This is a genomic window from Nonomuraea sp. NPDC059023 (assembly GCF_042740095.1).
Lineage (GTDB): Bacteria > Actinomycetota > Actinomycetes > Streptosporangiales > Streptosporangiaceae > Nonomuraea.
Genome location: NZ_JBHYIO010000013.1, coordinates 1 through 53,742 on the forward strand (window position 1 = coordinate 1; position 53,742 = coordinate 53,742).

Genomic DNA, 53,742 nt, shown 5'->3' on the forward strand with positions numbered 1-53,742 from the left:
ATACATCTCCGCGCGGGGGGTGCAGCCCCCCATGCGGTGTATCTCCACGTTGGGGGGTGCGTCACCGCGCGGTCTGCCCCGGCCGTGTCGCGCCGCGACACGAAACGGGGTCCGCGGCGAAGAGAGGAGGTCAGGCGCGGCGGATCGTGATGTCGCCCTCGTGGCTGCGGGCGCGGATCTCGACCGTCTCCTCGAACCCCTCCGGCCCCTCGCGGGCCTCCAGGGTGTTGACCAGCCGCCCCTCCGCCGTGCTCACATCCAGCAGCGCCGCCGTGCCCTGGCGGATGCCGACCTCCAGGTCGCCGCCGGTGCTCGTCAGCACCACGGTGCCGCGCCGCACCTGCCCGATGCGCACGCTGCCGTACACCGTCTTGGCCTCGACGTCGCCGCCGGCGCGCTCGACTCGCATGTCGCCGTGCACGCCGGTCAGCCGCAGGTCGCCGGTGACCTCGCCGATGGCGCACTCGCCGTCGTCGTTGCTGATGACGGCGCTGCCGTCGATCTCGTGGATCCTGACCTCGCCGGAGCCGGTGGTGATCTCGGCGCGGCCGTGGGCGCGGTCGACGGAGATCTCGCCGCTGTCGGTGGTCAGGCGGACCGCGCCGGCCTGGTCGAGGCGGATGTCGCCGTAGTCGGTACGCAGCCGGACCTCGCCCAGCCGCCCGGTGCAGTGGAACTCCCCGGCCATCGCCTCACCCTGCACGTGTGAGCCGGTCGGCACCTCGATCGTCACGCTGGGTGAGGGCTGCCCCCATTCGCCCAGCATGCGTACCAGCCGGGACAGGCTCCAGCCGGGCCGGCTGCCGACGGTGGCGGCCGCCTGCCGTGCCACGCCGGACAGGCCCGGGTCGTGCGGCGCGGCGGAGACCACCAGGGTGGCGCCGTCGTAGACGGCCTGGACCTCGCCCTCCTGCTCGCCGTCGCCCGGCCGCACGTCGAGTACGGTGTCGGTGCGGTCACTGGCGATGATCTTGACGTCGCCGCCGGGCAGGTCGATCCTGACCGTGATCGGCTCGGGCGTGTCGAACGTCGGCATGGCAAACCTCCTGAAGATGCTGGTGTGGACCGCTCAGCCGACCCAGCCGCTGTAGCGGCGCCCGCCGGCGGCGGGGCGGCGCGGGCCGCGGCGGGCGGCCGGCTCGAACGTGGCGGCGACGGCGCGCACGAGCCAGGTGTTGACCGACAGGCCCTCCTGGCGCGCGGCCTCCTCGATCTGGCCTTTGAGCTGCTCGGGCAGGCGGAAGTTGATGCGCGCGGTGCCGCCGTCCTTGCCCGCCGCGACGGGCGGTTCCGCCTCTTCCCCGGGGGGCCGGTCGAAGTCGTGCTCGGCGGGGGAGCGGGTCAGGACGAAGGCGGGGTCGCCGCGGCGCAGGCGCACCTCCACCGAGCCGGGCGCCAGCTCGCGGGTGATCTCGTCGGCGGCCTCCGACAGCGCCTCCAGCAAGATCAGCCGCACCGAGGACTCCAGGGGCGCGGCGAGCCGCTCGGCCAGCGCGACCGCCTCCTCGCCGCCGCCCTGTGCGGCGACGGCCAGCTCCCGGCGGAGCCGGTCGGCGTACGACGTGAGATCCATGACGCCACTATGGCGCCAATTCGACGCCAGCACAAGCCAGAATGGCATCAGGACAAAAGGGCGTTAACCTGCCCACGTGATTGCTTTTCATCCCATGAGCACCATGAACCCCACCAGCGCCGCCGACCTCGCACGCGTCACCGCCTGGACCGTGCGCGAGCCCGTCGGCTGGATCGACGCCGAGCGCTACCGGGCCGACCTGGCCGAGGGCATGTACCGCCCGGAATGGACGTGGATCGCCGAGGACACCGCCGGCCGCATGGTGGGCCGCGCGCTGTGGTGGGGACCGGCCGCCGCCCCGCACCCGGTCGCGCTCGACTGCCTGGACGTCGACCCCGCGGCACCCGAGCGCACGGCGATCGCCGCCCGGCTGATCGGCGCCGCGCTGGCGTCCATCCCGGGCCCGGTGACGTACACCATCAAGGCCGTCGGCGGCTGGCGCGAGGAGCCCGCCACCGCGGCCGCCGTGGGCTGGCGGCGCGCCGCCGCGCACGCCGCCGGGCTGAGGCGCGAGGTGGAACGGCTGCAGTTCGCCTGGACCCCCGAGGCCGGCGTGCCCGCCGCCACCGGCGCGCTGCGCTTCACCGAGGCCGCCGACGAGGAGTTCCTGGCCGTGTTCGAGCGCATCGCCGAGGGCAGCCTGGACGCGCAGACCCGCGCGAGCGTCGCGGCCAAGGGCGCCCGCGCCGGCGCCCGCGAGGAGATGGACTTCTACCTGAACGCGCCGGGGCAGCGGCACTGGTGGCGCCTGGCCCGCACCCCCGACGGGCAGGTGGCGGGCATGGCGATCCCGTCGGCCACGCCGTACCACGTCAATGTGGGTTATCTCGGCGTGGTGCCGCAGCTGCGCGGGCGCGGCTACGTCGATGAGATCCTCGGCGAGATCACCCGCCTGCACGCCGGCAACGGCGCCCCGCGCATCACCGCCACCACCGACCTGGCCAACGCCCCCATGGCCGCCGCCTTCCGGCGGGCCGGCTACCAGGTCACCGAAATCCGGCTGAATCTCTCCAGCTGACCTGCCACTGTGGAGGCCATGGATCTCAGCGACGCCACGAAGCTGGCCCGAGCCCTCGAAGAGCTTCTCCGGGACGCCCACCACGAGATCAACCAGTCCAAGCCCACCCCCGAACTGGTCGCCCGCGTCACCGGCCACCTGGGCAGCCCGCTGCGGCACATCGCCAACGTGATCGCCTCCTTCCCCGCCTGGGAGCACGTCAACCTCCAGCGCGGCATCGACGCCTACCTGGCCGAACACGCCCCGCAAGCCCAGTGGTTCGGCATCGCCGGCCAGGGCCGCGAGCACGAGGACTTCGTCAACATGCTCGCCAGCGCCGCCCGCGGCTACGAACGCTTCGAACCCGGCGCCGTCGACTACACCACCGCGCCCATCGGCCCCGACGAGAGCGTCGAAGTCATCGCGCTCGGCCTGATCCTGGCCCGCTCACCCGACGGCCGGCCGGTCGTCATCGGGCTGCGCGGCCCGCAGCAGCACGGCCCGCCCAAGAGCAACGTCGTCGTCCTGGCCACCGACCGCACCATCGCCACCCGCACCCGCGAGGCGATCGAAGCGCACATGCGCGCCCACGACATCTACCGCGGCCAGATCCTGTCGTTCGAATGGAGCGAGCACCGCGGCAACGACCTGGTCACCTTCCTGCCCCGCCCCCAGGTGAGCGCCGAGCAGGTCGTCCTGCCCGAGGGCGTACTGCACAGCATCGAACGCCACATCATCGGGATCGGCGAGCACGCCGTACGGCTGCGCGAGCACGGCCAGCACCTCAAACGCGGCCTGCTGCTGCACGGCCCGCCCGGCACCGGCAAGACCCACACCGCCCGCTACCTGATGGGCCGCATGCGCCAGTGCACCGTCATCGTGATGACCGGCTCGGCGATCAGGTTCGTCACCCAGGCGGCGGGCCTGGCCAGGCGGCTGCAGCCGGCGATCGTCATCCTGGAGGACGTCGACCTGGTGGCCCGCGACCGCTCCTACACCGAGGACGGCAACCCGCTGCTGTTCGCGCTGCTGGACGCCATGGACGGCGTGGGCGCCGACGCCGACGTCACCTTCGTGCTCACCACCAACCGCGCCGACGTGCTGGAGCGCGCGCTGGCCGACCGTCCCGGCCGCGTGGACCTGGCGGTGCGCATCCCCAAGCCGGACGCCGCCGGCCGGCGGGAACTGCTGCGCCTGTACGCGCGCGACCTGCGCCTGGAGGCCGACCTGGAGCCGATCGTGGAGCGCACCGACGGCGCGACCGCCTCGTTCTTCAAGGAACTGCTGCGCCGGGCCGTCCTGATCGCGCTACCGCAGGCCGAGGCCGTCACCACGCTCACCGGCGAGCACCTCGGCCGGGCGCTGGAGGAGATGCTGGATGAGCGCCAGACGCTCACCCGGGCGCTGCTCGGCTCCGGCGAACGCGTGCACGAGGGCGAGGAGGCCGACCTGTTCGACACCCCGGCCCCGATGTTCGGGCCCGGCGTGCACCTGCACGGCCCCTGACCCCGACGGCTACACCAGCGCCAGCTGCGCCGCCTTGGGCGTGAGCGGGGCCGGGGGAGCGGGGGCGCCGAAGTCCAGGTGGTAGGCCCGGCACAACTGCTCGATCTGGCCGAGGATGCGCTGCTCGTAGCCCGGCGCCGGCAACCCGGCCGGATCGTAGAGCTCCTCGTAGCGCTCGGCCAGAGCGGGATGGGCCCGCCGCAACCAGGTCATGTACCAGGCGCGGGTGGCCGGAGGCAGGCGCAGCACGATCGCCTCCACCCCGCCCGCGCCACTGGCCGCGATCCTGCGCACGGTGGCGCCCAGCTGGTCGGCGGCGTCGCTCAGCAGCGGCAGCACCGGCGCCATCAGCACCCGGCACGCCACCCCGGCCTCCACCAGCGCCGCCACCAGCTCCAGGCGGGCCTGCGCCCCGGGCGCGCCCGGCTCGACCGCCCGCCGGATGCGCTCGTCGACGAACGCGATCGAGACCGCCACCCGCGCGCCGGCCGCCGCCAGCATCTCGGCGTCGCGCAGCACCAGCGAGCTCTTGGTGTAGACGGTGAACGGCACGCCCGCATCCCGCAGCGCCGCCACCACGCCCGGCATCAGCCGGTAGGTGCGCTCGGCCTCCTGGTAGCAGTCGCCGCTCAGCCCCACCGCGACCGGCGCGCCGTCGAAACGCTCCAGCTCCGCCCGCAGCCGCGCCACCGCGTTGGCCTTGACCACGATCCGGGTGTCGAAGTCGCGCCCGGCGTCCATCCCGAGCTTGCGATGCCCGGCGCGGGCGCCGCAGCCGCGGCAGGCATGGGCGCAGCCACGATAGGGGGAGATGCCCCACTGCTGGGCGATGCCCGCGGCCGGCGGCACCCGCTCGATCATGGTGCGGGCCTGGGTCTCGTAGAAGCCGCCGCGCAGCACCGCACGCCGTTCGATCAGCGGCTTGTGCTCGCCGGCCTCGAGTAGCGAAAGCGCGTCCCACTCCACGAGCCCAAGTGGAACACGTATTCGACTGTGTTGGCAAGCGCATCCGCCCCATCTAAACTGGCACAGACGTACCACTTTTTGGAAGGGCTCCACCCCCATGGCCTGGCTCCTGCTCGCCCTCGCCATCGCCAGCGAGATCGCCGCGACCTCCGCACTCAAACTCGCCAACGGCTTCACCCACCTCGGCTGGAGCATCCTCGTCATCGCCGGCTACGCCACCTCCTTCGCCCTGCTCGGCAAGGCCCTGCAACTCCAACTGGAGATGGGCACCGCCTACGCCATCTGGTCCGGCGCCGGCACCGCCGCCATCGCCCTCATCGGCTTCGCGTTCATGGGCGAGAGCCTGTCCCCGCTCAAGATCGGCGGTATCGTGCTCATCATCGCCGGCGTCGTCGTCCTCAACCTCGCGGGAACGCATTGACCAAAAAACCCCAGGCCCGCGCCACCCAGCGCCGCACCGCCCTGCTCAACGCCGCCGTCGACCTGCTCACCGAGAACGGCTTCGCCGCCCTGACCCACCGCGCCGTCGCCCACCGCGCCGCCCTGCCCCTGGCGGCCACCACCTACTACTTCGCCTCCCGCGACGACCTGCTCGCCGAAGCCTTCACCCACCTGGTCGAACGCGAACTCGGCCACCTGCGCGCCCACGGCCTGCCCGGCCTGGCCGACGACCTGGCCAACGCCGACCGCCCCCACCAGCTCGGCCTGTGGGAACTGTACGTCCACGCCGGCCGCGACCCCGCCCTGCAAACGATCGCCCGCCGCTGGAGCGACGGCTGCCTCGCCGTCACCGCCGACCACCTCGGCCTGCCCCCCGCCCACCCCCGCGCCCGCCTGCTCTACGCCACCGTCTGCGCCCTGTGGCTGGAACACGTCGTCGAACAACGCCCCCTCGACGACCTGCGCACCCTGCTGGCCCTCGCACTGGAAAACGCCTCGCGTCCCGAATGACCGATGCCTACACTGCGTCCGTGCTCAAACCCACCTACCCGATCACCACCGAACGCCTCACCCTGCGCGGATTCACCCCCGGCGACCTCCACGACCTGCACGCCTACGAATCCCTGCCCGAGGTCGCCCGCTACCTCTACTGGGAACCCCGCGACCTCGACACCACCCGCGCCTTCCTCGACAAGAAGATCGCCCGCACCGCCCTGCTCGACGAAGGCGAAGCCATCGACCTGGCCATCACCCTCACCGAGACCGGCGAACTCGTCGGCAACTGCGTCCTGATCTGGACCAGCAAACAACACCGCCAAGGCGAGATCGGCTACGTCCTGCACCCCCGCTTCCACGGCCGCGGCTACGCCGCCGAAGCCACCCGCCCCCTGCTCGGCCTCGGCTTCGACTACCTCGGCCTGCACCGCATCGTCGGCCGCCTCGACGCCCGCAACCGCGCCTCCGCCCGCGTCCTGGAAAAACTCGGCATGCGCCACGAGGCCCACCTCATCGACAACGAGTACGTCAAGGGACAATGGGCCTCCGAAGCCGTCTACGCCATGCTCGCCCGCGAATGGCAGAACCCATGACCACCTGGCACACCCTGTGGGACGCCCGCCCCGGCTGGCTCAACACCGCCAGCTACGGCCTGCCACCCCGCCAGGCCTACACCGAACTGCAGACCGTCCTGGACCAATGGCGCCACGGCAGCAGCGACTGGAAACCCTGGGACGACAGCGTCGGCCGCGCCCGCACCGCCTTCGCCCACCTCATCGGCGCACCCCCAGCCGACATCACCATCAGCTCCACCGCCTCCCAGATCACCTCCACCATCGCCACCGCCCTGCCCGAACGCGCCCGCGTCCTGGTCCCCGACATCGAGTTCACCAGCAACGTCTTCCCCTGGGCCGTCGCCGCCGACGTACAGACCGCACCCGCCGACCGCCTGGCCGAACACATCACCCCCGCCACCACCGCCGTCGCCTTCAGCCTCGTCCAGTCGGCCACCGGCCAGCGCGCCCCCCTGGCCGACATCATCGCGGCCGCCCGCGAGCACGACACCCTCGTCATCACCGACGCCAGCCAGGCCTGCGGATGGCTGCCGATCACCCTCGACGGCATCGACGCCCTGGTCTGCGCCGCCTACAAATGGCTCATGGCCCCCCGCGGCGCCGCCTTCGGCTACCTGTCACCCCGCCTGCGCGCACGCATGCGCCCCCTGGCCGCCAACTGGTACAGCGCCCCCGACCCCGCCACCGCCTTCTACGGCATGCCCCTGCGCGTGGCCGGCGACGCCCGCGCCTTCGACCTGTCACCGGCCTGGTTCTGCTACGTCGGCGCCGCCCCCGCCCTCGAACTGCTCACCACCCTCGGCGTACAGGCCGTCGGCGCGCACAACCTCGCCCTGGCCAACCACGTCCGCACCGGACTCGGCCGGCCCCCCGGCGACAGCCCCATCCTGTCCCTGCCGGCCGACCCCGCCCGCCTGGCCGCCGCCGGCATCACCGCCGCCACCCGCGCCGGCAACGCCCGCCTGTCCTTCCACGCCTACAACACCCTCGCCGACGCCGAACGCGCCCTGGAGGCCCTGTCATGATCCTGCACCTGGCCCTGGCCGCCGACTGGCACGCCACCGGACCCGCCGGCTACCAGGTCTCCACCCTCGGCAAAACCCTGCAGGAAGTCGGCTTCATCCACTGCAGCCACGACCACACCCAGCTCGACCAGGTCGCCAACACCTTCTACGCCGCCGTCACCGAACCGCTGCTGGTCCTGCACATCGACCCCACCGGCCTGGACGTGCGCGAAGAAGACGGCTTCCCCCACCTGTACGGCCCCCTGCCCACCGCCAGCGTCACCGCCACCCACCCCTACTCTCCGGTACGGCCGGCGTAAGAGACCCGGAACCGACTAGGGCTTGCGCCAGATGATGGTGTAGCGCAGCAGCAGATGACGGCGGAAACGCGAGCCGGGCAAGATCTCCGCCGCGAGCTCCCGCATCTGCGGATAGGTCACCGGCGGCGGCCACACCATGGGCGAGGGATGCACCCAGTGACCCTTCACCGCACGATGCGCCATACCCACCGCCATGCCGGCGAGGGTACGCGGCAGATCCCCGGGCATCGTAGTACGGGCCAGGCCGACGACGGCCACCACGCCGCCGGGACGCAGCAGCTCACGCATCCGGGCCAGCCCCGCGGCGGCGTCCATGTGATGCAGGGTGGCGACCGAGGCGATCACGTCGAAGGAAGCCGGCTCGAACGGATGCGTGAGGAAGTCGCCGACGATGTAGTCGATCTCCCCGGGCTGCCGGCGGGCCAGATCGATGCTGGGCGCGTCCAGGTCGATCCCGGTCACCTGCGGCACGCGGCGCCGCAACTCGCGGGCGAGCATGCCCTCGCCGCAGCCCACGTCGAGAGCACGCCGGGCATCACGGGGGAGCGCGCCCAGGACACGGGGATGGAAATGGATGTTGTGGTTCCACCGCCTGCCATTCGTCGCCGTCATGCGATCATCCTGCCGGACGAACGGCGACGATCTCCGGCATTCCGCAACAACGCCTTGCGCCGTAACTCTATCTAGATAGATATTGGGGTCATGGCACCCGCACGACGCCCCTCACGCCAGACCGCCGCCGTCCTCACCGCCCTCGCCGGCAAAGGCAGCGACTGGAGCCACGGCTACGACCTGTGCCGCACCCTCGACCTGAAGGCAGGCACCGTCTACCCCATCCTCATCCGCCTGGCCGAACGCGAACTCGTCGAGACCGCCTGGGAAAACGAACCGCCCCGCGGACGCCCCGCCCGCCACCTGTACCGGCTCACCACCGCCGGCGCCGAACTCGCCCGCACCCTCACCACACCGGCGCCCACCCGCGACGGCACCACCGCACCCAGCGCCACCCGGCTCGCGCCCGGGACCACCTGACCCCGGCCCGCCCCGCCGTTCGGAGGGACCCCAATGCTCCCCGCACTCCTCCTGGCCGTCCTCGCACCCGCGCCCCTGCTGGCCCTCGTCGTGCTCACGACCCGCCTGCGCGACGCCCGCCTGCGCGACGCCCGCCTGCGCGAGGCCCGCCTGCGCGAGGCCCGACGCCAAGCAGACACCGGCGCGCACCCCGCCCGCGCCGCCTGGCGAGCCGGCACCACACGCCCCATCTGGCCCGCCCTGGCAGCCATCGCCCTCACCGCCGCCACCCTCACCGCCGGCCTGGAGCACACCTACCTCGCCGCACTCACCCACGGCCCGGCCTGGGGCTTCGACGTGGTCCTCACCACCCTCATGCTCGCCCTGCTCGCCGCCATCGCATGCGCCGTCCTCGCCGGCCTGACCGCCGCCGCAGTCGGCCGCGCCCGCGGCTTCGGCGCCGGAACCATCGCCGGCCTGCTCACCCTCACGGCCGTCGCCGCCGGTACGGCCGCCGCCCACCTACCCCTGCGCGCCGCCCACCTGACCGAACCCGGCACCTTCCCCACACCCGCCCACCTCGGCGACGGCGACCTGCTCCTGCCCTTCGACGCCTTCCTCGCCGCCCTGCTCTGGGCCCTGCCCTGGCCCATCCTGGGAGCCGCACTCGCCACCCGCGCCACCAGCCGCCGGCACCCGACCGGCGACCTCTGGCACCTCCTGCTCGACCTGGCCACCACCGACCTGCCACCCAACCGCACCCCCTGGGGCGCCGCCCTCCGCGCCGAACTCGCCACCATCGACCCACCCGCCCAGCGCCGCCGCTTCGCCCTCGGCGGAATATGGACCATCCTGCGCACCGCAGCACCCCACCGCGCCTGGATACCCGCCACCGCAGTGGCCCTCCTCACCGCGAGCGGATCATTCGCCGCCTCACGATGGTCCCTGGCACACGACCGCGGCGGCATCCTCGACTTCTGGATGACCGCACCCGCCCTCCTGCTCCTCGCCGTCGCCCTCACCACCGCACGCCGGAGCCGATCCTTCGCCACCGGCCTGCGCGCCACAGCCCCCGCCACCCTCGCCGCCCTGATCGCGGTCCTCGCCGTCGGCATCCCCGAAGCCCTCCACTGGGCCGACCGGCGAGCCGGATACCTGACCACCGGCGACGCCCTACCCCCCACCTGGCAAGCGGCCGTCCTCGACGTGGTACGCCCCGAATTCCTCATCGGCATGATCGCCTTCTGGACAGCCGCCACCATCGGCGGCGCCGCCCTCGGCACCGCCCTGGCCCGCCCCCACACCCCCGGCACCACCGCCCGCACCACCCCCTGACCCCCGCCCCGCCGAAACCCCCGATCAGCCCCCGAAAACAGCGGCCCGATGCGCACACGTGAACGCCGCCAGCCCCTCCACCAGCTCACGCACCACGCAAGCGCCCACCTTCCCGCCCGCTCCCATCATCACAACATCGGGGGACAGGTCAGTCCGTACTCCACGAACGCAACTTGTGCGGATTACGCACACCCCAGATCCGCTGAATCCGATCACCGGCGACCTCGAACGCCATCACCACCACCGTCACCCCGTCCTGCACCGCCACCAGACCAGGCTGCCCATTGACCGTCCGCTCCACCACCGACATCCCCGGAACCAGCCGCGCGATCTCCACGATGTAGCCCGCGATCGCCGCCGCACCCTCCACCGGACGCAACGCCGCACTCACCACACCGCCACCATCACCCACCGCCATCGCATCCGGCGCCAGCAACCCGAGCAACGCCTCGATGTCCTGCGCCTCCCACGCCCGCTTGAACTCCCGCACCACATCCGCCTGCCGCCCCACCGCCGCACGCGGCACCCGCGCCTCCCGCACCCGCCGCCGCGCCGAAGAAGCCAGCTGACGGCACGCCGCCGGACTCCGCCCGACAATCTCACCCACCTCGGCAAACGAATACCGGAACACATCGTGCAAGATGAACGCCACCCGCTCCGCCGGCGTCATCGACTCCAGCACCACGAGAAACGCCATGTTCAGCGACTCATCCAGCGTCACCCGATCCGCCGGATCAACCACCGCGCCACCCAGCCGCCCCGCCGCCCAATCCGGACGATCCGGCAACGGCTCCGGAAGCCACTCACCCACATAGCTCTCCCGCCGCACCCGCGCGGAACCCAGCACATCCAGGCAGATACGGCTGGCCACCTTCGTCAGCCACGCCCCCGGAGACTCGATCGCCTCCTGCCGCTCCCGCGACATCGCATACCAGCGCACATACGTCTCCTGCACCACATCCTCGGCATCAGCAAGCGACCCCAGCAGCCGATACGCCAAATTGATCAACTGCCGCCGCTCACTCATGATCGCGCTCAGGCTCGGATCGATAGAGCTGCTCATAGGATCCCCGACTTCCTCAGATGGCCGTGCCGTCACCCCTACGACGAAACACCACCACCAAATGTGAGGTCACACCGGCACCTCACAAACCGCCCGCCCACCTCGTCGAACGACCATGACCACACTCAGCACCCTCACCGGCGCCTACACCCTCGACCCCACCCGCACCCGCATCGGCTTCACCGCCCGCCACACCATGGCCACCCGCGTCCACGGACACTTCACCTCATTCGACGCCCACGCCTACCTCGACGGCGAAACCCCCGCCAACACCACCATCGACCTCACCATCCACACCCACAGCCTCAACACCCACAACCCCCAACGCGACCAGCACCTGCGCACCCACTTCCTCGGCCTGGCCGACCACCCCACCATCACCCTGACCACCACCGGCGTACGGCAGCGCACCCCCACCAGCTTCGCCCTCACCGCCGACCTCACCATCCGCGGCACCACCCGGCCCATCACCCTGGACCTCCACTACCGCCTCACCGACGACGGCCCCCGCCTCAAAACCGCCCTCACCGTCAACCGCCACGACTGGCACGTCAACTGGAACGCCGCCACCACCCTCATGGTCAGCCCCCACGTGACCCTCGAACTCGACGCCATCGCCACCCGCACTCCCTGACCCCATCAGTGCGCGCGCACCCGCTCCAACGGCTCACCCGCCAGCCGCGCCGCCACCACCCCCGCACCCCCGGAGCCACCCCCGACACCTCGGCCCAAGCCGCCCGCGACATCACCCGGCACCTCACCGAAGCCGGATACACCCACCCACGCGTCGAAACCCTCGACCTCACCCCGCCCGCCGTATGCGTCCTGGCCATCCGCCCCTGACACCCACACGACGCCCCTACGATCACCCCATGCCCGACACCCGCGCCCACGCCCAGCACTTCGCCGACACCTGGCAACACGGCTGGACCCACCACGACGCCGACGCCATCCTCACCCTCTACGCCGACGACGCCGTCCACACCCCCATGCCCTTCCGCCCACCCCACCGCGGAAAAGCAGAGATCGCCGAATACATCCACCGATCCTTCGCCGAAGAACACGCACCCCGCGCACACTTCAACCCACCCATGGTGGACGGCAACCACGCCGCCATCGAATACCGCGTCACCGACGGCGACCACACCCTGGCCGGCTGCGTCTTCATCACCTTCGACAGCGACGGCCGCGCCCTAGAAACCAGGGACTACTGGCACGAGGCCTAACCCCGCACCCGCGCCACCGGGGGAGCACCCACCGGAGCCGGAGCAGGAGCCACAGGCACCGGCGCACCCGGCGCCGAACCCACCCGAACCGCCCGCACCGCCGGCTCGGCACGCTCCGCGCACCCACCCTGGCAATACCCGTTCGACACGATCAACCGCCCACGCGCCGCCGTATACGACTCACGACCCGACGCCGGCAGCACCCCCTGACACACCTGGCACAACACTTCGTTCCCCATGCGGGTCCCCTTCCGGACGCGTACCAGATATCCAGGGTAAGCGCACCAAAACCATCCAAGGCGGCATTTCAACGACTCGTCAAGATTCCTCGTCAACCCCCGCCACCGGAGCCAGCACCCCAGCAGAAGCGAAAAACCGCACCCGAGCAGGCACCCGACCACAGCGGCCGCGCCTGCGACAACCGCACAGACGGGTCCAGCAGGCCCGCCAGTGGGGGAGAAGCCACCCACCGGGCACAGGGAGTGAGGCCGCATGCCCGCGCACCGGAGCGGCGCGGGCATGCGGCAGCCGAGTCCGGGGGACCACCCCCCAGCGCCCCCACCGGGCCCGGAGCACACAAAGGACATTTCCGTGAATGTCCGAACAAGGCCATCTTTTACGGCCTTGCCCACCGATGGATCATCATGCCACAAGCCCGCCCCTGTCAATTCCCGACCAACACTTGAGATGGTGCAAATTTCGACAGTTGAACGCATGAATCCCCAGGCCACCCAGGCCATGGCGCGATTATCCGGATTGCGGTCAACCGCTTTAACGCTTCACGGGCAATCACTTTCCGGAAATTCACACAGGAATATGGCAGGCACGCAAAGAAATGAGATGACAGCCGACCGCCACCGGCCACCCGCGGGGGAGCGGGGCCTAACTCTCCTGCCACACCGCATTACCCCGTCGTTCACGATCGGCCGCCGGCACGCACCCGAGGCGACCGACACCATGAGTCACGACCACCCACACGCCGTACCGACCACACAGGCCGGGGCACCCGGACGCCAGAACTACCGGCTCGAACCGCTGGCTAGACCGCTCGGGCTCCTTGAGGAGCGGCGGGGCGCGCCGACACGAGGGCGCGGGCAAGGAGGGCGCGGGCAAGGAGGGCGCGCTGGGAGGAGGGTCAAGATCACGTTAACTTGACATAATGTACATTATCGAGCAAACGCTGATGATCGCCCCGGCCCGGGAAAACGCCACACAAGCCATCCTGCCGCAACACACCGCACCCACCACGAACCCGCGCCACGCCCAGAACGCGCCCAGGGCAAGTTCGGCGGGCGTTCGTGCATGATCTCGTCCGGCGCGGGCAGCACGCAGGCCATGTCGACAACGGCCCTCATCGCGCTCACCGGCGTCGTGACGGCCGGTGCCATCTGGCTCATCGTGCTGGCCGCCCGGCTCACCCGCCGCCCCCGCAACCGCCCCGCCCCCAGTGCCGACCTGGTCGACCAGGCGCTGGAGATGAAGGCGCTCGGGCAGTTGCAGGAGGCGGTCTTCCTGGTCCGTGGCGAGACCGGCATGAGCCATCGCGCCGCCGCACGCTTCGTCCGCCGCCTCTGAACCACCCGCCGCCAAATCACCACAAAATACGCTATACCGGACAGAAGGTGAATTCTGTCCGGTATAGCTAATGTGCTTGGAAAGCGGCCGTCACGGGGCCTTGTACTCCTGCGCCGGCCCGCAATAGCTGATGCCGACCGGGCTGTTGCTGTAGCGGCACACCTGCACCACGACGCGGTCGATCGAGCGCACGCCCGAGGCGTCGGACAGCGTCAGCGCGACCGGGACGGTGGCGTTGTCGGCCTTGACCTGCCCGCTGGCCACCTTGTCCGATCCGTGGTAGGCGCTGAAGCTGGCCCGGCTGTACATGCCGTCGGGCGCGCAGATGGAGAACTCGCGCTCGTCGGACAGGGTTCCGGCCACCTTGACCGTGGGCCTGATGACGGGGCCGGTCACCCATTCCAGGCTTCCCTCGGTGGAACCGCGCTTGCACGAGTCGCCGGAGTCGGCCGCGTACGGCACCGTCGCCGCCGCGGTGGCAGCGGCGGTGGCATTGGCGGTGGCATTGGCGGTGGCCGGCTGGGCGGTGAGCAGGCCTGTGGCGGCGACGGCCGCGAGCAGGAGCGGAACGCGTAGACGCATGACATCGACCTTCCGTGTGGGGGTCAGATCTGGGGCCCATCGTGTCGGAGGGGGCTTTTGATGTGCTTTTCCGCAGGGTGGGGCCACTCCCCTGGCTGCGCCGTACCAGATAGTTGGTGATTTTGCGTGAATTGTCAGCGGGGAGTGCCGGTTCGTGTCAACATCTTGTGGCATGTACGGGTCATTTGGGGCTGCCGAAACCACTGAGGTCTGCCGCCCGGGTGCGGCCATCTGAGGGGTGTCCCCCGCCCGTCCTCTCCCCCGTTGCTGGCGGGGTGTCGTCCTTCATCGCGATCGTCCGGAGGCTGTTTCCGTTGCGCATCCTGCTGCTTTGCTCGTCTTTCAATGGCCTGACCCAGCGTGCGTGGCTGGAGTTGCGGCGTGCCGGTCATGACGTGAGCGTGGAGTTGGCGCTGTCGGAGCAGGTGATGCTCGAGGCGGCGGAGCTGGCGAAGCCGGATTTGATTATTTGTCCGTTTTTGAAGGAGAAGGTGCCGGGGCTGTTGTGGCAGCGGCACCGGGTGGTGATCATTCATCCGGGTCCGCCCGGGGACCGGGGGCCGTCGTCGCTGGATTGGGCGATCGCGGACGCGGAGCCGGAGTGGGGGGTGACGGCGTTGCAGGCGGTGGAGGAGATGGACGCGGGGCCGATCTGGGGGTATCGGATGTTCCCGCTGCCGGTGGAGGCGCCGCGTAAGTCGGCTTTGTATAACGGGCCGGTGGCGGATGCGGCGGTGGAGTTGGTGCTGGAGGTGGCGCAGAAGGCGGGTGACGCGGGGTTCGTGCCGGTGCCGCTGGATTATGGGCGGCCTGAGGTGGTGGGGCGGTTGCGTCCGGCGATGCGGCATGCGGATCGGGTGGTGTCGTGGTCGGAGCCGACGGAGGCGATCGTGCGGCGGGTGCGGGCGGCCGATGGGGCGCCGGGTGGCCGGGCGGAGTTGTGCGGGCTGGCGGTGCGGGTGTTCGACGTGTATCGGGGTCCGGCGCTGGTGGGGCGGCCGGGTGTGGTGGCGGCGCGGCGTGAGGGGGCGGTGCTGGTGCATACGGGTGATGGGACGGTGTGGGTGGGTCATCTGCGGCTGGATCGCGGGGATGGGGTGAAGTTGCCGGCGGTGATGGTTTTGGGTGATCGGGTGGGTCATCTGGAGGAGCGTGCGGGTTATACGGAGATCACGTATGAGCGCAGTGCGGGTGTGGGGGTGGTGAGTTTCGACTTCTACAACGGGGCGATGTCGACTGATCAGTGCCGGAGGCTGGCGGCGGCGTTGCGGTATGCGGGTGAGCAGGACACGCGGGTGCTGGTGGTGCGGGGTGGGGAGACGTTTTCGAATGGCATTCATCTGAATGTGATCGAGGCGGCGGCGCATCCGGAGCTGGAGGCGTGGATGAACATCAATGCGATCAACGCGGTGTGCCGGGAGATCATCGAGTGTCGTGGTCAGGTGGTGGTGGCGTCGGTGGGGGGTAGTGCGGGCGCGGGTGGGGTGATGATGGCGCTGGGTGCGGATCGGGTGCTGGTGCGGGAGGGGGTGGTGCTGAATCCGCATTATCGGACGATGGGGTTGTTCGGCAGTGAGTTTTGGACGTATGTGCTGGCGCGGCGGGTGGGTGCGGTCGCGGCGGAGCGGTTGACGGAGGGGGCGTTGCCGGTGGGGGCGGCTGAGGCGGTGGAGCTGGGGCTGGCTGATCATGTGCTGGGCGGGGGGCGGCTGGAGTTCGAGCGGTCGGTGCTGGAGTTCGCGGAGCGGCTGGCGTCGGGGGTGGAGTGGGAGGCGTTGGTGGCGGCGAAGGTGGCGGCTCGGGCCGAGGATGAGCGGCGTAAGCCGTTGGATGCGTATCGGGTGGAGGAGCTGGCGGAGATGAGCCGGGACATGTTCGATGACCGGCGGGGGTTTCGGGCGGCGCGGTCGGCTTTTGTGCGGAAGGTGCGGGCGGAGGTGACGCCGGGGTATTTGGCGGTGCATCGGGATGGGTGGGGGGCGGCGGCATCTCATATGTGAGATAGGTTGTGGCGCTATGGCGGATGACTATCTTGCGCGGATCGGGCGGTTGATTCGGGATGCGCGTCAGCATCGTGGTTGGACGCAGCTGCAGTTGGCGGATGCGTTGGCGACGAGTCAGAGTGCGGTGAACCGGATTGAGCGGGGTAATCAGAACATCAGTCTTGAGATGATCGCTCGGATTGGTGAGGCGCTGGACAGTGAGATCGTGTCGCTGGGGTATGCGGGGCCGATGCATTTGCGGGTGGTCGGCGGGCGGCGGTTGTCGGGCAGCATCGATGTGAAGACGTCGAAGAACGCGTGTGTGGCGTTGTTGTGTGCGTCGTTGCTGAACGCGGGGCGGACGATTTTGCGGAAGGTGGCGCGGATCGAGGAGGTCTACCGGATTTTGGAGGTGCTGGCGTCGATCGGGGTGCGGGCGCGGTGGATCAATGAGGGTAGTGATCTGGAGATCGTGCCGCCTGGCCGGTTGGAGCTGGAGGCGATGGATACGGAGGCGGCGCGCCGTACCCGGAGTGTGATCATGTTTTTGGGGCCGTTGATGCATCGGACGGAGCGGTTCCAGATTCCGTATGCGGGTGGGTGTGATCTGGGGACGCGGACGGTGCAGCCGCATATGTCGGCGTTGCGGCATTTCGGGTTGGACATCACGGCGACGGGCGGGGTTTATCACGCGCAGGTGGATGGTGGGGTGTCGCCGAAGCGGGCGATCGTGCTGACCGAGCGTGGGGACACGGTGACGGAGAACGCGCTGATGGCGGCGGCGCGGCATGACGGGGTGACGGTGATCCGTAACGCGTCGTCGAATTACATGGTGCAGGACCTGTGCTTCTTCTTGGAGGAGCTGGGGGTGAAGGTCGAGGGTGTGGGGACGACGACGTTGACGGTGCATGGGGTGCCGGTCATCGATCGGGATGTGGACTACTCCCCCAGTGAGGATCCGGTGGAGGCGATGAGTTTGCTGGCGGCGGCGGTGGTGACGTCGTCGGAGCTGACGATTCGGCGGGTTCCGGTGGAGTTTTTGGAGATCGAGCTGGCGGTGCTGGAGGAGATGGGTCTCGATCATGATCGGGGCGGGGAGTATGCGGCGGCGAACGGGCGTACGCGGCTGGTGGATTTGACGGTGCGGCCGTCGAAGCTGGTCTCCCCCATCGACAAGATTCATCCGATGCCGTTTCCGGGGCTGAACATCGACAATGTGCCGTTTTTTGCGGCTATTGCGGCGGTGGCGCAGGGGTCGACGCTCATTCATGACTGGGTGTATGACAATCGGGCGATCTATCTGACGGAGCTGACGCGGCTGGGGGCGTCGGTGAAGTTGCTGGATCCGCATCGGGTGCTGGTGGAGGGGCCGACGCGGTGGCGGGGGTCGGAGATGATGTGCCCGCCGGCGCTGCGTCCCGCGGTGGTGGTGCTGCTGGCGATGCTGGCGGCCGAGGGCACGTCGGTGCTGCGGAACGTGTACGTGATCAACCGGGGGTATGAGGAGCTGGCGGAGCGGCTGAACGCGGTGGGCGCGCAGATCGAGACGTTCCGCGATATCTGAGGGTACGGCCGCGCGCGCCGTCAGCCCGCGGGGGCGGCGGTCCTGGCAGCCGGGCAGGTGCGGGTCGGGCGGGGTCCGCAGGAGCACCAGGTGGTGGTACAGCGGGGCGGTGGCGGCGATGAGCAGCGGCCGGGCGCCGGTGCCCGCAGTTCGCCGATCTCGCCCCGGCGCCGGTAGGCGGTCGCGCGGTGCACGCCGGCGCGGGCGGCGACGGCGTCCATGGTGAGCCCGTCGCAGCCGTGACCGGCTTGTTGCGCTGGCCTGGTGGGATTGGCCGTTGCCGCATCTGACCGGGCATCTGCGCACGGTCATGTCCGCCAGCCTCGACGACCTGGAGAACGCGGCTCCCCCGTCTGGGTCCTGAGGCGGCAGGCGCCTGGGTTAGCCTGCGGGCGTATCCGGGCGAAAGGGAGTGAGCGGGGTGCCGCAGGTCACCGTGGAGTATTCGGCCGTGTTGCGGGAGGCGTTCGACCGGCGCGCTTTCGCGCTGGCGTTGCACGAGGAGGGCGCGGCGGTCGTCGGGGGGCGGGTGGAGGCGTTCAAGTCGCGTTTCTACCGGATCGACGACGGGGTCATCGCCGACGGGGACGCGCGGGAGGCGATGGTGCACGCCCAGGTGGCGATCTTGCCGGGGCGGGCGGAGGAGGTGCGGCGGCGGCTGGGTCAGGTGGCGGTGGAGGTGCTGAGCCGGTGTGTGCGGCCGGTGGCGGGGGTGCGGGTGCAGCTGACGGTGGAGGTGCGGGAGCTGGAGGTCTACCGGAAGGTGGTCCTGGAGTAGGCCTTTCCTCGGTGGTGGTCGCGCTGTGGCTCGCCTCGGTTCGCGGGCCTAGCCTCGGGGGGCGGGTCTGGTGGTGTGGGCGGGGCCGTACCTCTGGATGGGGTACGGCCCCGCCGCGGCGTCAGCGGCCCCGCCGCGGCGTCAGAGGGCGGCTTCGATGAGGTCGGCGGCGTGGCGGGCGCCGCCCTCGACGGTGAGTTCGTGGCGGACGGCGGCCAGGCGGGCGGCGACCTGCGGGTCGGTGGTGAGCTCGTGCAGCGCGCCGCGCAGGAGGTCGGGGGTGGCGGCGCCGGTGTCGATGCGGCGGGCCACGCCGAGCGCGACGAGGTGGTCGGCGTTGGCGAACTGGTCGACGCCCTGCGGGACGGCGATCATGGGGACGCCGCAGGCCAGGCCTTCGGCGGCGCCGCCCATGCCGGCGTGGGTGAGGAAGGCGGCGGCGTGGCGCAAGATGGCCAGTTGTTCGACCCAGGGGTGGATCTCGACGTTGGCGGGGACGGGGCCGAGGTCGGCGGCCTGCAGGCGGCGGCCGATCTGCATGATGACGTGCCAGCCGGGCAGGTCGCCGAAGGCGCGCAGGCAGGTGCGGTAGAAGGCGGGCTGGTCGGTGAAGGCGGAGCCGAGGGAGATGAGCAGGATCTTGCCGGCGCCGGGGGGCGGGCTCCAGGTGCCGCGTTCGCCCAGGCAGGGGCCGATGAAGGTGTAGACGCCGGGGTCGACGCGCTCGGCGTGGGGTTGCAGGGCGCGCGGGATGAGGACGAGGCAGCGGGGCGGGCGGCCGACGAAGTCGGCGTGCGGGGTGATGATGCCCTCCTCGCGCAGCCATTGTTCGGCGCGGCGGTGGTAGTCGGCGCCTTCGGGGGTGGCGTACAGCTGTTCGATCATGGGGGCCATGTCGGTTTCGTAGCCGTCCCAGGCGACGTAGGTGGGTGAGAGCTGGATGGCGGGGATGTTCCACTGTTCGGCCAGGACGCGGGCGGGGGCGGCGCCGATGTCGTAGAGGAACAGGTCGGGGCGGCGGCCGGTGTAGGCGGCGCGTAGCTGCGGGGTCATGGAGATGTTGTCGCGCAGGAACAGGTCGAGCTGGGCGATGGTGTCGTCGGGCCAGGCGGTGCCTTGGGGCAGCAGCGAGGTGTAGGGGACGTGGGTGGCGCCGGCGGCTTGGACGATGTCGCGGTAGGAGGGGGCGTTGGCGTAGGTGACGTGGTGGCCGCGGGCGGCGAGTTCGCGGATGACCTCCAGGCTCGGGTTGACGTGGCCGGGTGCCGGGATGCTGACCATGGCGATGTGCGGCAAGGTGGTGTTCCCCCGTGGGTTGAGAGCTGATCGATTTTGTCGGTGCCGGTCGCTACCGTCGGCTGTGGATCTTTCCATGGTGGCGTGGTCCAGAGGTGGAGGTGGGCGGGTGCGGCCGGCGGAGCTCAACCGGTTGACGGTGGCGGAGGCGGTGGACCGCTATGTGGAGCTGGTGCGGGCCAAGACGGTGACGGGGGCGCTGTCGCCGGCCACGGCGGAGGTCTACGCGCGCGACGTGGCGACACTGGTGGCGCTGGCGGGGGACGGCGCGGTGCTCGACGATCTGAGCGGCGAGGACGTCGACGCGGTACTGCTGGCGTTCGCGCGCAAGCCGGACGGGCGGCGCTCACCGCAGGGCGGGCAGGCGGTGCGGGCGGCGCCGGGCACGTCGTTGCAGAGCGCCTCGTCGCAGGCGCGCTTTCGCCGGTCGATCTCGGCGTTGTTCAAGCATGCGACGCTGGCCGGGTGGGTGCAGATCAATCCGATGGCGGCGGTGACGGTCAGCGCGCGGGAGCGGGGCGGGCTGCGGGCCGAGCGGCGGGCGCTGACGCGGGAGCAGGCGCAGGGGCTGATCGGGGCGGCGCGGGAGCTGGGCGGGCAGGAGGGTGAGGGGCGCCGCGATCAGCGGATGCCGCTGCGCGATGGGCTGATCGTGTTGTTGCTGGCGGCGGTGGGGCCGCGGGTGTCGGAGCTGGTGCGCGCCAATGTGGAGGATTTCTACACCAATGACGGGGTGCGCTACTGGCGGATCTTCGGCAAGGGCGGGCGTACGCGGGATGTGCCGTTGCCGGAGGGTGTGGCGGCGGCGCTGGAGGCGTACCTGCTGGGTGAGCGGGGGGCGGGGCCGCCGGAGGAGAAGGCGTTGCTGTTGTCGTGGCGGGGGCGGCGGCTGGCGCGCGGTGACGTGCAGGCGGTGATCGACCGGGTGCAGGCGCGGGTGGATCCGGAGCGGCGCCGGTCGGTGACGCCGCATGGGCTGCGGCACACGACGGCCACGCATCTGCTGGCTGACGCGGTCGACATGGACGCGGTGCGGCGGGTGCTGGGTCACAGTGACCTGTCGACGCTGGGTCGTTACCGCGATGAGCTGCCGGGTGAGCTGGAGGTGGCCATGAGGGCCCATCCGCTGCTGCGCTCCCCCAAGTCCGCGGGCTAAAAGGGGTGAGGTGGGCCGGTTTCGGCCCGCGGCCCCAGGTCATCGCGCTGCTCCCCCGGCGCGCAGGGGTGTCGATCGCTTGGCGGCCCGCCGGGCGCCCGGACGGGGTGGCAGGCCGTCGGCGAAGCCTCATGGCCGTCGGCCGGGAGCCGGTGGTCCTGACCGGAAGGCCGTGTCTCAGGATGGGGCGGCCAGGTGGCGCAGGGCGGCGGCGGTGGCGTCGTCGAGGGGGTAGAACAGCTCGATCGCCAGCTCCGACAGCGTCACGTCCGCCGGTGAGCCGAAGGTGGCCATGGTGCTGAACATCGACAACTCCCCCAGCGGCGTGCGTACCCGCAGCGGCACCTGGATGGGCCCGGCCGGCAACTCCTCGGCGGCGGCGTCGTCGTGGTGGCCTTCGGGGGGCGGGTAGCGGCTGACCTCCTCATACAGCTCCCGCAGCGCGGCGTCGCCGGTGTCGGCCTGACGGCGTAGCCGCCGCAGGAACAACGCCCGCACCTGCCCGTAGTTGACCAGGCGCCCGGCCAGGCCGCGCGGGTGCAGGGTCAGCCGGAACACGTTCGGCGTCCCGGCCGCCAGGGCGGGGTCGAGGCCGTCCATGAGCACCGCCATGGCGGTGTTGCCGGCCACGACGTTCCACAGCCGGTCGACGACCACCGCCGGGTACGGCTCGTGCGCGCTCAGCATCGTCTGCAGCGCGGCGCTGATGGCGGCCATGCCCTCCTCGTCCAGGCGGCTCTCGCGGTAGGCGGGCGCGTATCCGGCGGCCAGCAGCAGCGTGTTGCGTTCGCGCAGCGGCACCTCCAGCGCTTCGGCCAGGCGCAGGACCATGGCGCGGCTGGGGCGGGAGCGGCCGGTCTCGACGTAGGACAGGTGGCGGGCGGAGGTTTCGGCCAGCAGCGACAGTTCCAGCTGGCTGACCTTGCGCCGGCGCCGCCACTGGCGTAGCAGGGCTCCGGCGTGCGTGTCGTTCATGCTGGGGAGGATAGCCAGCGCCCGGACATGACCTGGGAGGTTATTGAGGTCATGACGTGCCGGCTGGCAGCCTCGGGGGCGGCGGGGTCCCGGCGTGCGGGGCCTCTCGGGATGCGGAGGAGCGGCGTGATGGATGGGCGAGGTCAGGATCTGCTGCGCACCGTGCTGCGGGTCGACGGGTGGAGCACGGCGGTGTTCGGGCTTGTCGTGCTGGCGCTGGCGGGGCCGCTCAGCGGGCCGCTGGGGTTGCCGGTGGCGTGGGCGGTGCCGTTCGGGGTGGCGATGCTGGGCGGGGCGGCCGCGCTCGGGCTGATCGCCGGCTATCCGCGCATCCCCGCCCGGCTGGCGGGGATGGCGGTGGCCGGCAACGCGGTCTCGGCGGTGGCGATGCTCGCCCTGGTGGTTTCGCCGCTGCTGGAGCTGACCGCGCTGGGGGTGGCGTTCGTGCTGGTGGGCGCGGTCGTGGTGGCCGTTTACGCGGTGCTGGAGTACGCGGGGCTGCGCCGGGCCCGCCCGCTCACCGGCGGCGGATCTTGACCTGGCGCAGGTCGGTCACGGCGAGGTTCAGCACCCGGTGCGGCAGGCCGTGCGCGGCCAGCGCCGCCAGGGCCGCCTGCCCGGCTTCGGCCTCGCCGTCGGCGGGTCCGGCGTCCACCTGGCAGCGGAAGGTGAAGGCGGCCATGGTGGCGTCGTGGGTGAAGGTTCCCGCCGGGGTGTAGGCGGGCCCGGCCGCGGCCTAGACCGCCGCCTTGGCCTGCTCGTCGAGGGGGCCGAAGCTGCCTCGCACGGTCACGCGGAACATGAGGGTTCATCCTTTCGTACGGCGTAGCCGAGCAGCGGCCGCCCGAGCGCGGACTCGGCCGCGTCCAGGAGGGCGAGCACGGCGTCGGCGATCTGGCCGGGCGGCTGGCCGACGGCCACGCGGGCGCCGATCTCGGTGTAGACCAGCGCGTGCACCGCCCCGAGCTGCCAGGCGACGACCTGCGCGGCGGGCCGGTCGCCGGGGTGTTCGTCCGCCAGCCGGGCGGCCAGTTGTTCGTTCATCTGGCGGCCCAGCTCCTCCAGGCGGGCGGTGAGGGTGGGGGCGGCGCGCATCATGAGGAAGACCGGGGCGAACCCCTCGCTCAGGCCCAGGTTCCGGTCGCGGCGCCGTACCTCATCACGCAGATGGTCGAGCACGGCGCGGGCGGCGCTCACCCCGGGCGGGCGGGCGGCCACGATCGCGGCCAGCCGGCCCGGCGAGGCCTGTTCCGGCGGCAGGACGAGGTCCTCCTTGGCCGGGAAGTAGTTGTAGACGGTGTTGACCGCCACCTCGGCGGCCGCGGCGACCTCGGCGACGGTGACCGCGTCGAAGCCGCGCTCGACGAACAGCGCCATGGCCACCTGCGACAGGTGGCGGCGGGTGCGCCGCTTCTTGCGTTCGCGCAGGCCTTCCCTCACGGACAGAAATCCAACCACACTCTCTTTTTGCCATGCACTCCAATATTTTCGCCGGGGTGTATCTACCTCCACCCCGGGTGGTGCGTTCAGCCGGATTCCGCCCGGCCGTCCGCCCTGCCTACCGTGGCCGGCATGGACACTCTGCGACCGCCCAGCCGAAGCCCCGACGAGCGCGCGCACGGCTGGTGGCTGGCCCAGGCCGTGGTGAGCGTGCTGCCGCCGGTCCTGCTGCTGGTGCTGCTCGCGCTGCTGATCACGCCGGCCCGGCGGTGGCTGCTGCTGGCGGCCGCCATCGTGGCCGTCCCCGGCTTGTTCTACCTCCTGGTGATGCCGCCCTGGCGGATGCGGGTGCACCGGTGGGAGGTGACGCAGGAGGCGGTGTTCACGCGGGCCGGATGGGTGCGCCAGCAGTGGCGGATCGCGCCGATGGAACGCATCCAGACGGTGGACACGCTGCGCGGGCCGCTGCAGCAGCTGTTCGGGCTGTCGAGCGTGGTGGTGACCACCGCCTCGGCGGCCGGGGCGCTGACGATCGACGGCCTCGACCATGAGGACGCGCGGCTGCTGGCCGAGGATCTGGCCGAGCGCGCCCGCGGCGGCGACGCCGCATGAACGCCCACGCCGATCCGCCCTGGCGGCGGCTGGACGCGCGGATCATCTGGGTGGCGGCCGCCTACTGCACCGGCGTGATGGTGGCCGCGCTGGCGGTGCTGTGGTGGCGCGATGCCCCCTGGTGGCTGAGCGCACCGGCCCCGCTAGTGCTGACCGGGATCGGCTACGAGGCGCTGCTGTGGGCCAAGACCCGCTACCGGCTGACCGACGAGCACATCGAGATGCGCACCGGCGTCCTGCTGCGCCGCCACCGCGCCATCCCGCGCGCCCGCGTGCGCAGCGTCGAACTGAGCGCCAACCCGCTGCACCGCGTGTTCTCCCTGGCGGTGGTCAAGGTCGAGACCGGCCACCGTACCTCCTCCGACCAGCAGGCGGCCCTGACCCTCAACGCCCTGCCCCGCAGCCAGGCCCAGGCGCTGCGCGCGGCCCTCGTCCGCCGCGACGGCGCCGGCCACGAACAGGTGATCGCGCTCGGACAGCGCCGCTGGCTACGCCTGGCACCGCTGACCATCGCCACCCCGGCGCTCGGCCTCGGCGCGCTCGGCGCCACCTACCAGGGCCTGGACATGCTCGGCTACGACCCCGACACCGTCCTGATCCCCCGCCTCATCGACTGGCTCGGCGCCCGCCCCGACCTACCGGCCCTCGCCTCCCTCACCGCCCTGGGACTCCTGCTGATCGGCATCGCCGCCACCCTCGCCCTGGCCACCGAGACGTGGTGGAACTTCCGCCTGGTCCGCGAGAGCGACGGCGGCCTGCGCGCCACCCGCGGCCTGTTCGTCACCCGCTCGGCCACCCTGCAGGAAGACCGCCTGCACGGCGTCGAGATCGCCGAACCGCTGCTGCTGCGCACCGCCGGAGCCGCCTGCACCTACGCCGTCATCACCGGCTCCGGCAGCGCCGAAGAGGAGATGCGCGCCTTCAACGCCGCCGCCCTGCTCCCACCCGCCCCCATCGCCCACGCCCACCGCGTGGCCGCCAGCGTCCTGCGCGAACCCGGCAATCCCGCCCGCACCGTCCGCCTCCTGCCGCACCCGAGACTCGCGCTGGCGCGGCGGGTGCGCTGGGCGCTGCTGGCCGCCGCCGCCCTGGGCGCCCTCCTGGCCGCGCTCGGCGCCTGGCTGTGGCCGCCGCTGCTCACCCTCGCCTGGATCACCGCGCTCGCCGCCGGCGCGAGCGGGCTGCTCCTGGCCCGCGACGCCTACCGCAACCTCGGCCACGGCCTGACCGGCCGCTACCTGGTCACCCGCCACGGCACCCTCAAACGCCGCACCGTCGCGCTACGCCGCGGCGGGGTGATCGGCTGGACGTTCACCCAATGGGCCTGGCACCGCCGCTCCACCCTGTGCCGCCTCAGCGCCACCACACCGGGCGGGCGCGGCGTCTACCACGTCAAGGACGTGTTCATGGGCGAAGGCGTGCGCTTCGCCGAACAGGCGCTGCCCGGCCTGCTGACCCCCTTCCTCACCGGCCCGCCCGCCACGCGGCCTTCAGCACCCGCTCCGCCACCTGCGGCGGGGTGAGACCGTCGGTGTCCACGTGCACGTCCCCCACACCCGCCCGCCGCAGCTCCCGCGCCTGGCGTGCGGCCCGCCCCGCCAGCAACCGCACGTCTTGCGGGGTACGGCCGGCCAGATCGTCACCCGGGATCGCCGGTCCCTGGCCCAGGGCGCGCAGGCGCAGGCGTCCGGCCAGGGTGGCGGGCCCGGCGTCCAGGCGGCAGACGGTCACCTCGGCATCCGGCAACGCCCCGGCGTAGCGGGCCAGGGTGGCGCGGTCGTCGGCGGGGCCCGCGACGACCAGGCACGTGGCCCCGGCGGCGCGGTGAACCGCCCACATAGCGGCGAGCGTCTTCACCACGATGGCGGGGTCGCCGCCCGGGGCGGGGCCCAGGAAGCCGATCTGGCGCAGGTCGAGGTAGGCGGCCCGGACACCGGTGGCGAGCACCCGGCGGTAGGCCTCGTAGCCGGCGGTGGAGACTCCGGCCCCGCGCGCCCCGCACAACCACAGCACCTGCGCCCGCTCTTGCGGGCCGCCGCCGCTCGTGCCAGTAGCAGGCTCAGGACCCGTGGCAGGCTCAGGGCCCGGGACATGCCTGTCCGGGCCCGCCGTGCGGCCTTCGGTGGCCAGGCGCAGCACACGCCCGGCCACCTCGGCGACGGTCAGGCCGTCGGTGTCGACCACCAGGCCGCCCACGCCGGAGGTCTCCAGCCTGCGCGCCTCGGCCACCGTGTCCTCCACCAACTCGCTCAGCCAGCCCCGCCCCAGGAAGCGGCGGCGCAGCTCCTCCTCGCCCGCGCGCAGCCGTACCCGCACCACGCCCGGCGGCAGGGCCGGGCCGTAGGGGCGCACGTCATCGGCGGTGTCGACATAGCCCGACACCACCAGCCACCGCGCACCCGCCGCCGCGAAGAGCGGCCACAGGGCCGCCAGCGCGCGTGCCCGCGCGTGGTGGGTGCCGTCGGGCGGCGGAGGGTGGATCAGGCTGATCTGGTCGGTGTCCAGGTAGGCCGCCCGCACCCCGTCACGGCCCAGCCGGGCGAACATCTCGAACCCGGCCGCCGACTTACCCACTCCCGACGGCCCGCACAGCCACACCACGCGCATCCGGCCGACCGTAGCGAGACGGACCGGACGCCTTCCACCGGTTTTCCCGCCACCGCGCGCCGTACCACGGCAAGGGGGGTCAGCCGCGGACGGAGGACAGGTAGCGCAGGAGGGCGTCGCGGTTGCGGGCCAGGCAGTCGATGCGGGCGGTGATGCGGTCGGCCTCGGCCTGCAGGAGGCCGGCCAGTTCCGGGGTGAGGCACTGGGGGTGCAGGTGGATGTCGCCGGTGTCCAGGAACGGCAGGATACGGCGGATGATCTCCGTGGTGAGGCCGGAGTCGAGCAGGCCGCGGATCTGCTGCACCCGGTAGATCGCCGTCGCGCCGTAGAGACGGTAGCCGTTGCCGGCCCGTTCGGGTTCCAGCAGGCCCTGTTCCTCGTAGTAGCGCAGCATCCGGGCCGGCACCCCGGTGCGCCGCGACAGCTCGCCGATCCGCATGCCCGCCCCCACATTTGCCTTCACACTGATGTGAAGGTTTCACGATAGCCGCATGTCGACCACCCGGCTTCCGGCGGGGGCGCTGGCGGCGCTGTCGTGCGCGGCCTTCACCGCCGTCGTCACCGAACTCCTGCCCGCCGGCCTGCTGCCCCAGCTCAGCCGGGAGCTGTCGGTATCGCCCGGCCAGGCGGGCTTCCTGGTCACCGGCTACGCGCTGACCTCGTTCCTGTCGGCGATCCCGATCACCGCGGCGGTGCGCTCGCTGCCGCGCCGGCCGCTACTGCTGGCGGTGCTGGGCTGCTTCGCGCTGCTCAACGCCGCGACCGCGCTGTCGTCGTCGTATCCGCTGACGTTCGCGCTGAGACTGCTGGCCGGAGTGGCGGGCGGCACGCTGTGGGCGATGCTCGTCGGGTACGCGGCCCGGCTGGTGCCGGCCGAGCGGCGCGGTAGGGCCATCGCGATCGTCTCGGCGGGGATCACGGTGGCCTTGTGCGCGGGGCTGCCGGCCGGCAGCGCGCTGGCGCAGGCGGCCGGGTGGCGGGCCGCGTTCGGGGCGCTGGCCGTCGCGGCGGCGCTGCTGGCGCTGTGGGTGGCGCGGGCGGTGCCGCCGGTGCCGGGCCAGGCCGCGGCGCGGCGGCTGCCGTGGCGATCGGTGACGGCACTGGCGGGGGTGCGGGCCTGGCTGTCGGTGACGCTGGTCGTGCTGCTGGCCCACCAGGCCGTCTACACCTACCTCGCGCCGCTGGCCCGGCGGGCGGCGTTGGAGGCGGGCGGGGTGCTGCTGGTGTTCGGGGCGGCGACGGTGGCGGGGGTGTGGCTGACGGGGGTGTTCATCGACGGGCGGCCGCGGGCGGCGCTGCTGGCCGCGCTGGCGGGGGTGGGGGCGGCGATGGCCGGGCTCGGGGCCGCGGGCACGTCGCCCCCGGTGGTGCTGGTGGCGGCCGCGGTGTGGGGGCTGGCGTTCGGCGGGGTGCCGACGCTGCTGCAAAGCGCCCTCATCGAACGCACCGGCGCCGCCAACGCCGACGTCGCCACCGCGCTGCAGACCACCGTCTACAACGCCGGCATCGCGGCCGGGTCGCTGGCGGGCGGGCTGCTGCTGGAGTCGGCGGGGGCATGGGCGCTGCCCTGGACCGCGCTGGCCCTGCTGGCGGCGGCACTGGTAGCGGTGGTCGGGCTCGCCGTTGAGCGAAACGATCTCGTGAGGGGCTGAGGTGCGCGCGCTGCCTTACGGGCCTTTTCTCCGTTACGGCAAGCCGCCCCTCACCCCACCCGCCGACGCCGGCGCGCGCAGGTCGGGGGGATCGCCGCTCACGTCGCACGGGCCGGGCGCCGCAACGGCGCCCGGTCACCCCCTGGACGGGCACCCCCGACGGACCCGGGCGACTACCCCACCTCATGAGCTCGCCTGAAAGGCCCATCCGAACCGCGCATCCCGGGCCGGTCCGGGTTCGTCAGGTTGGCGGGAGATCGGACAGGGTGTTGGCCAGGTGTTCGATGTGGGTGCGCCAGGTGGCGGCGTCGGTCGTCCCGGTGTCGGTGACGATGAGGCGGGGGCCCTGGCCGGTTCCCTCGGCCAGTTCCCAGCCGATGGTGCCGGCGGCCGTGCCGTACTCCAGAAGCTTGCCGTCCTCCAGCGCGCTGACCGCGCCCGCCCTCACCCCGGCGGGCACGAACGCGGGCGGCGGCGGCGACCCCACGCGGGCACCGTCGCCGGACAGATGGCGCCAGGTCTGGGCGGCGGGGCGGGTGAGCTGGCGTTCGTAGCGCAGGCCCGGCGGGTGCGGGCGGACGCCGTCGAGGCCGAGCAGGGCGACGAAGTCCTCGTGCAGGGCGGCGCTGTCGCGGGCGGCGGCCACGGGACGGCCGTCCAGGACGGCGGCCATCGCCCGCACGCAGGTGTGCCACCCGGCGGCGAAGCTGGCCGCGCCGAACCGGTCGCCGAACGTGTGGGTGAGCGTCAGGACGCTGGCCTCGCCGTCGGGGCGGATCTCCCAGCGCAGTTCGTCCTCGCCCCAGGTGTGGGCGAACAGGCGCGGCGGGTCGAAGGCCAGCACCCGCCCTTCGGGGCCGAAGTCGTAGATGACCCGCTCGCCCTCGACGCGCATGTCCGCCGGGAACCACTGCCGCACCTCGTCGGGCTCGGTCAGGGCGCGCCACACGCGTTCGGGCGGGTGCGGCAGGCGGCGTTCCATGTGCAGGCTGGTGCGGGCGCCGTCACTGCTCAGGCGGTCGTGCATCACGGTCCTCCATCGTCTCCAGGTGGGCTTCGAGCGCGTCGAAGCTCGCCGTCCACAGTCCTCGGTAAGGGGCCAGCCAGGCGTCGATCTCGGCCAGCGGCTGCGGGCGCAGCTCATACCAGCGGCGCTGGGCGTCCTTGCGGACGGCGACCAGGCCCGCCTCACGCAGCACGCGCAGGTGCTTGGAGGTGCCGGGCTGGCTGAGACCGGTGCGCTCGGCCAGCTCCCCCACCAGCCGCGGCCGCTCGCGCAGCAGATCGAGGATCTGCCTTCTGACCGGCTCGGCGAGAACGTCGAACATGCCCACGAGTATACGTCAACAGTTATATAACGCAAGCGGCATGTTCGCTCATGGTGACAGTCAGAAGGCGGGAAAGGCCCAGCCGGACGGGTGGAACGGCTCACGCTCACCCCGGAAGGCCGGCGAGGCGGCGGCGCGTAGTTCCTCCACCCGGACCACCGGCGCCAGGCAGGACATGACCGCAATGCGGGAAATCCCGGTCAAGGGCTCGCCACGATGTGCCCGGGGTCAGCGCCGGGCCGGAGTGAGCGCGGCGACGGCGCAGGCCGCGCCGACGCACACGACCGCGACGGTCAACCCGATCGTCGCGGGCCAGCCCGCGGACCCGGCCGTCCAGAGGTAGACCGGCGGGCCGACCAGCGTGCCCACGCTTCCGGCCTGGGTCACCGCGGCCACCGTCCGCGCGGTCCCAGCGGTCCCGCGCGTCCCGGCAGCGCTGCGGGTCCTGGCGGTGCTGCCTGCGGCCAGGCCGGGGCCGGCCACGTCCACGCCCGGGGTGCCGCCGTCCAGGTCGGGGAGCCCGGCGAAGACGGCCGAGACCGCCAGCCCGTTGACCACCAAGATCCCCGCCGCGCCCGCCACCGCCAGGAACAACGGCCCCTGCCCGAACACGACCAGTGCGAGCGGCGCCATGAGCAGCGCCGTGACCAGCAACCGGGCCGGGCGCACCCCCGCCCGCAGCATCACCCCGGCCACCACACTGCCCGGCACACTGGCCACCGCCACCACCCCGGTCAGCAGGCTCGCGGACCCGGCGGGCAGGCCGTACCGGAACGCCAGATAGGACCCGAGCACAGTGACCACACTCACCCCGACCAGCGCGATCAACCCGAACCCCACGGCCACCCCCACCACCCGCCACGACCCGACCCCCACACCGGCCACCTCACGCCGTCCCCATACGCATGGCCCGATGCCCGCCATGTCCCCGCCTCGTGCGCCGTGCCTGCCCGCAGGCATCGCACGGGCGGCTGCGGGCATCACACGGCCGGCCATCACCTGGGCCGCCACACCCACGACCAACGCCAGCACCCCCGCACCCACCACGACCACCCGCCACCCCGACGGCCCCACCACCGCGGCAACACCACCCGCCAGCGCCAGCCCCGCCGGCACACACAACCCCCACAAGGCCAGCCCCACCCGCCGCCCACCCTCCCGCGGCATCCGCGCCAGCAGCACCGGCCCGGCGATCACCACCAGCGCGTACCCCACCGCCTGACCGGCCCGCGACACCACCAGCACACCGGCACCACCCGCCAACCCGGCCACGACCCCCGACACACCCAGCGCCAGCAGCCCCACCACGAACACCCGCTCCACCCGCCGGCGCCCCACCACCACGCCGAGCGGCAGGCACGCCAGCGCCGCCACCAGCGTGATCCCCGACGACACCCAGCCCACAGCGGTCAGCGACAGCCCGAACCGCACCCCCAGCACCGGCAGGAACGGAATGAACTCCCCCAGCGCCATACTGGCCGCAACCCCGGCCACCACCACCACGACCACGCTGCGAACGGTGCCGACCATCACACGCCTCCCATACGTCAGGGAGGCGCGACCGGCGAACCGGCCCGATCCTCAAAGCCCCGGCAACACCAGGGCGACGCCTCAACGAGGATCCTCAAGACCCCCAGCCTAAGCGCCTCACACCAGAAACCGCCCCCGGATGGACTCTCTCCCCACCGGACAGACCATCCTGGAACACGTGGACGCAGACCTCATGCCGATCGGGCAGTTCGCCCGCCTGAGCCGCCTGAGCATCAAACAACTCCGGCACTACGCCGAACTCGGCCTGCTCACCCCCGCCCACGTCGACCCCGACACCGGCTACCGCTACTACCACCCCGCCCAAGCCCGCCACGCCCTCACCATCGGCCTGCTGCGCTCCCTCGACGTCCCCCTGGCCACCGTCGCCGACGTCCTGGCCGGAGCCACCGCCGCACTCGACCACGTACGCCACGACCTCGAAGCCGAACTCGACCGCCGCCGCCGCACCCTCGCCTCCCTCGAACGCCTCATCACCGACGGCCTGCCCGGCGCCCCCGTCCACCTCACCACCGAACCCGCCCGCACCGTCCTGCTCACCCGCGAACACGCCAGCGGCCCCGCCGACATCCCCCGCGCCACCTCCACCGCCATCGCACGCCTGCTGGCCGCCGCCCCCGACCAGCGCCCGCCCGAGCTCACCGCCCTGTTCCCCATCGACCTCGACGACCACATCGACATCACCGCCACCCTCGCCCTCACCCCCGGCCAACCCCCACCACCCACCCCCGGACTCGAACGCGCCCTCCTACCCGGCGGCACCTTCGCCACCGCCACCCACACCGGCCCCTACGACCAGATCTCCCTCACCGCCCACGCCGTCCTGGCCTGGTGCGCAGAACGCGGACACCCCCTGACCGGCCCCATCCGCGAGGTCTACATCTCCGACCCCGCCACCACCCCGCCCGACCGCCTCCTGACCCACCTCATGATCCCCATCGACCCCGAGGACCACCCATAACCCCCGCCCACGGCCTCATCACCGGCATCCCCGAACACGCCGGCGCCATCCACGCCCTGCACACCCTCGCCAAGGCCTGACCCAGAGACCTGAAGGCAGGACGGCGTGAAGGACCGAGGGCGGTGGTGGGCCTAAGGTCCAAAGCCTGAGGGCGTGAAGGTCCAGGTGCGTGAAAACCCAAGGGCCGGGAAGCTCAGGCCGCCCGCAACGCCGCCTCCGTCACCGCCCGCGCCACCCCAGGACCACGCACCACCGCCACCCCATCCGACAACTGATCCACACACCCCACCACCGGCAACGCCGCCACCTGCGGATCCGACACCGCCGCCAGCAACGCCCCCGCGAACCGCTCCCCGCCGATCACCAGGAACGGCCGGTCGTGAAACCCCCGCACCCGCGCATCCAACGGCTCAGCCAACGCCATCCGATTCTGCACCGACGCCACCCGGCTGTAGGCCCGCGCCAGCCCCGCCTCCCGCTCCCGCCACGAACGCGCCCCCACCGCCACCGCCAGCGCCTCACCCAGCTCCGCCGACCCCGGCACCCGCGCCAACGCACTACCCAGCCACTTCGCATACGGCGGATACCGCCGCCGCAGCAACAACGCCAGCCGCATCACCTCACGCACCAGCCCGGCCCCCACCACCGCCGAACCCAGCTCGTCCCCCACCTCACCGCACCGCCCGGGAAACGGCTCCTCCTGCGCGATCCGCATCCACTGACACGCCAGCACATACCGCCACACATCCCGCGGATACCAGCTCAACGCCTCCCGCACCGCCTCCAGCTCCCCCAGCCCATCGTGGAAGACCTCCCCACCGGTCACCTCCGCCAGGCTCTGCCACGGCACCGACAACCAGTCCATCACCGACACCCCGCCCCGCGGATCGAACCCCAGCACCTCCTGCAGCCAGGCGCCCAGCTCACACACCCGCACCCCGGGCCCCGACCGGCCCCGGTACCCGAACACCGTCGGATACCCGCCGAACCGCTCCGGCAGCCCCGCCGCCACCGCGGCCCGCACCGCCGCCACATCCCCGCCCGCGACGAACACCAGCACCCTCGGCCCCCAGTCATGGTCGGCCGAACGCTCGGTGTCGAACGCCAGCACCTCGGAACCAGGGCCGATCAGCGCGGCACTGTGCGGAACGGCCCCGACCAACGGAGCCACGACCTCGCCGTAGAAAGCGCGGGACAACTCAAGACCAGGCACGAAATCGGACATCATTCGTCAACTCTGCCTGACCCGCCCCCAAAGCTCACCCCAATATTTCAGCCCGGCACGTGGATGGCCCGCCCGGCCTCCACCAGGGCCCGCCCGGCCGTCAGCGTCGCCACCCAGTCGCCGAACGCCGCCTCCTCATCGGCGCCCACCGCCACCGAGAACACCACCGACGCCCCATAGGCCACCTCACGTACGGCGTAGCGCGAAGCGCGCAGATCGTTCTCCGTCCTGCCCGCCTGGTCGTGCGCCACCGAGACCCGCATCAGCCGGGCAGGCACCATCCGCACCGGCTCGGCCCGGTCGAGCGTCTCGGTCACCGCGGAGCCATAGGCCCGCACCAGGCCGCCCGCCCCGAGCAGCACCCCGCCGAAGTAGCGCGTCACCACCGCCACCACATCGCTGAAACCCCGCCCGACCAGCGCCTGCACCATCGGCGTGCCGGCCGTGCCGCCCGGCTCGCCGTCGTCGTCGCCCTTCTGCACGCTCTGCCCGATCACGTAGGCGGTGCAGTTGTGCGTGGCCGACGGGTGCAGCCGCCGCCGCTCGGCGATGAACGCCTGCGCCCGCTCCACACTCGCCGCGGGACTGATGGCGCAGATGAAGCGCGAGCGCCGTACCTCGTTCTCGTGCTCGATGAGGGTAGTGAGGGTGAGGTACGGCCGAGCCATTTTCCCAGCCTATCGCCTTTACAAAGTAGATCAACTGCTGGGACCCCGCCGCACGGCGGACACCACGCCGGTCCTGCCGGAGGAGCCGGCGGGCGCGCTCTCAGGGCCAAGGCCGGGGTCGCTCCCGATGCCGCGCCACCCCCGCGACGAGCATCTTGGTCGCCATGCTCACCTTCCTGCGCCGCGCCGCGAGAGTCCTGGCCGCGCTGCTGGCCTGCGTGCTGGCCGTGGCGGCCGGCGCCTGCGCCTTCCTGGCCCTGGCCGCCGTCACCCCGTCTCTTCCCGTGTTGTACGCGGCTGCCGCCACGGCCTGCCTGCTCACCGCGTTCCTGCTCGGCCGCCTCGCCGTACGCCTGCCGGCCCGCGGGGCGGCGGCCTGGTTCGCCCTGGCCGTCACCGCGCTGTCGGCCGCCGGGGCCTGGGCGCTGGTCCTGCGGCCCTGGCCGGTGCCGCCGGCGGCCGCCGATCCGGCGCACGTGCGCTACTGGGACCTGCCCACCGGCTCCCGCATCGCCTACGCCCACCGCCGGGGCGGGGCACGGCCGTACCCGGTGATCTTCTTGCACGGCGGGCCGGGAACGGCCGGCGAAGGCCTGCCCGAGGGCGCCGCGGAACTGGCCGCCGACGGCTTCGACGTCTACGCCTACGACCAGCTCGGCGCGGGACGCTCCAGCCGCCTGGCCGACGTCACCGGCTACACCGTCGCCCGCCAGGTCGCCGACCTGGAGGCGATCAGGGGCCTGCTCGGCGCGCCGAAGCTGATCCTCGTCGGCCGTTCCTGGGGCGCCACGCTGAGCGCCGCCTACCTGGCCGCCCACCCGGGCCGGGTCGCCAAGGCCGTGTTCGTCTCCCCGGGCGCGTTGTGGGCGCCGGCCGCGGGGGAGGTCGGCGAGCCGTGGAAGCGCCTGACGCCCGAGCAGGCCCGCCGCCGCGACGACCTGCTCGGCGACCCGCGCATGATCGCCCTGTCCCTGCTGCTGGACAACGCCCCGGCCGCCGCCCACGCCCTGGTGCCCGACCGCGAGGCCGACGCCCGGATGCGCGAACTGCTGCTGACCGGCAAGGACGCCACCACTTGCCCCGGCGCCCCGCCCGCCCCCGTGCACGGCAACGCGCCCGGCTTCTACGCCAACCAGTTCACCGTCGCCGACACCCTGCGCGTGCCCGACCCCCGGCCCCGCCTGCGCCAGGTCCGCGTGCCCGCCCTGATCCTGCGCGGCACCTGTGACTACGTGCACCCGCACATCGCCGCCGCCTACCGCGACACCCTGCCCGCCGCCCGCCTGGCCGAGGTCGCCGGCGCCGGGCACGGCATCGCCCACGACCAGCCCGCCGCCTACCTGCGCCTGCTGCGCGGCTTCCTCACCCGGTAAGGCGCGTGGCCAGCACGGCCACGCTCGTGTAGCGCATGGTGAACGTGCCGCCCAGCGCGTCGACCGCGGCGCCGGCGCCCTCCAGCAGTTCGGCCGCCGGCTCCGGCGCCAGGCGGGTGAACATGCCCGAGGTGGGCAGCTGGTCCAGCCACTGCTCACGGGTGCACGGCGTCTGCCAGTCCTGACGCCACCGCTCGGGCTCACCGAAGCAGCCCGCCGCGGCGATGCCCTGAGCGGCCGTGTCCATCATCGGCGCGTACGGCTCGGCCCGCGCGGCCCAGGCCCGCGGGTCGAACGGCGAGTCGGGCACCAGCCGCGCGTGCAGGTCGGCCAGCGCCTGCGACAGCTCGGCCGGCGGCTGGGCGACGTTCCAGAACACCGCCAGCACGCCGCCCGGCCGCAGCACCGCGGCGGCCTTGGCGGCGCCGGCGACCGGGTCGATCCAGTGCCAGGCCTGCGCGGCGGCGACCGCGTCGAACATCCGCCCGCCGGCCTGCCATTGCTCGAACGTGGCCACCTCGGCCTCCACGCCGAGCCGCCGCGCCGTGGCGGCCATGCGGGGGTCCGGCTCGACGCCCAGCACCCGGCGCCCGGCCGCCTGGAACTGGCGGGCGGCGATCCCGGTGCCGCAGCCGACGTCCAGGACGTCCGGGCCGGCGGCGGCGATGCGCTCGATCAGGGCCTCGGGGTAGCGGGGCCGTGCGCGGTCGTAGCGCTCGGCGTCGTTGCCGAACGACTCGGCGATCTCGCGATGCTCATGGGGCTCCCGCCCCGGCGATATAGTGGGCATACGCCCACACTAGTGGGCGCTCGCCCACTCAATCCATGCCGTTCGCCCACAGCGATGGAGAGCGACCCGCCACGGGAGGAGACCCCGCGATGCCCACCGGAGTGGCCCTGCGCGACGCGCGCGAGCAGCTGTTCGAGGCCGCCGAGCGCATCCTGGCGCGCACCGGCCCGCACGGGCTGACCAGCCGCGCCGTCACCACCGAGGCCGGCTGCGCCAAGGGCGTCCTGCACCGCCACTTCGCCGACTTCGACGACTTCCTGGCCGCGCTCGTCCGGGACCGCATCGCCCGCCTCACCGCCCAGGCGGCGACCCTGCGCGCGCAGGCGGGCAGCGGCACCGTCACCGGCAACCTCGCCGCCGCGCTCGGCGAGCTGTTCGACGCCGTCGCCGTCGCCGTCGTCGGTCTCGTCACCTTCCGCGACGACCTGCGCGCCCGCCTGCGCCCGAGCACGCCGGACGGGCTGCCGCTGCTCACCGAGGCCACGGCCATGCTCGCCGCCTATCTGGCCGCCGAACGCGACCTGGGCCGCATCGCCGCCGGCGCCGACCTCGGCACGCTCGCGCCCACCCTCATCGGCGCCGGCCACCTGCTCTACGCCGACCGCACCGGCACCCCGCCCACGCCCGAGGCCGTGCGCGCCATGGTGGCCTCCGTCCTGACCGGCGTCACCACCGGGTGAGCCACGCCGTCAGGTCATGCCCTGGGCCACATCCTCGGCAAGCGCCCCGGGCGCGCGCCGCTCGGGCGGGCCGTAGCCGCCGCCACCGCCCGACTCGCAGCGCAACACCTCACCGGCCGCCACCGGCAGGGCGTTGACCTTCAGCATGGCGCGCTCGCCGGCCGTACCCGGATTGAGGACCACGCGCGGGGGCGCGCCCGCGCCGCCGCCCGCAAGGCCCCACGCCGGCGTGACCGAGCGCTCGAACCACAACGACAGCGAGGTGTCGCCCAGGAACTCGTACTCGCGCACCACGCCGTTGCCGCCCCGCCACTGCCCCGCGCCCCCGGTGCCGGGCCGCATCGCGTAACGGGTGACCCGCACCGGGAACAGCGTCTCCAGGACCTCGATCGGCATGTCCCGCAGCGACCCGTTGACGTTGTTGATCAGCGCCGACTCGCCGTCGCCGCCCTCCCAGGCGCCCCAGCCGCCGACGGTCGCCTCCTGCGAGACGTACATCGCGCCGGTGCGCGGATCGGTGCCGGTGAACTGCACGATGAGCGAGTCGCCGTAGGAGGCGGCCGCGGCCCGCTCCGGCAGCACCGGCGCCAGCGCCTTGACCACCAGGTCGATGAGCAGGCCCAGGTGGGAGTAGTAGTACTGGCAGGCGGCCGGGGAACGGGCGGCCAGCATGCTGCCCGGCCGCGTCACCACCTCCAGCGGGCGAAACGAGCCGCCGTTCAGCGGCACCTCGCCGCTGACCAGCAGCTTGTAGGCCACCCGCACCGCCGCCACCGCCTGGGCCGCGCCGCAGTTGACCGGGCCGGTGGCCTGGTCGGCGCAGTCGGTCAGGTCGACCGCGATCCGCTCGCCCTCGACCGTCACAGTGACGTTGACCGGCAACGGACGCTCCAGCGTGATGCCGTCGTTGTCCAGGTGCCCGCCGGCGGTGTAGACGCCGTCGGGGATGGCGGCGATCGCCTGCCGTTCCAGCCGCTCGGTCTGGGCGAAGATCTCATCGCGCGCGGCCATCACCGTCTCCACCCCCCAGCGCGCCACGATCTCCGACAGCCGCCGCTGACCGGTCATCGCGCAGGCGACCTGGGCGCGCATGTCGCCGAGTGTCGCGTGCGGGAAGCGTACGTTGCGGGCGATGACCTCGTGCAGGTCCCGGCACGGCCGCCCGCCCTCGTAGATCTTCACCGGGCCCAGCCGCAGCCCCTCCTGGAAGATCGAGGTGGAGTCCATGGAGCCGCCCGGATCCTTCGAGCCCACATCCAGCCAGTGCGCCCGCGAGGCGGCGAACCCGGCCAGCTCGCCCCCGGCGAAGATCGGCCCGTAGACGGTGACGTCGTTGAGGTGGGTGCCGCCGATGTAGGAGTCGTTGAGCACCCACACATCGCCCTCGCGCCACACCTGCCGCCCGTACAGGCGCTCGGTCTCGCGCGTGCACACCTCCAGGTTGCCCAGGAAGATCGGCAGCCCGGACGACTGGCCGAGCACCTGGTGCTCACGGTCCAGCAGCGCGACCGCGCAGTCCTTCGCCTCGTAGATGACGGGGGTGTAGGAGGAACGGATGAGGGTGGTGTTCATGTCCTCCGCCGCCTGCAGCAGGGCGCAGCGGATGATTTCCGTGGTGACGGGGTCGATCACAGAGAATTCACCTTGATCAGGAGGAAGCCGTTGACATCGACGGTGGCCCGGCAGCCGGGCGGGATGACCGTCGTCGCGGTCTCCTCGACCACGATCGCCGGCCCCGCCAGCTCGCCGTCCAGGTCCGCGCGGCGCAGCACCGGCGTGCGGTGCACCTCGCCGTTGAAGATCACATCTCGTACGGCCGGCGCCTGCGCCCGCCCGGCCGCCCCGGGCGCGGCCGCGGTCTTGGGGAAGGTGCCGAACCCGGTGCTGCGCAGCATGACCAGCTCCACCGCCGCCTCCGGCGTGGCGTGGCCGTAACGCCCGGTGTGGGCCTCGGCGTAGCGCGCGGCCAGCGCCGCGAGAAACCCGGGCCCGGCCGGCTCGGCGGCCTCAAGCAGGGGGATGGTCAGCGTGTAGTCCTGACCCTCGTAGCGCATGTCGACCGCGTGCTCGACCCGGCGCCGCTCCTCGGGCACGCCCTGCCCGGCCAGCGCCGCCAGCGCCTGGCCCTCCAGCTCCCGCAGCAGCGCCGCCATCTCACCGCCGTCCACCGCGGCCTGCGGCCGGAAGAACGGGTGGGTGAGGTCGCGGCGCACATCGGCCTCCAGCATCCCCCACGCCGAGAACGCGCCGGGAAAACGCGGCACCACGACGTCGGTGATGCCCAGCTCCCGGGCGATGAACGCCGCGTGCATGGCCCCGGCCCCGCCGAAGGCCACCAGCGTGAACTCCCGCGGCTCCACCCCGTGCTCGACCGTCAGCGTGCGGATCGCCTGGGCCATCTTGGCGTTGGCCACCGCGCACACGCCTTCGGCCAGCCGCGGCGGCTCCATGCCCAGCTCGCCGGCCAGCGCCGCGATCGCCCTCTCGGCCGCCCCGGTGTCGAGCGTCATCAGCCCCCCGGCGAACCAGGCCGGATCCACCCGGCCGAGCACCAGGTTCGCGTCGGTGACGGTGGCCCGCGTGCCGCCCCGGCCGTAGCAGGCCGGGCCGGGTACGGCTCCCGCCGACTCCGGGCCCACCCGCAGCGCCCCCGCCTCGGCGTAGGCCAGCGAACCGCCGCCCGCGCCGATGGTGTGCAGGTTCACGATCGGCATCAGCACCGGATAGCCCTCGATGCGGGCCTCGGCGCTGATGTCGGGCCGCCCGCCCACGACCAGCGAGACGTCGAAGGAGGTGCCGCCCATGTCCACGCAGATGGCGTTCCCGCCGCCCAGCAACCGCGCCGCCGCCACCCCGCCCATCGTGCCGCCGACCGGGCCCGACAGCAGCGTCTGCAACGGGCGGCGCATCGCGTACCCGGCGTTGACCAGCCCGCCGGAGGACTGCATGACGTGCACCGGCACGCCCAGCCCCCGCCCGGCGAACCGGTCCTGGATGCCGGCCAGGTAACGGCGCACGACCGGGCCGGTGTAGGCCTCCAGCACAGCGCTGGAGGTGCGCTCGTACTCCCGCCACTCGCGCGCCACCTCGTGGCTGAGCACGACCAGCACGTCCGGGCCGAGCTCCTCGGCCAGGATCTGGCCCGCCCGGATCTCGTGGGCGGGGTTGGCGTAGGAGAACAGCAGGCTCACCGCGACCGCGTCGAAGCCCTCCTCGCGGGCCCGGCGGGCGGCGCGCCGTACCGCGCCCTCGTCCAGCGGGGTCAGCTCCTCGCCGCGCCAGTCCAGCCGGCCCGCGGCCTCCATGATGTCGGCGCGCGGCACCAGCGGGACGGGCTTTCTGTAGCGCAGGTCGAACATGCGCTCGCGGTTGCCGCGGGCGATCTGGTACACGTCGCGGGCGCCGCCGGAGGTCAGCAGCAGCACGCGGGCGCCCTTGCGCTCCAGCAGCGCGTTGAGCCCCTGCGTGGTGCCGTGGACGAAGAAGGAGATGCGCGCGGGATCGGCAACGACGCGGCCGAGGGCGTTGAACACGCCCTCGGCCAGGTCGCCGGGAGTGGAGGGGGCCTTGGCCGCCACGACGGCACCATCGCGCTCGTCGTAGCAGACAACGTCGGTGAAGGTGCCGCCGATGTCCATCGCGACTCGATACGTCATGCCCCGCACCGTATGCGGAGTCCGGCCCGCTCCGCTGTGCGGGGTGCACAGCGGAGGGCCGGATTCCGGGCGTCATGCCCTGAGCTGGGTGAAGAACTCCCGCACATCGGTGACGTAGGCCTGCGGCTGCTCCAGGGCGGCGAACGTGCCGCCCCGCTCGTGCTCGATCCACGCCACGACGTTGTTGTCGCGCTCGGCGAAGCGGCGGATCGGGCGCAGGATGTCGCGCGGGAAGACCGAGATCGCCGTCGGCACCGTGGCGGGCTTCAGCTCCCACTCCACGGTGGTGTCCTGCTCGGTGTCGGGCGTCTCGACGAACGAGCGGGCCGCCGAGCCCGCCGTGTTGGTCAGCCAGTAGATCATGGTCGTGGTCAGCAGCCGGTCGCGGTCGACGCCGCCGTCGCTCCACTCGTGGTAGACGCTGGCGAACCAGGCCAGCAGCGCCACGGGGGAGTCGGCCATGCCGTAGGCGAAGGCCTGCGGGCGGGTGGACTGGATGAGCTTGTAGCCGTACTGCTCGTGCGGGTAGGCCTCGCGGAAGGCCATGCGCTCGGTCTCGGTCGCGGTGAGGTCCTCCATCTCGCCGGGCAGGCCGAGCGGGAAGCAGATCAGGCCGTTGCCGTGCATGCCGGCGACCCGCTCGGGCGCCAGCACACCGATCTCGCGCGAGATCCACGTGCCCCAGTCGCCGCCCTGCACGCCGAAGCGCTCATAGCCCAGGCGCGACATCAGCTCCAGCCAGGCTCCGGCGATGCGGGTGGCGCCCCAGCCCATCTCCCGGGTCGGGCCGGACAGGCCGTATCCCGGCAGCGAAGGGATGACCAGGTGGAACTCGCGCGCCAGCGGCGCGATGACGTCCAGGTACTCCACCGGCGAGCTGGGCCAGCCGTGGGTGATGAGCAGGGGCAGGGCGTCGGGGCGCGGGCAGCGCACGTGCAGGAAGTGCACGTTCTGGCCGTCGATCTCGGTGGTGAACTGCGGGTGGGCGTTGATCTCGGCCTCGGCCGCGCGCCAGTCGTAGCCGCCGCGCCAGTACGCGACGAGGTCCTTCAGCTCGGCCAGCGGGACGCCGAGGCGCCAGCCCTGGCCGGGCACCTCGTCGGGCCAGCGCGCCAGGTCGAGCCGCGTGCGCAGATCGTCCAGGTCGGCGGCGGGGACGGCGAGGGTGAAGGGCTGGATGAGGGTCAAGGCGTAATCCTCCAAAGTTTCGGTACGCTGTACCGTACACCATACGGTTCGGAGGGCGCAAGACGGTACTTTCCGGCCTTCACCTGCTTCAGCGGGGGTACTCCACCTTCGCGTCGTCACCCGTGATGATCAGCCCCGAGTTCGCGCCGCCGACCGCCACCGACCGCTCCCCCGAAGCCGTCACCGACGGCGCCGGCACCCGGCCAGAGATCTCCGCCGCGATCTCCGCCGCCAGCCCCGGCTCGGCCTCCAGCGCCCGGCGGATCGCCAGCCGCAGCGCCGCCACATAGTCGGCGTCACCCGGATGCGCGGCCAGCTCCTCGATCGCCTCCCGGCCCGCCGCCCCCGCATCCTCACCGCCGAACAACCGCCGCAAGATCCTCGTGCCCAGCCCCACCGTCGACTGCGCCGCCGCCTCCTGCGTCTTGGCCAGCACCGCCCCGCCGTACGCGCTGACCGCCGCACTCACATACGGCATCACGTCCTGCGCCAGCACCGCCACATCCATCCCGACCCCTCCGCCCCTCAAGAACCACTACCCGCCGCCACCAGCTCCGCGATCTCCACCCGCGACGACACCCCCAGCTTCGCCAGAATGTGCTCCACGTGCGCGTCCGCCGTCCGCTTCGAGATCACCAGCCGCTCGGCGATCTCCCGGTTCGTCAGACCCTCCTCCACCAGCCCCGCCACCTCACGCTCACGCGGCGACAACAGCTCCATCGCCGCCCGCCGCGGCGCCTGCACCGGAATCGCGTCCACATCCATGTCCGCCAGCTCCACCGCGTCCCCCAGCGACAACCCCGACCCCTGCCGGAAGATCGCCGCATACCGCTCAGAACCCAGGCTCTTCGACACCAGCGCGATCGCCCGATCATGATGGCGCAGCAGCAACGGCGCACCCGCCAGCGGCGCCGCGAACTGCTGCCACACCCGATCGGCCGCCCCCAGCAACCAGCACGCCCGCACCATCCGCTCCTGATCGGCCGCCTGCCACGCCAGCAGCTCCAGGCAGTCGGCCACCGCCAGATGATCACCCAGCGCGTACTTCATCCGCACCGCCAGCCGCGCCTCCCGCACCGACCCCGCCAGATCACCCAGCGTCCAGCGCGCCAGCGCCCGCAGGAACAGCACATACCCCTGCAACCAGCACTCCCCCGACCCCTCACCCAGCAGCTCCAGCACCTCGCCGGTCACCACCAGCGCCGTCTGCCCATCACCCGACAGCGCGTGCAACGCCCCCTTCTCCATCAGCGCGATCGCCAGCCCCGTACGGTCCCCCAGCGCCGTCAACCGCGCACACGCGTCGTCGAACAGCGGAAACCCCTCATCCGGCCGCCCGCTCAGCAGCCGGTGCACCGCCAGATGCTGGATCGCCAGCGCCCGCAGCCGCTCATCGTCCAGCTCCTGCGCGATCGCCAGCGACTCCTCGATCCACGGCAACGCCACCCGCTGCGCCCCCTGCTGCAACGCGAAGAACCCCAGATGCCCCAGCCCCTCGGCCCGCTCGGGAACCCACGCCGGAACCCGGCCCAGCGCCCGCTCCAGCCACACCCGCCCCTCGGCCAGCCGCGCCCCGCACAACCAGTACGGCCACAGCGACACCGCGAACCGCAAAGCCGCCCGCTCCCCGCCCGCCTGACCCAGCGCGAACTCCAGCGCCGCCCGCACGTTCGGCCGCTCCCGGTCCAGCTCCTGATACAGCGCCAGCTGATCCCCCGTGAACGCCCGCCGCGAGAACCGCTCGGCCAGCGACCGGTAATAGTCCAGATGCCGCCGCCGCACCTTCTCCTGCTGCCCCATCAGCACCAGCTGCTCGGCCCCGAACTCCCGCAACGTGTCCAGCAGCCGGTAACGGTCCTGCCGCCCCTCCATCCGCAGCAGCACCGACTTGTCCACCAGCCCGACCAGATGCTCGATGATCCGCCCCACCGGCAACTGCTCGTCCTGGCACACCGCCTCGGCCGCCGCCAGATCGAACGACCCCGCGAACACCGACAGCCGCGCCCACAACAGCCGCTCGTCGCCGTCGCACAGATCATGACTCCACGTGATCGTCGTCCGCAGCGTCTGATGCCGCGGCAACGAACTGCGCCGCGCCGTCAGCAGGCTGAAACGATCCTCCAGCCGCGCCAGCAACCCCTCCAGCGGAATCGCCCGCAACCGCACCGTCGCCAGCTCGATCGCCAGCGGAATCCCGTCCAGCCGCCGGCACAACGCCGCCACCGACGCGTGGTTGTCCTCGTTCACCGTGAAGCCCGGCACCACCGCCGCCGCCCGCTGCGCGAACAACGCCACCGCGTCCTGACCGGAGCCCAGATCGAGCACCGGCAGCGGCGGGATCGGCACCGTGTGCTCACCGGCCACGTCCAGCGGCTGCCGCGTCGTGGCCAGGATCGTCACCGCCGGCGCCTCGCGCAGCAGCACCTCCGCCAGCATCGCGCACGCCTCGACCATATGCTCACACGTGTCCAGCACCAGCAGCACCTGCCGCCCCGCCAGGCAGTCCACCAGATGCTCCAGCGCCGGCCGCGCGTCCTGCTCGGGCAGCCCCAGCGCCGCCGCCACCGTGTGCGCCAGCAGCCCCGCGTCCACCAGCGCCGACAGCTCCACCAGGCACACCCCGTCGGCGAAGCGCTCCCGCGCCTCGTGGGCGACCTGTAACGCGATCCGCGTCTTGCCCACGCCACCCGGGCCCACCAGCGTCACCAGCCGGGCCTCCCCCAGCAGCCTGGCCACCATCGCCAGCTCTGCCGGCCGGCCGACGAACCCGGTCACCTGCACGGGAAGAGCTCCGCGCCGCAAGTCCATCGCCGGTGCCATCGACCCCTCCCGGATCCGCCTCGATTGCCTCAGCGTACGCGCCGGATGACAATTCGTAAGGGGGTATACCTAGAAGATCCAGCCCCGATTTTAGGTATGCGGATAGGTACGCCCGCCCGAGGCGCCGCGACCCCCGCATCCAGAACACTCAGAGCGTGAGTGCGGGCGACGCCCTCGTCGGGCGTGATCAACACCGGAACAAGATCCTCCATCTGCTCGGCCGCGAACGGCTGGTGACCATCACCGGAGCCGGAGGCGTCGGCAAGAGCGCCCTGGCCCGCGCGGTGGCCGCCGGCTTCGGCCCGGCCGCCCGCCTGATCGACCTCGACCCCTCCAACGTCCACGAGACCATCCTCAGCGGCGAACGCCTGCCGTGGGACGGCGACGAGCCGCCCCGCCTGCTCGTCCTGGACACCTGCGACCACGTCGTCGACCGCTGCGTCGCCCTCGTCGAACGCCTGCTGCGCGGCCTGCCCGACCTGCGCGTCCTGGTCACCGGCCGCGAGGTGCTGAGCATCCCCGGCGAGCACGTCACCGTCGCCGGCCCCCTGCCGGCGCCCGACGCCGCCACCCTCTTCCACGTACGCTCCGGCGGCCTGCGCGCCGACCCCGCCGTCCTGGCCCGCCTCGAAGGCCTGCCCCTGGCCATCGAGATCGCCGCCGAGCACCTGCTGGAGTCCGCCAAGCTCGCCGAGATGCTCGACAACGGCACCTTCCACACCCTGCCCGCCGGCCCCGCTCACCCGGCCCGGCACGCCAGCATGCGCGCGGCCGCCGCCTGGAGCCACCGCCAGTGCCAGCCGCTGGACGCGCAGGCCTGGCAGCGGCTGGCCGCCTTCGACTCCGCGTTCGGCCTGGAGGAGGCCGAACGCGCTCTGACCGGCCACCGCGCCGCCGACGCCGCCGAGGCCGTGGCCCGGCTGGTGGAGCGCTCCATCGTGCTCGTCGATTCGGCCGCGGTGGACGGGCGCTGGTATCGCATGCCGTTCCATCTCCGCGCCTTTACAATGTAGATCACCGGCTGACGTGCACGGCCAGATGCAGGGCCAGGCGCGTCGCCGGATCCTCCAGGTCGTAGCCCGCCGCCCGCACCCGCTCCAGCCGGGTCGTCACCGTGTTGCGGTGCACCCCCAGCCGCTCGGCCGCCCGCAGCGCCCCGCCCCCGTCCAGGACCGCGGCCAGCGTCGCCAGCAGGCTCCCGTCCTTGTCCGCCGCCCGCAACGGCCCCAGCACCACCTCCGCCGGCGCCCGCAGCACCCCCGCGGGCAACGCCGCCAGCAACTCCGCAGGACCCATCCGATCCGCGCGCGCCACCGCCCCGGCCCGCGCGGTGAACGCCGCGGCCTCGGCCCCCAGCAGCGACTCCCCCACCGCGCCGAGCCGCTCCACCTGCCGCCCCGCCCCCGCCGCGACCGCCCGCGGCAGCAACCGCGCACACTCCTGCAGCCGTACGGCCAGCGCCCCCGGCCCCAGCTCCGCCCAACCGGCCCACCCCTCACCCCGCCGCATCACCGGCACCGCCCCCAACGCCCCCACCAGCAGCTCCCTGACCAGCGCGTGCTCGGCCGGCTCCGCCTGCCACCCCACCGGCCGGACCACGAACCCGCTCACCGGCCCCCGCACCGCCCACCCCAGCGCCGCCGCCCGGCCCAGCGCCTCCCGCACATCCCCCACCGCACCGGGAACCACGCCCGCCTCGGGCACGCTGCTCTCCTCGGGCACGCTGTCCAGCAGCGCCTCCGGCATCGCCAGCAGCCGCTCGGCCAGCGCCTCCTGCACCGCGAACTCCCGCCCGGCCACCAGCCGCTCCCCCGCCGCCCACGCGCTCAGCGCCGCCACGGCCAGACCCAGCACGGTCCGCACCACCGACGGCCAGCCCGGTGAGCGCACCGCCCCGGAGGCCACCAGCCGCCCCAGCCCGCCGGGCAGATCCATGTCCACCAGCACCCGCTCCCCGCCGGCGCCCGCACCCGGGCCGCCCTCGGTGAGCCCGGCGGCCCGGCCGGCCAGGCGCGTGCCGTACCGATCGAGAAAAGCCACGGACGTGCCCGGCAGTTCCGCGTTCAGCACCCCCAGCACCCGCCGCGCCGAGGCCCCCGCCTCGGCGATCCTCGTCGCGCACCGCGCCACCAGCTGCGTGCGCGCCGCCTCCGGACGCGAAGCCGCAGAAGCCACCTCCACCGCCGTCACCAGCGGATCGCCGTCCACGAAGATCAGCGTCACGCCCAGCCGCTCGGCCAGCACCTCCCCCGACCCCGAGCTCAGCGCGCTGGAAGGCGCGATCACGCACGCCGCCGCCTGCTCCCACGCCCGCCGCATCGCCATCTCCACCGCCCACCCGCCCGAGGCCGCCGCCCCGATCAGGACGACCGCGGTGTGCGGCACCACATCGGCGAACACGCCCAGCTCGTCCACGATCCGCACCTGATGCACCGGATTGGCGCCGCTGCCGTACATGTGCGCCCCCGCCAGCGGTCCCGCGTCCACCAGCTCGGCCACCGTCACCGGCGACTCCCACCCCCGCGCCCTCACAACGGCACCCCGAACGCCCGCACCCCGCCCAGCTCCTGCCCCCGCTCGGTGTGCCACACCGGAGCCGCCCGCACCACCATGACCTCGACCTCCATGCCCGGCGCCGCCTTGTCCACGTCGACCACCAGCTGATCCACCGCCGACACCAGGCAGATCAGGTCGGGCGCCATCGCCACCGGCGCGCCGTCGGCCAGCGCCAGCACGATCTCGTTGTGCGCCTCCAGCCGCACCAGCCGCCGCAGCCCGCCCGTCTCCTCCACCAGGATGCTCGACGGCAGCGACGGCAGCTCCAGGTCCGCGCCGTGCCCGCTGCTCCCCTCCACCGCGGCGATCACGCCGCGGCACAAGGTCTTCATCCCGTACGGCGCCGCCACCGCCCGATCCGCTCCAGGCGCCCCCGCCTCCAGCAGCCGCCCCACGGTCCCCGGCACCATCGCCCCCGCCAGCTCCCGCGCGCTCATCGGATAGCAGGCGCCCACCGCCCACCCGCCCATCGCCAGCACCAAAGGACGCACCACCGCCTCCACCCGGTCCGGCGCCGTCTCCAGCACCACCAGCTCCCCGCCGCCCCCCGCCAGCGCCAGCGGCGTCGCGCTCACCCCGCCCAGCGTGTACGTAGTCTGCTCCACCAGCGGAAACACCCGCCCCGTCCCGTCGCCGTCCACCAGCGGCACCCCCAGCAGCGCCGCCGCCACCAGCGGCAGCAGCGCGTTCTCCGCCGCCAGGTTCAGCGCCACCACCGCGCCCACCGGCTCGCCCAGCCGCCGCTCCAGGGCCCGCACCGCACGCACCGGCTCATCGCCCGCCGGCAACTGCTCCCCCAGCGCCGTCGTCGAACCCACCAGCGAGACCGCCACGCACACGCTCTCCCCCGCCAGCGCCCCGGCCGCCACGACCGGCACGCCCCGCCCGATCACCGACCCCGCCCAGTCCAGCACCAGCCGGTACGACGACTCCGCGGCCCCCGTCGCGAACAACCGCGACCCGGCCGCGAACCGCCCCAGCTCCCCCGGCCCGATGATCACGGCGTCGCTCCCCCCGCCGAGGCCCGCACCCGGTACAGCCCGTGCGGCAGGTACGACAGCGGGTTGACCGTCAGCGAGGCGATCGACGCCGACCCGGGCGCCGCCCCCGCGCTCACCACCCGGGTCAGCGCCTCGTCGCGCGCGTCGCGCAGAACCCGGTCCAGCTCCGCCCGCCCCCGCGCCTGCACGATCCGCTCCACCTCGGCTACCGGCTGCCCCAGCGCCGCCCCGAACGCCCGCGCCGCCCCCTCATCCCCCTCGCCGCCCAGAACCGCCAGGCCGCGCGCCAGGCTCGCCGTCGCCCCGAACCGGCAGATCAGCGGATAGCGGCGGAAGTAGTGCGCCGACACCAGCCCGTACCCGGTCCTGGCGAAGTACAGCGGCCGCCCGTCCAGCACCTGCTCCACCTCGCGCGCCACCCGCACGGCCGCCGGTCCCAGGGCGGCGTTGAGCATCGCGTCCTCCTCGCGCTCGCGCAGCCCCGCCCGCCCGAACTCATACGACAGGGTGATCCGCGCCCCCGGCACCTCGGCCGCCACGATCTCCGCCACCGCCAGCTCGTGGTCGGACAGCACGGGCGAGCCGGTCGCCGTCACCGCGAAGTCGCTCAGCCCGCACGAGGCGGCGAAGCGCCGTACCGCCTCGACGTCCAGCGGCGCCAGCGCGCGGCCGGTCAGGCTGTGCCCGCCCCGCACGATCGTCGCCGCCCCGCCGGGGTGGGCCGGGTGCGGCGCGAGCACCTCGGGACACGGCCCGCCCACCCGGATCGCCGCCACCGGCGCGAGCTCGGCCTCCTCCAGGTCCAGCGCCACGCAGACGGCCCGCGCCCCGAGCCCGCCTGCCAGCTTCGCCAAGCCGCCGAACGGCGGCCCGGCCGCGGCCGGCAACTGCCGGGAGAACACCAGCGCGCCGTCGCGCACGGCCGCGACCGTGGTCGCGGGCCGCCCGGGTGCGACGCCGACGATCACTCCAGCTCGCGGCCTTCGGTCTCCGGCAGCGGTACGGCCAGCAGCGCCGTGACCACCATGAACGCGTTGATGATCAGGATGGTCGTGGTGAACCCGGTCGCCCCGGCCAGCAGCGCCCCCACGGCCGACGGCGCCGCGGTGGTGGCGACCAGCTGGGCGGCGGTCGCCCACGAGTAGCCGGTGCCGCGCAGCGCGGTCGGGTAGAACTCGCCGTTCCAGGTGTTCCACACGCCCCACGCGCCCAGGCTGAAGAACGACAGCACGAAGTTGCCCGCGTACAGCTCCCACGTGCTGTCGGCCAGCGCGAACCACAGCCCGCCCAGCGCGGCGGCCACGACGTACACCAGGAAGACCTTCTTGCGGCCGAACCGGCCGGTCAGCAGTGAGGCGCTCACGTATCCGGGGATCATCATGAGCGCGCTCAGCGCCGCGAAGCCGAGCGAGGCGTCGAGGGTGAGGCCGCGTTCCTGCAGCAGGGTGGGCAGCCACGTCTGCAGGCCCCAGTAGCCCCAGTTGAAGGCGAAGTTCAGCAGCAGCATGGCGATCGTGATCTTCGCCAGCCTGCCGCGGAACAGGTCCAGCGGGTTGCCGGGGCGGCGCGCCGCGACGGTGAACTCGGCGTCGGCGTCGGGGCTGGATAGCAGGCGCAGCACCGCGCGCGCCTCGTCCTGGCGGCCGCGGGCGGCCAGCCAGTACGGCGACTCGGGGACCCAGGCGCGGATCGCGAACGCCCACAGCCCGGCCACCGCGCTGGCGATGACGACCACGTGCCAGCCCATGGCGCCGAACGCGAGGGAGGCGCCGATGGCGGCCAGGATGCCGATGGGCCAGCCGATCGACAGGTAGACGGCGGCGCGGCCGCGGTGGCGGGTGGGCAGCAGTTCCAGGAAGTAGGGGAAGGTGATGGTGTAGACGCCGGCCAGCGCCAGGCCGGAGGCCACCCGCAGCGTGATGAGCGTGGGCAGGTTCGGCGCGAAGGCCGAGGCGAGGGCGATGACGCCGTAGGCCAGCAGCGACCAGAAGGCGGTGGGCTTGCGGCCGACGCGGTCGGCGACGGGCCCCCAGATGAGCACGCCGGGGATCATGCCGAACGCCACCGCCGACAGCACGATGCCGATGCCCGCCTCGTCGATGCCGAAGGCGCCGCCCAGATCGCCCGCGACGTAGATCAGCGCGAGCTGCTCCCACGACTCGATGACGAACGCGACGAACAGCGCCAGCGCGATCAGCACGTGCCGGCGGGTGAACGGCATCCGGTCGAACGCCGCCCCGATGGGGAGCGTTCGCGCGGAGGTAGCGGTCATGGATGCTCCTCGGAAGGGGGCGCGACGTTGGCCGCACCCTAGGCACGCCCCCTGTCCGCGTCGGTGTGCACACCGCCCGTCAGGTACGGCCGACGGTGTGCACCCTGCCCTGGAGCCCTAGCATACTCGCAGGTCAGAGCGTGTTCTCGTGCACGTGCACGATGCGCCACTCACCGCCCTCGCGGCGCAGCACCGAGGTGGTGCGCACGATCTGCGGGGCGCCGGTCTCGAAGGCGACGCGCAGCACGTAGCGGGCCAGCGCGCTCTCGCCCCACACGTCGACGACCTCGTCGTAGGCGGTGAGCGTGACCCGGCCCTCGTCGGGGCGGGCGTCACGGACCTTGTTGAGCTGTTCGCGGGTGGTGATCAGGCCGGGGTGGTCGGAGTCGAAGATCGTGGCCTCCGGGTGCAGGCGGCGGTCGATGCCGTCCCGGTCGCCTCGGGTGTAGGCCTCGTACATGCCGGTGATGACCGCCCAGACGGCGTCGCGTGCCACGATGCAGCTCCTTGGTTGAGTTTTGCGTGCTTTGTCACGTTAGAGCACGCGGAAACACCACGCAGACGCCTTTACATTGTAGATTTCTAAGACTGACGCGCGGCGGCGGCCTTGTCCAGCCGCTCGACCACGGACCAGGCGATGTCGCCGAACGCCGCCAGCTGCTGCGGAGTCAGCAGGTCGATGAAGTGCCGGCGCACCGAGTCGACGTGGCCGGGGGCGGCCTCCTCGATGGTCCGCAGGCCCTCCTCGGTCAGGACGATGACCGCCCCGCGCGCGTCGGAGGGATGCTCCTGCCGGGAGATCAGGCCGCGCTGCTGCATGCGGGTGAGCTGGTGCGACAGCCGGCTCTTCGACCACTTCAGGTGCGCGGCCAGCTTGGTCAGCCGGACGCTGGCCCCCGGCGCGCCCGACAGGTTGGACAGCACGTCGTAGTCGGCCTCCGACAGGCCGCACTCCTGCGCCAGGTCCCGCGCGACCTCCCGGTTGAGCAGCAGGAACATCCGCCGGTAGCCGAGCCACGCCCGTGCCTCCACCTCGTCGAGCCATCGCGCGTCCTGTGTCATGCCCGCCAGTGTAGTTGACACGTCACCATCTCCCTGCCTACGGTTGTTGTCATGTCAACCTTCGGCCTGAACATCTCCACCTCGGCCGCGCCCGGCGCCGACCCGGTCGCCCAGGCCCGCCGCGCCGAGGAACTCGGCTTCGACTACGTCTCCTGCGCCGACCACCCCTGCACCACGCACGACAGCTTCGAGACCTGGACCATGCTGTCCTGGATCGCCGCCGCCACCACGCGGATCAAGGTCGCCACCCGGGTGCTCGGCGTGCCGTACCGCAACGTCGCCATGGTCGCCAAGATGGCCGAGACCTTCGACCGCCTGTCCGGCGGCCGGCTCATCCTCGGCCTCGGCGGCGGCTACTCCGACGAGGAGTTCCGCGCGTACGGCATGCGGGTGCCCACGGCCCGCGAGAAGGTCGACGGGCTGGCCGAGGCCGTCCAGATCATCCGCGGCCTGTGGAGCGAGCGGGCCTTCACCTTCGAGGGCCGCTACCACCGCACCGAGGCCGCCGACCTCGAACCCAAGCCGGCGCGGCGCATCCCCATCTGGCTCGGCACCTTCGGCCCCCGCGCGCTGGCCGTCACCGGCCGCCTGGCCGACGGCTGGATCCCCAGCTACGGCTTCGCCGGCCCCGAGAAGGTCACCGCGATGCGCGCGCGCCTGCTGGCCGCCGCGCGCGAGGCGGGACGCGCCCCGGAGGAGATCACCTGCGCCTACAACCTCGCCATCCGCGTCCAGGACAAGCCCACCGCCGAGCCGGGTACGCTCACCGGCACACCGGCCCGCCTCATCGACGCCCTGCGGGGCTTCCAGCGCATCGGCTTCACCTCCTTCAACCTCATGCCCTCCGGCGACGACCGCGACGAGCAGGTCGAACGTCTGGCCAGCGAGGTCGTCCCCGCCCTGCGCGAACCCGCTCTTCTTGGCACGCCGTTGGCCCGGCGCTGAACCACCGCGTCCTAGCGTTGCCCCTATGAGCGATGTGAACGAGGCCGCCGGGCGGATGGAGAAGACCGCCAGGGCGGGCGCGGCGCCGGAGCACGCCGACCACGCCGACGCCACCCACGTGGCCGACGCCGAGAGCGCGCCCGAGCCGCCGCGGCCCGTCCACGACACCGGCGACGCGGAACGGGCCGTCCGCCGCGAGCTGCTGTGGGGCTCCGACCTGTCCACCTCCCGCCTGGACCGGGACCTGCCCGGCGAGGAGTGAGCTCACTCGCGGCGCAGTTCGTGCTCCAGTTGCTCCAGCTCCGCGCCGCCGGCCATGAGCGAGGTCAGCCGCTCGCGGGTGATGTCGGCCTTGGCGTACTCGCCGAGGCTGGTGCCGCGGTTGAGCAGCAGGAATCGATCGCCCACCGGGTAGGCGTGGTGGGGGTTGTGGGTGATGAACACCACGCCCAGCCCCCGGTCGCGGGCGCGCGCGATGTAGCGCAGCACCACCCCGGCCTGCTTGACGCCCAGCGCCGAGGTCGGCTCGTCGAGGATGAGCACGCGGGCGCCCAGGTGAACCGCCCGCGCGATCGCCACCGACTGCCGCTCGCCGCCCGACAGCGTGCCGACCGGCTGGTCGACGTCGCGGATGTCGATGCCCATCGCATGCAGTTCCTCGCGGGCCACCCGCCGGGCCTTGGCCACGTCGAAGCGGCCGAAGCTCTTGCGCGGCTCGGAGCCGAGGAAGAAATTCCGCCACACCGACATGAGCGGGATCATCGCCAGGTCCTGGTAGACGGTGGCGATGCCGTGGTCCAGCGCCGCGCGCGGGCTGGCGAAACTGACCGGCGCGCCGTCCAGCAGCAGTTCACCCGCGTCGTGCCGGTGCACCCCCGACAGGATCTTGATGAGCGTGGACTTGCCCGCGCCGTTGTCGCCGAGCACGCAGGTGACCT

59 protein-coding genes (1 of these 59 only partly in view) are annotated in these 53,742 nt (G+C 72.7%); 28 read left to right on the plus strand and 31 right to left on the minus strand.

Annotation, left to right across the window (positions count from 1 at the left end; all coding sequences use genetic code 11):
- Nucleotides 1-130 precede the first annotated feature (130 nt).
- A complete protein-coding gene (locus ACFWYW_RS22460) occupies nt 131-1,036 on the minus strand; it encodes a DUF4097 domain-containing protein (protein WP_379626443.1) in 906 nt (301 codons plus the stop codon).
- A gap of 33 nt (nt 1,037-1,069) precedes the next feature.
- Nucleotides 1,070-1,573, minus strand: coding sequence for a hypothetical protein (locus tag ACFWYW_RS22465; RefSeq protein ID WP_379626441.1), 504 nt, complete (start codon nt 1,571-1,573; stop codon nt 1,070-1,072).
- Nucleotides 1,574-1,676: 103 nt separating this feature from the next.
- On the opposite strand from ACFWYW_RS22465, the gene ACFWYW_RS22470 reads away from it, so the two are divergent.
- Entirely contained in the window at nt 1,677-2,591 is a 915-nt protein-coding gene (locus ACFWYW_RS22470; protein ID WP_379626439.1) for a GNAT family N-acetyltransferase, read from the plus strand.
- A gap of 18 nt (nt 2,592-2,609) precedes the next feature.
- Nucleotides 2,610-4,076: an AAA family ATPase gene (locus ACFWYW_RS22475; protein WP_379626437.1), complete on the plus strand. Its 1,467-nt coding sequence runs from the start codon at nt 2,610-2,612 to the stop codon at nt 4,074-4,076.
- A 9-nt stretch (nt 4,077-4,085) separates the two neighbouring features.
- Here the strand turns inward: ACFWYW_RS22475 and ACFWYW_RS22480 are convergent, their stop codons facing one another.
- Complete coding sequence (locus ACFWYW_RS22480) at nt 4,086-5,042, minus strand: radical SAM protein (protein ID WP_379626435.1); 957 nt, start codon at nt 5,040-5,042, stop codon at nt 4,086-4,088.
- Nucleotides 5,043-5,139: 97 nt separating this feature from the next.
- Between ACFWYW_RS22480 and ACFWYW_RS22485 the strand changes: the two genes are divergently transcribed.
- From ACFWYW_RS22485 to ACFWYW_RS22505, 5 genes are read left to right on the plus strand one after another with little or no spacing between them, the layout of a single operon-like run.
- Nucleotides 5,140-5,463: a DMT family transporter gene (locus ACFWYW_RS22485; RefSeq protein ID WP_379626433.1), complete on the plus strand. Its 324-nt coding sequence runs from the start codon at nt 5,140-5,142 to the stop codon at nt 5,461-5,463.
- Nucleotides 5,460-5,993 (plus strand): TetR/AcrR family transcriptional regulator, encoded by a 534-nt coding sequence (locus tag ACFWYW_RS22490; RefSeq protein ID WP_379626431.1) that lies wholly within the window; start codon nt 5,460-5,462, stop codon nt 5,991-5,993. The genes ACFWYW_RS22485 and ACFWYW_RS22490 overlap by 4 nt, the downstream gene beginning before the upstream one ends.
- 20 nt (nt 5,994-6,013) lie before the next feature.
- On the plus strand, nt 6,014-6,571 hold the full coding sequence (locus ACFWYW_RS22495; RefSeq protein ID WP_379626429.1) for a GNAT family N-acetyltransferase: 558 nt from the start codon (nt 6,014-6,016) through the stop codon (nt 6,569-6,571).
- Nucleotides 6,568-7,578 carry an aminotransferase class V-fold PLP-dependent enzyme gene (locus ACFWYW_RS22500; RefSeq protein ID WP_379626427.1) on the plus strand — a complete coding sequence of 337 codons (1,011 nt, stop codon included), beginning with the start codon at nt 6,568-6,570 and terminating at the stop codon, nt 7,576-7,578. Before ACFWYW_RS22495 ends, ACFWYW_RS22500 begins: the two co-directional genes overlap by 4 nt.
- The gene (locus ACFWYW_RS22505) at nt 7,575-7,877 is read left to right on the plus strand and encodes a DUF952 domain-containing protein (protein WP_379626425.1); all 303 of its coding nucleotides are present in this window, start codon (nt 7,575-7,577) and stop codon (nt 7,875-7,877) included. Before ACFWYW_RS22500 ends, ACFWYW_RS22505 begins: the two co-directional genes overlap by 4 nt.
- A gap of 15 nt (nt 7,878-7,892) precedes the next feature.
- Here the strand turns inward: ACFWYW_RS22505 and ACFWYW_RS22510 are convergent, their stop codons facing one another.
- Nucleotides 7,893-8,489 carry a class I SAM-dependent methyltransferase gene (locus tag ACFWYW_RS22510; RefSeq protein ID WP_379626423.1) on the minus strand — a complete coding sequence of 199 codons (597 nt, stop codon included), beginning with the start codon at nt 8,487-8,489 and terminating at the stop codon, nt 7,893-7,895.
- A 90-nt stretch (nt 8,490-8,579) separates the two neighbouring features.
- Between ACFWYW_RS22510 and ACFWYW_RS22515 the strand changes: the two genes are divergently transcribed.
- Together ACFWYW_RS22515 and ACFWYW_RS22520 are read left to right on the plus strand one after the other, a co-directional pair.
- Nucleotides 8,580-8,909, plus strand: a complete 330-nt coding sequence (locus ACFWYW_RS22515) for a PadR family transcriptional regulator (protein WP_379626421.1) — start codon at nt 8,580-8,582, stop codon at nt 8,907-8,909.
- 33 nt (nt 8,910-8,942) lie between these two features.
- Nucleotides 8,943-10,223, plus strand: a complete 1,281-nt coding sequence (locus ACFWYW_RS22520) for a hypothetical protein (protein ID WP_379626419.1) — start codon at nt 8,943-8,945, stop codon at nt 10,221-10,223.
- Between the two features lie 148 nt (nt 10,224-10,371).
- On the opposite strand, the gene sigJ is transcribed toward ACFWYW_RS22520, so the two are convergent.
- Nucleotides 10,372-11,286 (minus strand): RNA polymerase sigma factor SigJ, encoded by a 915-nt coding sequence (gene sigJ, locus ACFWYW_RS22525; protein WP_379626417.1) that lies wholly within the window; start codon nt 11,284-11,286, stop codon nt 10,372-10,374.
- A 115-nt stretch (nt 11,287-11,401) separates the two neighbouring features.
- Here sigJ and ACFWYW_RS22530 point away from each other — a divergent pair, with 115 nt between their 5' ends.
- The 5 genes from ACFWYW_RS22530 (at nt 11,402) to ACFWYW_RS22550 (ending at nt 14,087) form a co-directional block, all read left to right on the plus strand.
- Nucleotides 11,402-11,920, plus strand: a complete 519-nt coding sequence (locus ACFWYW_RS22530; RefSeq protein WP_379626415.1) for a YceI family protein — start codon at nt 11,402-11,404, stop codon at nt 11,918-11,920.
- 8 nt (nt 11,921-11,928) lie between these two features.
- A complete protein-coding gene (locus ACFWYW_RS22535; protein ID WP_379626413.1) occupies nt 11,929-12,129 on the plus strand; it encodes a hypothetical protein in 201 nt (66 codons plus the stop codon).
- A gap of 29 nt (nt 12,130-12,158) precedes the next feature.
- Entirely contained in the window at nt 12,159-12,512 is a 354-nt protein-coding gene (locus ACFWYW_RS22540) for a nuclear transport factor 2 family protein (RefSeq protein ID WP_379626411.1), read from the plus strand.
- 1,159 nt (nt 12,513-13,671) lie between these two features.
- Complete coding sequence (locus tag ACFWYW_RS22545; RefSeq protein WP_379626409.1) at nt 13,672-13,818, plus strand: hypothetical protein; 147 nt, start codon at nt 13,672-13,674, stop codon at nt 13,816-13,818.
- 29 nt (nt 13,819-13,847) lie between these two features.
- Nucleotides 13,848-14,087, plus strand: a complete 240-nt coding sequence (locus tag ACFWYW_RS22550) for a hypothetical protein (RefSeq protein ID WP_379626407.1) — start codon at nt 13,848-13,850, stop codon at nt 14,085-14,087.
- Between the two features lie 90 nt (nt 14,088-14,177).
- Here ACFWYW_RS22550 and ACFWYW_RS22555 read toward each other — a convergent pair whose 3' ends face one another.
- Complete coding sequence (locus ACFWYW_RS22555; protein ID WP_379626405.1) at nt 14,178-14,669, minus strand: hypothetical protein; 492 nt, start codon at nt 14,667-14,669, stop codon at nt 14,178-14,180.
- Between the two features lie 275 nt (nt 14,670-14,944).
- On the opposite strand from ACFWYW_RS22555, the gene ACFWYW_RS22560 reads away from it, so the two are divergent.
- Both ACFWYW_RS22560 and ACFWYW_RS22565 read left to right on the plus strand, forming a co-directional pair.
- Entirely contained in the window at nt 14,945-16,669 is a 1,725-nt protein-coding gene (locus ACFWYW_RS22560; protein ID WP_379626403.1) for an enoyl-CoA hydratase-related protein, read from the plus strand.
- Nucleotides 16,670-16,685: 16 nt separating this feature from the next.
- Nucleotides 16,686-18,215: a helix-turn-helix domain-containing protein gene (locus tag ACFWYW_RS22565; protein WP_379626400.1), complete on the plus strand. Its 1,530-nt coding sequence runs from the start codon at nt 16,686-16,688 to the stop codon at nt 18,213-18,215.
- Nucleotides 18,216-18,235: 20 nt separating this feature from the next.
- Here ACFWYW_RS22565 and ACFWYW_RS22570 read toward each other — a convergent pair whose 3' ends face one another.
- Nucleotides 18,236-18,436 (minus strand): hypothetical protein, encoded by a 201-nt coding sequence (locus tag ACFWYW_RS22570; RefSeq protein ID WP_379626398.1) that lies wholly within the window; start codon nt 18,434-18,436, stop codon nt 18,236-18,238.
- Between the two features lie 200 nt (nt 18,437-18,636).
- On the opposite strand from ACFWYW_RS22570, the gene ACFWYW_RS22575 reads away from it, so the two are divergent.
- Complete coding sequence (locus ACFWYW_RS22575; RefSeq protein ID WP_379626396.1) at nt 18,637-18,993, plus strand: 5-carboxymethyl-2-hydroxymuconate Delta-isomerase; 357 nt, start codon at nt 18,637-18,639, stop codon at nt 18,991-18,993.
- Between the two features lie 141 nt (nt 18,994-19,134).
- On the opposite strand, the gene ACFWYW_RS22580 is transcribed toward ACFWYW_RS22575, so the two are convergent.
- Nucleotides 19,135-20,367 carry a macrolide family glycosyltransferase gene (locus tag ACFWYW_RS22580; RefSeq protein WP_379641053.1) on the minus strand — a complete coding sequence of 411 codons (1,233 nt, stop codon included), beginning with the start codon at nt 20,365-20,367 and terminating at the stop codon, nt 19,135-19,137.
- A 31-nt stretch (nt 20,368-20,398) separates the two neighbouring features.
- Between ACFWYW_RS22580 and ACFWYW_RS22585 the strand changes: the two genes are divergently transcribed.
- The gene (locus tag ACFWYW_RS22585; RefSeq protein WP_379626392.1) at nt 20,399-21,445 is read left to right on the plus strand and encodes a tyrosine-type recombinase/integrase; all 1,047 of its coding nucleotides are present in this window, start codon (nt 20,399-20,401) and stop codon (nt 21,443-21,445) included.
- A gap of 177 nt (nt 21,446-21,622) precedes the next feature.
- Here the strand turns inward: ACFWYW_RS22585 and ACFWYW_RS22590 are convergent, their stop codons facing one another.
- Nucleotides 21,623-22,420 (minus strand): helix-turn-helix domain-containing protein, encoded by a 798-nt coding sequence (locus ACFWYW_RS22590; RefSeq protein WP_379626390.1) that lies wholly within the window; start codon nt 22,418-22,420, stop codon nt 21,623-21,625.
- Between the two features lie 129 nt (nt 22,421-22,549).
- Between ACFWYW_RS22590 and ACFWYW_RS22595 the strand changes: the two genes are divergently transcribed.
- Nucleotides 22,550-22,957, plus strand: coding sequence for a hypothetical protein (locus tag ACFWYW_RS22595; RefSeq protein WP_379626388.1), 408 nt, complete (start codon nt 22,550-22,552; stop codon nt 22,955-22,957).
- Here the strand turns inward: ACFWYW_RS22595 and ACFWYW_RS22600 are convergent.
- Entirely contained in the window at nt 22,938-23,102 is a 165-nt protein-coding gene (locus tag ACFWYW_RS22600; protein WP_379626386.1) for a DUF6204 family protein, read from the minus strand. The genes ACFWYW_RS22595 and ACFWYW_RS22600 overlap by 20 nt on opposite strands.
- A gap of 107 nt (nt 23,103-23,209) precedes the next feature.
- Entirely contained in the window at nt 23,210-23,860 is a 651-nt protein-coding gene (locus ACFWYW_RS22605; RefSeq protein ID WP_379626384.1) for a TetR family transcriptional regulator, read from the minus strand.
- Nucleotides 23,861-23,992: 132 nt separating this feature from the next.
- On the opposite strand from ACFWYW_RS22605, the gene ACFWYW_RS22610 reads away from it, so the two are divergent.
- Together ACFWYW_RS22610 and ACFWYW_RS22615 are read left to right on the plus strand one after the other, a co-directional pair.
- On the plus strand, nt 23,993-24,472 hold the full coding sequence (locus tag ACFWYW_RS22610) for a PH domain-containing protein (protein ID WP_379626382.1): 480 nt from the start codon (nt 23,993-23,995) through the stop codon (nt 24,470-24,472).
- The gene (locus ACFWYW_RS22615) at nt 24,469-25,995 is read left to right on the plus strand and encodes a PH domain-containing protein (protein WP_379626380.1); all 1,527 of its coding nucleotides are present in this window, start codon (nt 24,469-24,471) and stop codon (nt 25,993-25,995) included. Before ACFWYW_RS22610 ends, ACFWYW_RS22615 begins: the two co-directional genes overlap by 4 nt.
- On the opposite strand, the gene ACFWYW_RS22620 is transcribed toward ACFWYW_RS22615, so the two are convergent.
- Nucleotides 25,937-27,079 carry a hypothetical protein gene (locus ACFWYW_RS22620; protein WP_379626378.1) on the minus strand — a complete coding sequence of 381 codons (1,143 nt, stop codon included), beginning with the start codon at nt 27,077-27,079 and terminating at the stop codon, nt 25,937-25,939. The genes ACFWYW_RS22615 and ACFWYW_RS22620 overlap by 59 nt on opposite strands.
- A gap of 79 nt (nt 27,080-27,158) precedes the next feature.
- Nucleotides 27,159-27,542 (minus strand): MerR family transcriptional regulator, encoded by a 384-nt coding sequence (locus ACFWYW_RS22625; protein WP_379638286.1) that lies wholly within the window; start codon nt 27,540-27,542, stop codon nt 27,159-27,161.
- Nucleotides 27,543-27,570: 28 nt separating this feature from the next.
- On the opposite strand from ACFWYW_RS22625, the gene ACFWYW_RS22630 reads away from it, so the two are divergent.
- On the plus strand, nt 27,571-28,731 hold the full coding sequence (locus ACFWYW_RS22630; protein WP_379641054.1) for an MFS transporter: 1,161 nt from the start codon (nt 27,571-27,573) through the stop codon (nt 28,729-28,731).
- 241 nt (nt 28,732-28,972) lie between these two features.
- Here ACFWYW_RS22630 and ACFWYW_RS22635 read toward each other — a convergent pair whose 3' ends face one another.
- The 3 genes from ACFWYW_RS22635 to ACFWYW_RS22645 form a co-directional block, all read right to left on the minus strand.
- On the minus strand, nt 28,973-29,758 hold the full coding sequence (locus ACFWYW_RS22635) for an SRPBCC family protein (RefSeq protein ID WP_379624214.1): 786 nt from the start codon (nt 29,756-29,758) through the stop codon (nt 28,973-28,975).
- Nucleotides 29,736-30,059 (minus strand): ArsR/SmtB family transcription factor, encoded by a 324-nt coding sequence (locus tag ACFWYW_RS22640; RefSeq protein ID WP_379624212.1) that lies wholly within the window; start codon nt 30,057-30,059, stop codon nt 29,736-29,738. The genes ACFWYW_RS22635 and ACFWYW_RS22640 overlap by 23 nt, the downstream gene beginning before the upstream one ends.
- 228 nt (nt 30,060-30,287) lie before the next feature.
- Nucleotides 30,288-31,589 (minus strand): MFS transporter, encoded by a 1,302-nt coding sequence (locus tag ACFWYW_RS22645; protein ID WP_379624210.1) that lies wholly within the window; start codon nt 31,587-31,589, stop codon nt 30,288-30,290.
- 178 nt (nt 31,590-31,767) lie between these two features.
- Here ACFWYW_RS22645 and ACFWYW_RS22650 point away from each other — a divergent pair, with 178 nt between their 5' ends.
- Nucleotides 31,768-32,568 (plus strand): MerR family transcriptional regulator, encoded by an 801-nt coding sequence (locus tag ACFWYW_RS22650; RefSeq protein WP_379624208.1) that lies wholly within the window; start codon nt 31,768-31,770, stop codon nt 32,566-32,568.
- A 193-nt stretch (nt 32,569-32,761) separates the two neighbouring features.
- Here the strand turns inward: ACFWYW_RS22650 and ACFWYW_RS22655 are convergent, their stop codons facing one another.
- Together ACFWYW_RS22655 and ACFWYW_RS22660 are read right to left on the minus strand one after the other, a co-directional pair.
- The gene (locus ACFWYW_RS22655; RefSeq protein ID WP_379624206.1) at nt 32,762-33,739 is read right to left on the minus strand and encodes a DUF4037 domain-containing protein; all 978 of its coding nucleotides are present in this window, start codon (nt 33,737-33,739) and stop codon (nt 32,762-32,764) included.
- Nucleotides 33,740-33,840: 101 nt separating this feature from the next.
- Complete coding sequence (locus ACFWYW_RS22660) at nt 33,841-34,461, minus strand: YigZ family protein (RefSeq protein WP_379624204.1); 621 nt, start codon at nt 34,459-34,461, stop codon at nt 33,841-33,843.
- Nucleotides 34,462-34,625: 164 nt separating this feature from the next.
- Here ACFWYW_RS22660 and ACFWYW_RS22665 point away from each other — a divergent pair, with 164 nt between their 5' ends.
- Nucleotides 34,626-35,834: an alpha/beta hydrolase gene (locus tag ACFWYW_RS22665; protein WP_379624202.1), complete on the plus strand. Its 1,209-nt coding sequence runs from the start codon at nt 34,626-34,628 to the stop codon at nt 35,832-35,834.
- On the opposite strand, the gene ACFWYW_RS22670 is transcribed toward ACFWYW_RS22665, so the two are convergent.
- Nucleotides 35,824-36,624: a class I SAM-dependent methyltransferase gene (locus tag ACFWYW_RS22670; protein WP_379624200.1), complete on the minus strand. Its 801-nt coding sequence runs from the start codon at nt 36,622-36,624 to the stop codon at nt 35,824-35,826. The two genes, ACFWYW_RS22665 and ACFWYW_RS22670, sit on opposite strands and share 11 nt — an antisense overlap.
- Nucleotides 36,625-36,713: 89 nt before the next feature.
- Here ACFWYW_RS22670 and ACFWYW_RS22675 point away from each other — a divergent pair, with 89 nt between their 5' ends.
- The gene (locus ACFWYW_RS22675; RefSeq protein ID WP_379624198.1) at nt 36,714-37,304 is read left to right on the plus strand and encodes a TetR/AcrR family transcriptional regulator; all 591 of its coding nucleotides are present in this window, start codon (nt 36,714-36,716) and stop codon (nt 37,302-37,304) included.
- A 9-nt stretch (nt 37,305-37,313) separates the two neighbouring features.
- Here the strand turns inward: ACFWYW_RS22675 and ACFWYW_RS22680 are convergent, their stop codons facing one another.
- From ACFWYW_RS22680 to ACFWYW_RS22700, 5 genes are all read right to left on the minus strand, one after another.
- On the minus strand, nt 37,314-38,936 hold the full coding sequence (locus ACFWYW_RS22680) for a hydantoinase B/oxoprolinase family protein (protein ID WP_379624196.1): 1,623 nt from the start codon (nt 38,934-38,936) through the stop codon (nt 37,314-37,316).
- On the minus strand, nt 38,933-40,960 hold the full coding sequence (locus ACFWYW_RS22685) for a hydantoinase/oxoprolinase family protein (RefSeq protein WP_379624194.1): 2,028 nt from the start codon (nt 40,958-40,960) through the stop codon (nt 38,933-38,935). Before ACFWYW_RS22685 ends, ACFWYW_RS22680 begins: the two co-directional genes overlap by 4 nt.
- Before the next feature lie 72 nt (nt 40,961-41,032).
- Nucleotides 41,033-42,148, minus strand: a complete 1,116-nt coding sequence (locus tag ACFWYW_RS22690) for an epoxide hydrolase family protein (RefSeq protein ID WP_379624192.1) — start codon at nt 42,146-42,148, stop codon at nt 41,033-41,035.
- A gap of 88 nt (nt 42,149-42,236) precedes the next feature.
- Complete coding sequence (locus tag ACFWYW_RS22695; protein WP_379624190.1) at nt 42,237-42,656, minus strand: hypothetical protein; 420 nt, start codon at nt 42,654-42,656, stop codon at nt 42,237-42,239.
- A 17-nt stretch (nt 42,657-42,673) separates the two neighbouring features.
- A complete protein-coding gene (locus tag ACFWYW_RS22700) occupies nt 42,674-44,968 on the minus strand; it encodes an ATP-binding protein (protein WP_379624188.1) in 2,295 nt (764 codons plus the stop codon).
- A 155-nt stretch (nt 44,969-45,123) separates the two neighbouring features.
- On the opposite strand from ACFWYW_RS22700, the gene ACFWYW_RS22705 reads away from it, so the two are divergent.
- Nucleotides 45,124-45,981 (plus strand): hypothetical protein, encoded by an 858-nt coding sequence (locus ACFWYW_RS22705; protein ID WP_379638276.1) that lies wholly within the window; start codon nt 45,124-45,126, stop codon nt 45,979-45,981.
- A 1-nt stretch (nt 45,982) separates the two neighbouring features.
- Here ACFWYW_RS22705 and ACFWYW_RS22710 read toward each other — a convergent pair whose 3' ends face one another.
- The 6 genes from ACFWYW_RS22710 to ACFWYW_RS22735 form a co-directional block, all read right to left on the minus strand.
- Complete coding sequence (locus tag ACFWYW_RS22710) at nt 45,983-47,500, minus strand: PucR family transcriptional regulator (RefSeq protein ID WP_379641055.1); 1,518 nt, start codon at nt 47,498-47,500, stop codon at nt 45,983-45,985.
- On the minus strand, nt 47,497-48,525 hold the full coding sequence (locus ACFWYW_RS22715) for a DUF917 domain-containing protein (RefSeq protein WP_379624182.1): 1,029 nt from the start codon (nt 48,523-48,525) through the stop codon (nt 47,497-47,499). The genes ACFWYW_RS22710 and ACFWYW_RS22715 overlap by 4 nt, the downstream gene beginning before the upstream one ends.
- A complete protein-coding gene (locus tag ACFWYW_RS22720) occupies nt 48,522-49,493 on the minus strand; it encodes a hypothetical protein (RefSeq protein ID WP_379624180.1) in 972 nt (323 codons plus the stop codon). Before ACFWYW_RS22720 ends, ACFWYW_RS22715 begins: the two co-directional genes overlap by 4 nt.
- A complete protein-coding gene (locus tag ACFWYW_RS22725) occupies nt 49,490-50,797 on the minus strand; it encodes an MFS transporter (RefSeq protein WP_379624178.1) in 1,308 nt (435 codons plus the stop codon). Before ACFWYW_RS22725 ends, ACFWYW_RS22720 begins: the two co-directional genes overlap by 4 nt.
- Before the next feature lie 133 nt (nt 50,798-50,930).
- The gene (locus tag ACFWYW_RS22730) at nt 50,931-51,293 is read right to left on the minus strand and encodes a nuclear transport factor 2 family protein (protein ID WP_379624176.1); all 363 of its coding nucleotides are present in this window, start codon (nt 51,291-51,293) and stop codon (nt 50,931-50,933) included.
- 86 nt (nt 51,294-51,379) lie between these two features.
- Complete coding sequence (locus tag ACFWYW_RS22735; RefSeq protein ID WP_379624175.1) at nt 51,380-51,859, minus strand: MarR family winged helix-turn-helix transcriptional regulator; 480 nt, start codon at nt 51,857-51,859, stop codon at nt 51,380-51,382.
- A 51-nt stretch (nt 51,860-51,910) separates the two neighbouring features.
- Here ACFWYW_RS22735 and ACFWYW_RS22740 point away from each other — a divergent pair, with 51 nt between their 5' ends.
- Both ACFWYW_RS22740 and ACFWYW_RS22745 read left to right on the plus strand, forming a co-directional pair.
- The gene (locus ACFWYW_RS22740) at nt 51,911-52,804 is read left to right on the plus strand and encodes an LLM class flavin-dependent oxidoreductase (RefSeq protein WP_379624174.1); all 894 of its coding nucleotides are present in this window, start codon (nt 51,911-51,913) and stop codon (nt 52,802-52,804) included.
- 25 nt (nt 52,805-52,829) lie between these two features.
- Complete coding sequence (locus tag ACFWYW_RS22745; protein WP_379624172.1) at nt 52,830-53,066, plus strand: hypothetical protein; 237 nt, start codon at nt 52,830-52,832, stop codon at nt 53,064-53,066.
- A 2-nt stretch (nt 53,067-53,068) separates the two neighbouring features.
- Here ACFWYW_RS22745 and ACFWYW_RS22750 read toward each other — a convergent pair whose 3' ends face one another.
- On the minus strand, nt 53,069-53,742 hold the 3' portion of the coding sequence (locus ACFWYW_RS22750; RefSeq protein ID WP_379624170.1) for an ATP-binding cassette domain-containing protein. It continues 85 nt past the right edge of the window; the window shows 674 of its 759 coding nt (coding positions 86-759); its start codon lies off the right edge, out of view; it ends in the stop codon at nt 53,069-53,071.

What these genes read in the sequence shown, in the direction of transcription:
- ACFWYW_RS22460 (WP_379626443.1), bottom strand. Translation starts at nt 1,036, where the DNA reads ATGCCGACGTTCGACACGCCCGAGCCGATCACGGTCAGGATCGACCTG.
- ACFWYW_RS22465 (WP_379626441.1), bottom strand. Translation starts at nt 1,573, where the DNA reads ATGGATCTCACGTCGTACGCCGACCGGCTCCGCCGGGAGCTGGCCGTC.
- ACFWYW_RS22470 (WP_379626439.1), top strand. Translation starts at nt 1,677, where the DNA reads ATGAACCCCACCAGCGCCGCCGACCTCGCACGCGTCACCGCCTGGACC.
- ACFWYW_RS22475 (WP_379626437.1), top strand. Translation starts at nt 2,610, where the DNA reads ATGGATCTCAGCGACGCCACGAAGCTGGCCCGAGCCCTCGAAGAGCTT.
- ACFWYW_RS22485 (WP_379626433.1), top strand. Translation starts at nt 5,140, where the DNA reads ATGGCCTGGCTCCTGCTCGCCCTCGCCATCGCCAGCGAGATCGCCGCG.
- ACFWYW_RS22500 (WP_379626427.1), top strand. Translation starts at nt 6,568, where the DNA reads ATGACCACCTGGCACACCCTGTGGGACGCCCGCCCCGGCTGGCTCAAC.
- ACFWYW_RS22505 (WP_379626425.1), top strand. Translation starts at nt 7,575, where the DNA reads ATGATCCTGCACCTGGCCCTGGCCGCCGACTGGCACGCCACCGGACCC.
- ACFWYW_RS22510 (WP_379626423.1), bottom strand. Translation starts at nt 8,489, where the DNA reads ATGACGGCGACGAATGGCAGGCGGTGGAACCACAACATCCATTTCCAT.
- ACFWYW_RS22515 (WP_379626421.1), top strand. Translation starts at nt 8,580, where the DNA reads ATGGCACCCGCACGACGCCCCTCACGCCAGACCGCCGCCGTCCTCACC.
- ACFWYW_RS22520 (WP_379626419.1), top strand. Translation starts at nt 8,943, where the DNA reads ATGCTCCCCGCACTCCTCCTGGCCGTCCTCGCACCCGCGCCCCTGCTG.
- sigJ (WP_379626417.1), bottom strand. Translation starts at nt 11,286, where the DNA reads ATGAGCAGCTCTATCGATCCGAGCCTGAGCGCGATCATGAGTGAGCGG.
- ACFWYW_RS22530 (WP_379626415.1), top strand. Translation starts at nt 11,402, where the DNA reads ATGACCACACTCAGCACCCTCACCGGCGCCTACACCCTCGACCCCACC.
- ACFWYW_RS22540 (WP_379626411.1), top strand. Translation starts at nt 12,159, where the DNA reads ATGCCCGACACCCGCGCCCACGCCCAGCACTTCGCCGACACCTGGCAA.
- ACFWYW_RS22545 (WP_379626409.1), top strand. Translation starts at nt 13,672, where the DNA reads ATGTACATTATCGAGCAAACGCTGATGATCGCCCCGGCCCGGGAAAAC.
- ACFWYW_RS22550 (WP_379626407.1), top strand. Translation starts at nt 13,848, where the DNA reads ATGTCGACAACGGCCCTCATCGCGCTCACCGGCGTCGTGACGGCCGGT.
- ACFWYW_RS22555 (WP_379626405.1), bottom strand. Translation starts at nt 14,669, where the DNA reads ATGCGTCTACGCGTTCCGCTCCTGCTCGCGGCCGTCGCCGCCACAGGC.
- ACFWYW_RS22565 (WP_379626400.1), top strand. Translation starts at nt 16,686, where the DNA reads ATGGCGGATGACTATCTTGCGCGGATCGGGCGGTTGATTCGGGATGCG.
- ACFWYW_RS22570 (WP_379626398.1), bottom strand. Translation starts at nt 18,436, where the DNA reads ATGGACGCCGTCGCCGCCCGCGCCGGCGTGCACCGCGCGACCGCCTAC.
- ACFWYW_RS22580 (WP_379641053.1), bottom strand. Translation starts at nt 20,367, where the DNA reads ATGGAAAGATCCACAGCCGACGGTAGCGACCGGCACCGACAAAATCGA.
- ACFWYW_RS22590 (WP_379626390.1), bottom strand. Translation starts at nt 22,420, where the DNA reads ATGAACGACACGCACGCCGGAGCCCTGCTACGCCAGTGGCGGCGCCGG.
- ACFWYW_RS22595 (WP_379626388.1), top strand. Translation starts at nt 22,550, where the DNA reads ATGGATGGGCGAGGTCAGGATCTGCTGCGCACCGTGCTGCGGGTCGAC.
- ACFWYW_RS22600 (WP_379626386.1), bottom strand. Translation starts at nt 23,102, where the DNA reads ATGGCCGCCTTCACCTTCCGCTGCCAGGTGGACGCCGGACCCGCCGAC.
- ACFWYW_RS22610 (WP_379626382.1), top strand. Translation starts at nt 23,993, where the DNA reads ATGGACACTCTGCGACCGCCCAGCCGAAGCCCCGACGAGCGCGCGCAC.
- ACFWYW_RS22615 (WP_379626380.1), top strand. Translation starts at nt 24,469, where the DNA reads ATGAACGCCCACGCCGATCCGCCCTGGCGGCGGCTGGACGCGCGGATC.
- ACFWYW_RS22620 (WP_379626378.1), bottom strand. Translation starts at nt 27,079, where the DNA reads ATGCGCGTGGTGTGGCTGTGCGGGCCGTCGGGAGTGGGTAAGTCGGCG.
- ACFWYW_RS22630 (WP_379641054.1), top strand. Translation starts at nt 27,571, where the DNA reads ATGTCGACCACCCGGCTTCCGGCGGGGGCGCTGGCGGCGCTGTCGTGC.
- ACFWYW_RS22635 (WP_379624214.1), bottom strand. Translation starts at nt 29,758, where the DNA reads ATGCACGACCGCCTGAGCAGTGACGGCGCCCGCACCAGCCTGCACATG.
- ACFWYW_RS22640 (WP_379624212.1), bottom strand. Translation starts at nt 30,059, where the DNA reads ATGTTCGACGTTCTCGCCGAGCCGGTCAGAAGGCAGATCCTCGATCTG.
- ACFWYW_RS22645 (WP_379624210.1), bottom strand. Translation starts at nt 31,589, where the DNA reads ATGGTCGGCACCGTTCGCAGCGTGGTCGTGGTGGTGGTGGCCGGGGTT.
- ACFWYW_RS22660 (WP_379624204.1), bottom strand. Translation starts at nt 34,461, where the DNA reads ATGGCTCGGCCGTACCTCACCCTCACTACCCTCATCGAGCACGAGAAC.
- ACFWYW_RS22665 (WP_379624202.1), top strand. Translation starts at nt 34,626, where the DNA reads ATGCTCACCTTCCTGCGCCGCGCCGCGAGAGTCCTGGCCGCGCTGCTG.
- ACFWYW_RS22670 (WP_379624200.1), bottom strand. Translation starts at nt 36,624, where the DNA reads ATGCCCACTATATCGCCGGGGCGGGAGCCCCATGAGCATCGCGAGATC.
- ACFWYW_RS22675 (WP_379624198.1), top strand. Translation starts at nt 36,714, where the DNA reads ATGCCCACCGGAGTGGCCCTGCGCGACGCGCGCGAGCAGCTGTTCGAG.
- ACFWYW_RS22685 (WP_379624194.1), bottom strand. Translation starts at nt 40,960, where the DNA reads ATGACGTATCGAGTCGCGATGGACATCGGCGGCACCTTCACCGACGTT.
- ACFWYW_RS22695 (WP_379624190.1), bottom strand. Translation starts at nt 42,656, where the DNA reads ATGGATGTGGCGGTGCTGGCGCAGGACGTGATGCCGTATGTGAGTGCG.
- ACFWYW_RS22700 (WP_379624188.1), bottom strand. Translation starts at nt 44,968, where the DNA reads ATGGCACCGGCGATGGACTTGCGGCGCGGAGCTCTTCCCGTGCAGGTG.
- ACFWYW_RS22725 (WP_379624178.1), bottom strand. Translation starts at nt 50,797, where the DNA reads ATGACCGCTACCTCCGCGCGAACGCTCCCCATCGGGGCGGCGTTCGAC.
- ACFWYW_RS22735 (WP_379624175.1), bottom strand. Translation starts at nt 51,859, where the DNA reads ATGACACAGGACGCGCGATGGCTCGACGAGGTGGAGGCACGGGCGTGG.
- ACFWYW_RS22740 (WP_379624174.1), top strand. Translation starts at nt 51,911, where the DNA reads ATGTCAACCTTCGGCCTGAACATCTCCACCTCGGCCGCGCCCGGCGCC.
- ACFWYW_RS22745 (WP_379624172.1), top strand. Translation starts at nt 52,830, where the DNA reads ATGAGCGATGTGAACGAGGCCGCCGGGCGGATGGAGAAGACCGCCAGG.